Below are 57,671 nucleotides of genomic sequence, written 5' to 3' on the forward strand. Positions count from 1 at the left end.
ATCGAACGGACCTACCATCGCAAGCGTCGCCAACGCCGGCTCGGCAAACTCACCCCAACCGAGTTTGAGACAATCAATCAGTCCGCACACGCGGCCTGATTCACTCAACCCAACGAGTCAACCGAACTCGGGGCAGTCCCCAACCCTGACGGATTCGGCAAGCGAACCCAGTTCCTTAATGGCCCCATCTACTGGTCCGCTTCGACCGGAGCGCATCCGGTTGTGAACAGTTTCCTGAATCGTTGGGGCGTCCACCGTTACGAAGCTGGCTGGCTTGGTTACCCGACAACTGATGAGATAGTGCACACGGACGGTGTCGGGCGGCGTCAGGAGTTTCAGCGGGGAGCTATCTATGTGGCGTTTGTAAACGCAATCGGTTCGGCAATCCCTAATGGTCCAATTCGTGACAAGTGGAACAGTCTCGGAGGGCACACCGGGTGGCTCGGGTATCTGACATCCGATGAGCTTGCCATCGGGACGACGAAATATCATGACTTCATCGGGGGCCGCATTTACGACACCGCATTTGCGGATCCGGAAGCAGTGACGCATATTCAAAATGCGTTAACAACCGTTGACAACGACAAGTGCAACTACGTCGCACTCCAGGCGGGAAATTGCTACACAAATAATTCTTTCGAAGGCGCGTTGGACGATATGTCCGAGTGCCTCTACCCTGAAACTCGTGATCCCACGGATAAAAATTGGTCTGATGATACTGTGATTGCGATCATCAAATCGCCGAGCAAGTCCGAGCCCGAACTCGCCCTGACGTGCGGTGTGTACCGGGACCATATTGTCCGAAAGCACAATGCGGATGAGGACCCGGAGAATTTTTTGGCATGCACCGGGCTTGTCTACAACTTCGGATTCAGCGTTAATGCTGAAACCGGCAATCTAGCCAAGGGTTGGGACAATAACGAATCCCACGTTCGTAGCACGGTCGCATGGCTAAATGCCGGACTCCCTAGAGAGAAGCTTCTCACATCGTTTGCTGGGCCGTACGTCGATCTGACCAACCAGCGTGGAGATGATTGGGGCGGATGCGCCAAAGGCTATATTGAGGATCGACCGAGGCCCTGATAGGAGAGCTCTACTTGAGACCACAAGAACGAAAGCTCATCGATCGCCTCATTTTGACGGGTACAGTCACGGTCGCCGAAGCTACTCAGATGCAGCTACCCACTGCTCAGCACTCAGTGGTGCGAGATCTCAGAGACAACTTACTGATTCTTTTGTGCGCGCACCCGATGGGCGAAGCTGGGCCTAGCTCGGGGCTCGCGGAACTGGAGGCACTCCGCCGAGCGATCGATCGCGAACGGCAGGTATGGATCGAGGGGCTAAATGACCAGGCTGGGAGGCATGTACTCAAAGTCAGTGTTGGTGTCACTCGCGAGAATCGAGAGCGATCTCGCTGGGATATCCTGCTTCCGCTTGGTAGTCCCGCAGGTGATCACTGGGGCGCGGCCATCAATGTCTACACGCGAGTGATCTCATCACGGGTAGTGGACGGTTTGTTGCACCCTGTCCTTGCCGCCGAGTCGATCGGCGGTACGAACCGTCGCGCAGTGCCGGGCGACGTCGAATTGCTCGGTGTCAAGACAATCGATTCAGCGAAACGTCTGTACGACAGATGGAAGGACGTTCCCGCTAGCCGGGACGAAACCGTGCGGTCTATGGCTCGTATCTTCGAGGCGTGCACGTGGCCCGAAACCTCCGACCCGCGTATGAGTACAGATCTCTGAATGCTCTAGCGCCCTGAGTGCCCACCGGCGAGGTGCCGGTGGGCACTCAGGTGCCCGCGACAATGGGAGTAAACCGATATGCAGATCGCAGCCGCGTAACCTGCAGTTCAGGCCGCTTGCTGGCATAGGACGCGTCTCCGTCGAGAAGTTAAAACGCCATGCACTTACCTCCGCCATAGGTTTATTCTTCAGTCGTCGTCACAGGCTGGGCCCGGCCACTCAGATTCGGTCGGATTCCGTGGGTCCCATGCTCGACCTAAGTGGCCCCCAACTCGCATGCACGAGCGCCCAGCTCACACTCCCCCACCTGAATCGAGTCAAAAAACGTATCTCGATGGAACCGAAGTAGCCTGCACACCGTCCAACGCAATATGGATGAAGAGCACTTAGCGGCCGTCGAGGCAGGCTTCGCCCCGGACGATCCGGTTGTTGTTGCGGCGGTAGTCCGCGTCCGCTCTGAGTTGGTCGCTCTCGGGAAGGTGCAGGGTCGGACTGCTCGGCGTTGTTGTGCCGGGGCCATCGGAAGGTGATCAACAATGGCTGAAACAGCTATCGACATCAAACCCCTCGCTGTCCTCTATCTCCGCGTGTCGACCAAGGACCAAGCTAACAAGGGTGGTGAAGCTGAAGGCTTCTCTATACCCGCCCAACGGGAGGCCTGCCTTCGACGCGCAGAGGCGCTTGGCGCGGTCGTCGTCGCCGAGTTCGTTGATGCAGGTGAGTCGGCCCGCTCCGCAGACAGGCCGAGCCTCCAAAAGATGCTGACCTTCCTGGCAAGCAACAAGATCACAAACGTGATTGTGCACAAGATCGATCGTCTGGCGCGTAACCGCGTTGACGATGTCGCAATCAACTTGGCAATACAGCAGTCAGGTGCATCGCTCGTGTCTGTCACCGAGAACATAGATGAGACCCCGAGGCGGCATGCTGATGCACGGCATCATGAGTTCGATCGCCGAGTTCTACAGTCAAAACCTGGCCAATGAGTCCAAGAAGGGGACTGCACAGAAGGTCAAGAGCGGCGGAACGCCTGGTATGGCACCGTTCGGTTACCTCAACACACGTCGACGAACCCAAGATGGATACGAAGTGCGGACCATCGAACTCGACGCAGACCGAGCGCCTGTAGCGAAATGGATTTTCGAGGCCTACGCGACGGGTGAGTGGACAATGCAACAGATTCAAGAGCATCTTGCTCGACGTGGTGTGACGACGCTGGCTCGACCGTCTCGCCCACCGCGGCCTCTTCAGCTGTCGCATATCCACAGCATCCTACGAAACCGCTACTACACCGGATTCGTCAAATACGGCGGCGCATGGCACGAAGGAAGCCACGAACCCCTGGTCAGCGAGGACACGTTCCAGCGAGCGCGCAATGTGAGCCAAGCGCGCAAGCTGAGTAAAGAGAAGCCGCAGAAACACCCGCACTACTTGAAGGGCGCACTTCGCTGCGGTTCGTGCGGAGAGTTCCTAGGAGTAGAACTGGTCAAAAACCGTCAGGGTCGGACGTACCACTATTTCTACTGCCTCGGCCGCCAGGTGAGGAAATCCGGCTGTGACTTCAAGGCTGTGCCCGTTCACCTCCTCGAAGAACGGATCGAGAACTACTGGCACACGGTCACGATGGACCTCGCGGCCGTAACCGACGCGCGTGAAATGCTCCTGGAGCACGTCGAGGTCGTCCTTCCTCAACGTGGTCGACGTATTACCCGTGCGGAGAATGCGGTGGCGAAACTGAAGAAGCAACGAGAGGCTGTTTTGCACGCCCATTACCAAGGTGCAGTGCCGCTGGATCAGCTGAAGACGGAACAGGAACGAATCGCAGAACAGATTGCGCATGCTCAAAACACCCTGGACGGCACGCGCCTCACCCACGACCACATCACTCGAAGCCTCGACCTGGCACTCAAGATACTGGCCAACGCAGGACAGTTGTACGAGAAGGGGACGGGTGCGGTTCGACGCGAACTCAATGCGTCCATCATCAGCCACTTCGAGGTGATGGACGATGAAATCGACGTGAAGATGACTTCACTGTTCGAGGTCCTTACGGACCCGGATATTGCAAAGCGGCTTCGCGCAGAGGCCCACGCGCAGCAGGAGCCGGACGGGTCGTCGACTACTTTGAGCTCGCAGTTTTCGACGACCCCCGACTCAACCGGTCGTTCCTCGCGCAAAAGAAAAAACCAGCGCCCTGAGGGCGCTGGTTCTAACTTTTCCACTTTGGTAGCGGGGACAGGATTTGAACCTGCGACCTCTGGGTTATGAGCCCAGCGAGCTACCGAGCTGCTCCACCCCGCGTTGCATCTACGAAGTTACTCCCGCGCGTACGGCGAATGCAAATCACATGACATTCGAGTGCTCGGGTACTCCAGCACAGGTGCGGGAGACGTACTCGAACGTGTCGCATAGCACGTCGAAGCGGCCCCGAAATAGTGCTCCGCGTCTCTTTTTCTGCGTGTTTCGCATCACATAACGTTCAGGTCACGAAGTAGCAACATTAGCGCCACAACCGGTATTGAGCAGGGAAAACGCGTACGACGTCCCAGTATGTGATCACGTTTCATCCCATTTCTCCTCAGTGACGGCCCGTGATTCCTCGACTACCTTCACGGACGGCCCTCAACAGCTGGGCCTGCACCACCCCGCCGCTTCCTTCGCTCTGCCCCGCGGGTGTGGTCCCCAAGACGTACGGGGGCAGAGCCGCGACGATACGAAGCGCCTGGTCACCATCGCCATCAACACCGGCGACGTGATTGCAGGCCAGTCGCGCCAGTCGAGCGCGGAGAGGATTCACCCCGCATGACCACTCAGAACAATTTCGGCACGAAGACCCGCGTCGCTGTGCAGGCTCGGCGCGCACTCGGAATGGCCGCCATCGCAGGTGCCGCCGTAGCAATCCCCCTCGGCGTCTCTGCCGGAACCGCCAACGCAGCCACCCACAACTGGGACGGCGTCGCACAGTGCGAGAGCGGTGGCAACTGGAGCATCAACACCGGAAACGGCTACTACGGCGGCCTGCAGTTCTCGCAGAGCACCTGGACGGCCAACGGCGGAACCGGCTCGCCGGCCAACGCATCCAAGGCCGAGCAGATCCGCGTCGCGGAGAACACCCTACAGACCCAGGGCCCCGGCGCGTGGCCCGTCTGCGGCCAGCACCTTACCACCGGCACCTCCACGCCCGAGCCCGAGGCCGCACCGGCACCGAAGCCGGCTCCGGCACCCGCACCGGCACCGGCACCGGCACCGGCCGTCGCACCCGAGGCAGCCGCCGTGACGCAGGCCGCGCAGGGAGCGTTCGACGCTGCCTCCAAGCTGGCCGATCAGTACGGTCTGAGCGCCCAGTTCCAGCACCTCGTTGCTGCGAACGCTCCCGTGCTCGCGCCGATCGGACGCTGATCGGCCGGCACGGTCGTCCACCCGCGGTGCCGAAGGCACCCAGTCGCGGGTAGCGAACAACGAAAGAGCCGCCTCACCGTTTCGGTGAGGCGGCTCTTCGCGTATGTCAGTCCGCTGTGAACTCGACGATCAGTTCGCGGCGGAGTTGTACGTGTCCACGGCAGTCTGCAGGTTCTCGAGTGCAGTACCGAGATCGGCCAGGTTTCCACTCTGCTGTGCGGTGCGCACGGCATCGAGCGCAGAGTTCAACCCGGTGACCGCAGCGTCCCTCGTAGCCGAGCCGCCGTTGGACGGAGCCGGGTTCCCAGACGCAGGTGCCGGTGTCTCCGACCCTGTTGTTCCGCCGGACTCCGCCGGCTGCGGATTCTCGGGCGCTCCACCGGGAGCAGTGGCTGCCGATCCGGTACCCGCACCGAACACCTGATCGAGTGCCTCGGACAATCTGGCCGCGTATCCGACGCGCACACCACCCTCGGCCCCTGGCTCGCGGTAGCTCACCAAAACTTTGGTCAGCTGGGGGAACGTCGACGTCGCCGCATTCTTCCGCGATGTGTACAGCGGTTCCACGTACAGGATTCCGCCGTCGGCAATGGGCAGTGTCAGCAAGTTGCCGTACTGCAGTTCGTTCGACTGCTCGAGCAGGGTTCGGTCCGACGCCACACGCGCGTCGGAGGTCATCGAGTTCTGCGCCTGCTGCGGACCCTGTGTCTGAGTCTGAGTCGGCAATTGCAGAACGGTGAACTTGCCGTAATTGTCCGGATCGGAGCGCACGGAAATATACGCAGCGAGCAGTTCACGATTGAACCCGACCATCGCGCTGGTGAGTCGGAACGAGGGCTTTCCGGTCTCGGGATCACCGATGAGCACGTAGTACGGCGGCTGATTCAGATCACTGCCGGCACCACTGTTGCTCGTCGGGTCACTCGGTACAGACCAGAACGCGTTGTTGGTGAAGAACTCGTTGGGGTTGTCCACGTGGTACTTCGCCAGCATTTCCCGCTGGACCTTGAACAGGTCCTCCGGGTAACGGAAGTGCGAACGGAGCTCGTCGGTGATCGCGGACTCGGGCTGAACCGAACCCGGGAACACACCCATCCACGCCTTCAGGACTGGATCTTTGTCGTCCACCTGGTACAGCGTCACCGTGCCGTCGTACGCATCGACCGTCGCTTTGACGGAGTTGCGAATGTACGACACTTCGTCGCGCGGCAACGGGCGACCCGTCGTCGGCTCCACGCTGTCCACCGTCAGACCGTCCAGCGAGGCACGCTGGGCGTAGGGGTAGTTCTTCAGCGTCGTGTAACCGTCGACGATCCAGACGATCTTGCCGTCCACCACTGCCGGATACGAATCGGTGTCGGTCGTCAGCCACGGCGCAACCTTCTGCACCCGGTCGCGAGGATCGCGGTCGAACAGGATCTTCGAGTCGCTGCCGATCGCGCCGGAGAAGAGGATGTTTCGCTCGGCGTACTTCGCGGCGAAAGCAAACCGGTTGAACCAGTTACCGACCGAGACGCCGCCGGAACCGGTGTAGGTGTAGTTGGATTCGTCGGTGTCGTACTCACGGTCACCGGTACCCGTGGAACCCACGATGGCGTAGTCCGGGTCTGCCTGCGCGATGACCTCGCCGTAGTAGATGCGTGGCTGATCGACCGGGATGACCTGATTCTTGCCCTGCGAGGCGATGTCACTGACCGTGTAGATCGGGTAGCCACTGTTACTGGTCGCACCCTCGGCGGTGGGATCCTGCACCGCTGCGTTCACCCGGTTGGCAGGTGCCGCGACGAAGCCGTTCCCGTGTGTGTACACGGTGTGCCGGTTGATCCAGTCCGTCTGGTTACCGGTCAACGACTGCGGGGAGAGCTCGCGAGCAGCGACGATGTAATCCTGCAGCTGCCCATCGATCTCGTACCGGTCGATGTCGAGGGTGTCGGGGAAACCGAAGAAGTTCTTCAGCTGCTGCTGCTGGGTGAACGTCCGGGAGAGCACGTTCGGGTCCAACAGGCGCGTGTTGGCGATGGTGGTCCTGTCCGCCGCACTCTCGCGCGGGTTCTGCGAACTCTCGCCCGAATAGGCCTGATATTCGACGACGTCGTCGCCAATTCCGTACGCGTCCCGAGTCGCGGTGATGTTTCGCTGGATGTAGGTGCTCTCCTTCTCGGCCGCGTTCGGACGAACCGAGAACTGTTCCATCACCAGCGGCCAGACCGCCCCGATCAGGATGGACGAGAGCACCAGAAGCGCAGTCGCCAATGCCGGAATACGGAGGTCACGCAGGAAGATGGCCGCGAAGAACGCCACTGCGCAGATGACCGCGATGGCCAGCAGGATCAGCTTGGCAGGCAGGACCGCGTTGATATCGGTGAAACTGGCACCGCTGAAGGTGGGTTCCTTTCGACTGCTCGACAGCAGCGTGTACCGATCGAACCAGTACGCGACCGCCTTGAGCAGAACGAACGTGCCGGCGATAACTGCCAGTTGAATGCGTGCCGCGCGAGTGAGAGCCCCCTCGCGCCCGGCGAGGCGAATCCCGCCGAACACGTACTGCGTCACCAGGTTCGCGAAGAAGGCCACCACGATGGCCACGAACAACCAGTTCAGGATGAAGCGGTAGAACGGCAGGTCGAAGGAATAGAACCCGACGTCGATACCGAACTGAGGATCGGTGATCCCGAAGTCACCACCATGCAGGAACAGCTGCACCGTGGCCCAGTTCGTCTGAGCGATCATGCCGGAGAGGAACCCGAACGCCACGGGGATTCCGATGCCGAACAGACGCAACCGGCTCATCACCGTGGTGCGGTACCGCGCGATCGGATCGTTGGGCCCGGCGACCGGAACGAACACCGGACGATTGCGGTAGGCCACCAGCAGTGCGCCGAACACGATGAGCCCGACCACCAGCGCGACCACGACGAAGAGCACGACGCGCGTGAGCAGGGTGGTGGTGTACACACCGCGGAAGCCGACCTCGCCGAACCACAGCCAGTTCGTGTAAATGTCGATCAGACGGGGTCCGATGAGCAGCAGACCTGCTGCCACCAAGGCCAATACGAGCAAGATCCGGCTTCGCCGCGACAAGGACGGCATACCGGTGGGGGGCCTCATGCCCACGTGCCACACTCCAACTTCGGGCGACGCCGTCCGGCGCCGCAGATGACTTCTTCGGCACACTCGTCGTGCACCGCATGTCCGTTTCGCCCTACTGTACGTACGTTGATCCTACGGCTGCGACACCCGTACTGCGGCCACAGCCAACCGCAGGTCAGGAGCATCGGCATCCGGAGAACCATCCGAATGCGAGGATAGTGCCGTGAGCAACGACAGCGACGGACCACACGACGAAGACAATTTCGGTGACGAGTTCGACCCTCGTTCGGGTGGTCGAGACGCGGCCGAGGCTCTGGCGCGGTGTGCCCGCGAGGTGGCGGACTTCGTCGATGCAGGCGGATGGCAGCAGGCACCGCAGATGTTCGCATTGGTGCCCACCGCAGCACTCGCCGCGGCCGAGCCGGGTTTGCTCGACGATCTGGCCGACGGCGCGGCACTGACTCCGATTCAGCAGCATTCGCTCCCCGAGGACATCACCGGCGGCTCCCCCGCCCTCGACGAATTCCTCGCCACCTCGACCTGGCCCGAGGGCGTCGTCGGATGCGCTCTGGTTCAAGAGATCGTCGTCCTGCCCCCGACTGCCGAATCGACCCTCGACGACGCCCTGATGCCGTTGCTCGCCGATCCCGACGCCGCCGACCACGCCGCTCGCTCGGCTGCCGAGAACCATCCCGACAAGCGCGATGCGCGACTGATCGTGGCGGTACTCGACGACGGCCCGTCCTTGACACTTCTGCAGTTGCACCCGGACGAGGACGCCGATCCCTTCGCACCGATCGAACTGCGGATTGCCGAGAATCTGGCCCCCAACATCGTGCACGGCCTCTACGCCACGTTCGACGCGGTCGAGGACGACTAGCTGCAGGGACGACTAGCTGCAGGACGGAGCGTCCCCGCCGGAGCCGATCGTCTGCAGCGCGTCGACGGCGCTGTCCAGCGATTCGACGCGTACCAGCCGGAGGCCGTCGGGGACGTTCTGTTGCGCCTCACCGCAGTTCGCGTCCGGGACCAGGAAAGTGGTCGCTCCGGCCTCGCGGGCGGCGATCAGCTTGTAGGGAATTCCGCCGATCGGGCCGACCGTCCCGTCGGCGTCGATGGTTCCGGTGCCCGCGACGAACTGCCCGTTGCTCAACTCACCGGGACTGAGCTTGTCCACCACCGCGAGGCTGAACATCAGTCCGGCCGACGGCCCACCGACGTCGGCGAGATTGAACGTCACCTGGAACGGCACATCGGGCTGCTCCTCGGGCGTCACGCCGAGGTATCCCTTGGATGCGTCGTCGGGGCGCGCTCCGAGTACCACCGAGGCCGTCCGAGTAGTGCCGTCTCGGATGTACTCGATGTCGAGGGACTCCCCCGGCGATCTGGAGCTGACCGCCTCACGCACCTCCGTCGCAGTGGCAACGGGGGTACCGCCGACCGACACGAGCGTGTCACCGACGTTCAATGCGCCTGCGGCGGGCCCGTCCTCGGCCACGCTCGCCACCGTCAGCGACACCGGCAGATTCAGGTAGTGCAGGGCTGCCAGTTCGGCACTGGACTCGGACTCCTCGAAGTCGGCCTGGTTGCCCTGCTGCACTTCTTCTTTGGTCTTGTTCGGCGGATAGACCTCTTCACGTGGCACCAGACCCTGACGACCGCTCGCCCAGAAACCGAGTGCCTCGAACAGATTGAGCTGATCGCGCACGGCCACGGTCGTCATGTTCAAGTGGCCGGTGGTCGGATCGACAGCGGTTCCGTCGATCTGCACCACCGGTTCCCCGTCCACATCGCCGAGAGTGTTGTAGGTCGGGCCGGGGCCGAGGGCTGCGAACGGAACGGTGACGACCGAACCGGTGACGCCCAGCACCACCACCGGTACCAACGCAGCGACAAGAGTGGCGATCCTTCGGTTCACTCCGTAGACACTAGATCCGAATACCATCGCCCGTGCAGACCGCCCCTACCGCAGGGCCCTGTGCGCCGTCGGTGGCACCCGTGTTCGCCGTCAGCGTGACGATCTGCCACGCTCTGCCTTCGCCGGGCTTGTACCGTTGAGTCATGAGCAATTTTGGTTTCGGTGCCTCCGACGACGATCCGGACAAGAAAAAGGATCCGGACGGTTCGGCCGGCGCTGCCGGTTTCGGCTTCGGTGCCGAAGGCTTCGACCCTGCCCAGCTGGGTCAGATGCTCACGCAGTTCGGCCAGATGCTCAGCGGCATGGGTGCTGCCGGGGCAGGCGGAACCGGGTCTGGCCCGGTCAACTACGACCTCGCCAAGCAGCTCGCGCGCCAGCAGATGGGCGATTTCAGCCCGGTCTCGGCAGGCGAGCGCGAGGCCATCACCGATGCCGCACACCTGGCCGAGCTCTGGCTCGACGGGGCGACGACCTTGCCTGCCGGGGCAACCAAGACCGTCGCGTGGACACCGGTCGACTGGCTCGACAACACCATCGACACCTGGAAGCGCCTGTGCGACCCTGTCGCCGAGCAGATCTCGGGCATGTGGACCTCCGGTCTTCCCGCCGAGGCTCAGCAGATGGCCGGGCCGATGATGGGCATGCTCACGCAGATGGGCGGCATGGCCTTCGGTTCGCAGCTCGGCCAGGCACTCGGCCAGCTGTCCAAGGAGGTTCTGACCTCCACCGACATCGGCCTGCCACTCGGCCCGTCCGGAACAGCGGCGTTGCTGCCCTCGGCCATTGCGTCGTTCAGTGAGGGTCTCGAGCAGCCCGAGCGCGAGGTGTTGGTATTCCTCGCAGCGCGAGAGGCCGCACACCAACGTCTGTACAGCCACATTCCGTGGCTACGACAGCGGGTGCTGGCCACGGTGGAGGAGTACGCACGCGGAATCCGGATGGATTTCTCGGCGATCGAGGAGGCGGCTGCGGGTCTCGACCCGTCCGCGTTGACCGATCCGTCGAAGATCGAGGAAATCCTGCAGCAGGGTTCCTTCGAGCCGCAGACCACGCCGGAGCAGAAGCACGCTCTCGAACGTCTCGAGACGTTGCTGGCCCTGGTCGAGGGATGGGTGGAGACTGTGGTCGCAGCGGCACTGGGTGACCGCCTGCCCGGGGCGGTCGCACTGGGCGAGACCATCAGACGACGCCGGGCATCCGGCGGACCGGCCGAGCAGACCTTCGCCACGCTGGTGGGCCTCGAGCTGCGGCCACGCAAGGTCCGCGAAGCAGCCGATCTGTGGCGTCAGCTGCTGTCGGCCGCCGACATCGAGGGACGTGACGGCGTGTGGGCCCATCCCGACCTGCTTCCCGATTCCTCGGATCTGGACAATCCCGCGTCCTTCATCGACCGCGTCGTCGGCGGCGGCACATCGAGCTTCGACGACCCGATCGCACAACTGGAAGCGATGGAGGCCAAGGAGCGCGCCGAGGCCGCGAGCCACGACGACGGTACCGACGAGGACCCCGAGAAGGGTTCATCCACACCCTGATCCGGTCTCGTTCGTGCTGATTCGCCCGAATCGACAGAATGCCTGCTCGGAGGCACTTCCACCCTGTGGATAACCGCCTTCGAGCGGGCACTCGTCACTGCTTTCGCTGCCAGAGTGTGTTCCATGATCACACCGACCGTTCGACTCGATCCTTCGGTGGCAATCCTGCCGCGACGAGACGGCACTGTTCAGTTGGGCTGGAGCCCCGAGACCAGTGTCGTCGTCACTCCACCTCCCGATGCCGAGCCGGGTTCGATACTCGAGATACTTCGCCTCATCGCCGCAGGCCACTCGAGACCTCATATCGTCTGCCATGCAATGACATTGGGGCTGTCGGCCAACAGAACCTCGGCGATGCTCGGCGAGCTGGAGGAATCCGGGTTGCTCGTGCACGGTACGAGCGGACCCGTCGCATCCGATGCCTCAAAACGCGTCCCGCCGGACATGCCTGCGACGCTGAACACCGTCCATCTCGTGGGGCGGGGTCCGATTTCCGATGCTTTGGCTGCAGGGCTGAGTCGGACCAACGCCTCTGTGACCCGGTCGAGTCTGACCCCGACGCGCTACCCACACGCAGCGGTGAACGCCTGGACCTACGATGTCGTCGTACTCACCGACGATCTCGTCGCCGAACCGCGGCTGGTCGCCGATCTGGTGCGTCTACGCATCCCGCATCTGCAGGTTCGCCTACGTGACGGAGCGGGACTGGTCGGCCCGTTCGTACTGCCCGGCCGCACGAGTTGCCTGCGGTGCGCGGATCTGACTCGCTGCGACTTCGAGCCCGAGTGGCCGCATCTGTCCGCTCACCTTCTCGGCACGGTCGGCCATGCCAGTAGCGCGACGGTACTGGCCACGGCAGCGTGTGCTTTCGCTCAACTCGAATCCCTCATCGCCCGAAGCGACGCTGCCCTGCCCGAAACGGCCGACTGCACGATGGAGTTGAAGTTTGCAGCATCCGGAACCACCGTGCGGAAAAGACAGTGGTCCAAGCATCCGCATTGCGATTGTTGGCACTGACCGGATGCCCATCGCGCGAGCTGACCTCGACCGATACCGGCGGCAACCGGGCGGTCCGAGCATTTGTCGGCTGGTTCGGCCATGATGGAGTCGTGTCTGACATACCTCGCCGCGGATCGACCCGCACCGCAAAGCTGGCCAGCATTCCCCTGGGAATGGCGGGGCGTGCCGCCATGGGCTTCGGCAAGAAGCTCGCGGGCGGCAATCGCGACGAGATAGATGCCGATATGGCCGCGAAGGCAGCAGAACAACTCTTCGCCGTGCTCGGGGAACTCAAGGGCGGCGCGATGAAACTCGGGCAGATGCTGTCGGTGATGGAAGCCGCGGTGCCGGAGGAGTATTCCGAGCCCTACCGCGAGGCGTTGACCAAACTCCAGGCCCAGGGGCCACCCATGCCCGCGAAGACGGTTCACCGGGTGTTGGACCAGCAACTCGGAACTGCCTGGCGATCGCGTTTCCTCGAATTCGACGACACCGCCATCGCCTCGGCGAGCATCGGCCAGGTGCACCGCGCTACGTGGTCGGACGGACGCGATGTCGCGGTCAAGATTCAGTATCCGGGTGCGGACGATGCATTGCGCTCCGACCTCAAGACGCTCTCACGTTTTGCGAACCTGTTCAGCACCGTCCTCGCGGGAACCGACGTCAAACCGGTTCTCGAAGAGTTGACCGCCCGCACCGAAGACGAACTCGACTACCGCATCGAGGCGGCGAACCAGCGGGTGTTCAGCAAGGAATTCGCGGGCGATTCGCAATTCGCCATCCCCAGGATCGTCGCCAGTGCGCCCAAAGTCGTTGTCAGCGAGTGGATGACAGGCCGACCATTGTCGGACGTCATTGCCAGCGGAACGGCCGAGGAACGCAACCGGGCCGGCGAACTCCTGGCACTGTTCGCATTCATGTCACCCGCTCGCGCGAAGTTGCTGCACGCCGATCCACACCCGGGCAACTTCATGATGCTCGACGACGGGCGCATGGGCGTCATCGATTTCGGTGCCTGCGCTCCGATGCCGGACGGCCTCCCACCCGTTCTGGGTCGGATGGTCTCGCTCGCACGCGACGAGAAGTTCGACGAACTGGTCGAACTCTGCAGCGAGAGCGGTTTCGTGGTTCCCGGGCGCACCGTCACGGAGAAGGAGATCGAAGACTATCTGCGTCCCTTCACCGACCCGATTCACACCGAATCGTTCCACTTCACCCGGGCCTGGCTGCAGAAGGCCGCGGGCACCGCTACGGATTTCAACAGCGCGCAGTTTCGTACGGTTCGCGCGTTGAACATGCCTGCCGAGTACGTGATGGTCTTCCGGGTGCTGGGCGGGCTGGTGGGAATTTGCGCGCAGTTGGACGCCTATGCGCCGTACATGGCCATCCTCACCGAGTGGCTGCCCGGCTTCACCGACTGACTCGTTCGGCGAAGCCGGGCATCGGTGCCGGGCCTCATGCTGCGTTCTTGCGCGGCCGTCCCCGAGGACGCTTGCGTGCGATGACGACACCCTGCTCGAGGATCTCGCCGCCCCACACGCCCCATGGCTCGGCGCGGTCGAGGGCCGCGCTCAGGCAGGTACGCCGGATGGGGCAGTCGGCGCACAACGCCTTGGCCTGCTCGAGTTCGGCAGGGGTGTCGGCGAACCACATGTCGGGGTTCGCCGCTCGACAGGGTACCGACAGTGCCAGCTCGACCTGTTCGGTCGAAGACTGTGCAGCGTAGGCACTTTCGGACTCTGGTCGGCATGTCGTCCGGATCGTGGCGGTTGACACGTCGGTCTCCTCTACTTTTCGTGCGGCTTCGTTATCGGTTCGAGGGGTAATGCGAACCTGTCGGCCTCACGCTCGGATAGAGGAACTACCTGAACGAGAAAGGCCACGGTCCGCGTCTGCGGGTCCGTGGCCTGGTGGGGCTGATCGAAGCGTCTACCGACAGTGAAGTCGGTGTCTGCTGTCGACCACGGACGCGCTGGGTGCGCGGTGACGTCGAGTTGCCAGAGCAACTGCATTCGCTCCTGGTGCCACGGCTGCGGATTCCTGAGTGGGACCGAAGGCGGAGGAGCGAATCCACGTCTGTGCAACCGAGCCAGCGGCTGCTGCGGCACCGGCATTGCGCTCAGACGCAATACCCAAGGGCGCCATGCCGAGGACAGGGCTGAACGCGACGGTTGCATCGGCAACGGCGGCGTGGAATGTGTTGATCATTTCTTTCAGCTCCTGTTCTGGTCTCGTAGGTGGATGGGCAGTGCGCAGTCTCCCGCGGCACGTGAAACAGACTAAGCCCCCCGTGGATATCTGCACAAGTTATTTTTGACCTGCAGTTTTTCTTCGATCAGCACGCCGCGCCATCACCGATCGGAGGACCGAACGACTGTGAGCACGTCCTCACCGAACCGCTCCAGCTTCTTGGCCCCGATTCCCGGTATCGCCACCAAGCCACGCTCGTCCTGAGGTTGCTGCTCGGCAATCGCCGTGAGTGTGTTGTCGCTGAACACCACGTACGCGGGCACCTTCAGTTCACGGGATTTGTCCAGTCGCCAGGACTTGAGCGCATCGAGCAGGGCGACGTCGACGTTCGACGGGCAGCTGTCGCAGCGGCCGAGCATGGTCGCCGACGTCCCGATCAGGGGCTTTCCGCACAACCGGCACTTGGGCCCTGACTTCTTGGCCGCCGGTGCCGCGATTCGTGATGCGGGCGAATCCTCGGGGACGAGGCCGTTGAGAAACCTCGATCGGCGACGCGACTTACGCCCACCTTCGTTGCGGGCGAGCGCCCAGGACAGATGGAGGTGGACCCGGGCGCGCGTGACACCGACGTAGAGCAGTCTGCGTTCCTCCTCGACGGCCGCCTCGTTGTTGGCGCTGGGATCGTTGCCGATCGCGTGCGAGATCGGCAGAGTGCCGTCGGCCAGCCCGACGATGAACACCGCATCCCACTCGAGCCCCTTCGCCGCGTGCAACGAGGCGAGCGTGACGCCCTGCACCGTCGGTGGATGCCTCGCCTCGGCGCGAGCTGCCAACTCCCCCAGTAGCTTCTCGAGCGTCAAGTCCGGCTCGTGCACGAGGAGTTCTTCGGTCAGTTGCACCAGACCGCCGAGCGATGCCCACTTCTCCCGGGCCTGTGCGCCGGCCGGTTCGGTGGCCGTCAGACCCAACGGGGCAAGCACGGCCCGCACCAGGGCGGTCAGACCGTCCCCCGCCTGCGCACCCTCGGGCAGATCGTCGCGCCCGGCAGCCTGCCGGAGCGCGTTGACTCCCTGCCGCACCTCGGGCCTGGTGAAGAAGCCCTCGCCGCCGCGAACCTGATATGGAATCTTCAGCTCGGTCAAGGCCTGCTCGTGGGCCTCGGACTGTGCGTTGATGCGGTACAGAATCGCGATCTCGGCCGGCTCCACGCCTTTCGAGATCAACCTCTTGACCGCCCGTGCCACGCCGTCGGCTTCCGCCGGCTCGTCGTCGTACTCGAAGAACTCCGGCTCGGGTCCCGGCTCGCGCTGGCCGATCAATTGCAATCTGGTGCCGGCAATGCGACCACGTGCGGCACCGATGACGCGGTTCGCGAGCGAGACCACCTCGGGCGTCGATCGGTAGTCGCGTTCGAGCCGAACCACGGTGGCCTCGGGGTATTTCCGGGAGAAGTCGAGAAGATACCGCGGGGAGGCACCGGTGAAGGAATAGATGGTCTGATTCGCGTCGCCGACGACAGTGAGATCGTCTCGTTCACCCACCCAGGCGTCGAGGACACGTTGCTGCAGCGGCGTCACGTCCTGGTACTCGTCGACGACAAAGCAGCGGTAGCGCTCACGGAACTCGTCGGCCACCGACGAGTGTTCTTCCAGGGCCGCTGCCGTGTGCAGGAGCAGGTCGTCGAAGTCGAGCAACATACCGTCACCGCCACGGGACTTGAGCTCCTCGTAGCCTGCATACACAGCGGCGACCTTCGCTGCGTCCATCGGAACATCACGGCGGTTGCTGGCCGCGATACGCGGATAGTCCTCGGGTGCGATCAGAGATCCCTTGGCCCACTCGATCTCGCCCGCGAGATCTCTGATCGCGTCGGTGGACGTGGACACCCCGGCGCGGTTGGCGGCCTGCGAGACCACGGTGAACTTGCGATCGAGCAACTGCCACCCGGTGTCTCCGACCACCTGTGGCCAGAAGTACTTGAGTTGGCGCATCGCAGCGGCGTGAAACGTGCGGGCCTGCACCGGCGGTCCGTCCCCGCCGACACCGAGTTCGCGCAGGCGGCCGCGCATCTCCCCTGCCGCGCGTGCAGTGAACGTCACCGCCAGCACCTGCCCAGAGGACACGTGCCCGGCCGAGACGAGGTGCGCGATGCGTCGGGTGATCGTGCGCGTCTTGCCCGTACCAGCGCCGGCGAGAACGCACACCGGGCCACGAGGAGCGAGTACCGCCGCGGATTGCTCCGGATCGAGTCCGGCAGTCATCGCGTCGTCAGCCATGAGGACCATTGTGTCAGTGCGTACCGACAGCTCCCCCGCCCTGTCCCGGCCTGTCCCGTCCCTGTTCCGGGATCGGCAGGAACAATCGCGTCGGCGCTCCTGTTGACTGTTGTCGTGACTGCTTCCGAGAACACTCCGCAGACCCCGGCCGCGCTGACCGTCTACTCCACCACGTGGTGCGGCTACTGCCGCCGCCTCAAGACGCAACTCGACCAAGCCGGTATTGCGTACACCGAGATCGACATCGAGCAGAACCCGGAGTCAGCCGATTTCGTCGGCAGCGTCAACAACGGCAACCACGTGGTACCCACCGTGCTCTTCGCGGACGGCTCGACGGCCACCAATCCCAGTCTCGCCGAGGTCGAACGCGCACTCTCGCGCTGACCCGGCCGAGTATCAGCTCGACGCCGCCCACGCCTCGAGCATTCCGCGTGCGATGGAGATCGACCCGGGAAGCAGCAATCTGGAGGTCGAATCGGACCCCCAGTCACCCAGTTCGAGAGCCGCGACCACTTCGGCTCGATCGAACCAGTGGGCCTCGGCAATTTCACCGTCCTGAAACGACAACGGCTGCTCCGGGTCGGCGACGGCCGAGAATCCGATCATCACCGAGCGCGGAAACGGCCACGGTTGGCTACCCAGGTACTCGATCTGGGAGACGTCGAGGCCGACCTCTTCCTCGATTTCCCGTGCCACACAGGTTTCCAGCGATTCGCCAGCCTCGACGAATCCCGCCAGCACGGAGAATCGCCGTTCCGGCCAGGCCGGCGCGCGCGCCAGCAGCACCCGGTCGCCTCCGTCGTGAACCAGGCAGATGACGGCAGGGTCGGTACGGGGAAATTCCTCGTGCCCGGTGGATGTGCTGGTTCGAGACCATCCCGCGCTCGACGGAATCGACGGCGCACCGTCGAGTGAGCTGAACTGTGCGCTCGCATGCCAGTTCAGGATCGCGAGGGCGGCGGTGACCATCGACAGCGCGTCACTGTCCAATCGATCGCCGTCGGTGCGTAGGTCGCCGAGCGTGCCCTCCACGATCTCCACCCGCCTCGCCCACAGGTGCCGATCGTCGTGAATTCCGAGAAAAACCGCGTCGGCCGTCGGCTCTGCTGCCACATCGAGCGCCGACGTGAGGACGAGGCCCGCCTCGTCGACGCCGAATCTTCCCCTGCCATCGACATCGAGTATTCGGCCGGTGGCCCAGCCCGCCGCCAGGGCAGCGGTGTCTCGACGCAATTCCTCTGCCCTGTTCAGTGGCGATCGGGACAAGCGAGGTGGGTGAGCGAGGTGGAATTTCGGCACACTCGAAACCTTACTTTGCCTTCGTTAATCACCCACACGACGGATGTAGAGCAGGCGGTCGGCCGCCTCGATCGCATCCACTTCCGCCGCCCCGACTCGAAACAGTTTGCCGCCCCGGACAACTCCGAGGACGATGTCGGTGAGGTGCCTCGGCGATCCGCCCACCTCGTCGCGTTCGACTTCACGCTCGGCGATCGCAAATCCTGCTTCCGGAGTCAACAGGTCCTCGATCATCTCCACCACGGACGGGGTCGAGGTGGCGATACCGAGCAACCTGCCCGCTGTTTCGGACGAGACCACCACCGAATCGGCTCCGGACTGTCGTAGCAGATGGGTGTTCTCTGCCTCCCTGATCGCTGCGACGATCTTGGCTTTGGGAGCTATCTCCCGAGCGGTGAGAGTCACCAGGACGGCGGTGTCGTCTCGATTGGTCGCCACGATGATGGCCGCTGCATGCTGGGCCCCGGTGAGCCGGAGCACGTCGGATTTGGTCGCCGAACCGTGCACGGTGACCAACCCCATAGCCGATGCGGCGTCCAGCACCGTCTGGTCGGTATCGACCACGACGATGTCGGACGCCGTCACGCCGTCTCCGAGCATCGCGTCGACTGCGGTTCGGCCCTTGGTGCCGAAACCGATGACCACGGTGTGATTGCGCACGCTGCGTCTCCATCGCTGAATTTTGAATGCCTGCCGGGACCGCTCGGTGAGAACCGACAACGTCGTACCGACCAGCAGAATGAGGAAAAGGACCCGAAGTGGTGTGATGACAAGGATATTGACCAGCCGCGCCGACGGGCTCATCGGTGCGATGTCTCCGTATCCCGTGGTCGACAGCGATACCGTCGCATAGTAGAACGCGTCCAGGAACGAGAGCTCGCCGTTCTGGGCGTCGCTGTAGCCGTCGCGGTCGAGGTACACCACGAACGCTGCGAGAAACAGAATTCCCAGCGCCAACAGCACCCTTTTGTAGATGGCGCGCCACGGACTCGATTCCAGTTCCGGCACTCGGAGCACTCCGACTAGCGCGAAATCGGGCTTGTCGGTCAGCGCACCACTGTCGCTCAGGCGCGCACGTAACCTACCTGCCACGTCGCCCGCCGAGGTACTCACCGAAGTCGAGATCATTCACGGCACGCAGCGTAACCCCACGAGACAAATCCGCGCCGACAACAGCCGATGTGGCACGGTGTGTGCATGACACAGGGACCAAGCCAGGCAGCGGCGCTGCTCCTCGCGGGACTGCTCACCGGGGCCGGCATTCTTCACTTCGTCACTCCGAAATTCTTCGATACTCAGGTCCCCACAGCGTTGCCGGGCTCGCCGCGCACCTACACCCAGGTCTCGGGCGTCGCCGAGCTGGCCGTGGCCGCGACACTGGCCGTTCCCAGGACACGTCGAGTGGGAGGCGCGCTGGCGGCTGCGCTGTTCGTCCTGGTCTTCCCCGCCAATATCAATCTCGCCTGGAAGTACGTGCAGAGCCCGAAGGCTTCACCGGCACTCAAAGCGGCCATGATCGCCCGCCTCCCGCTGCAGATCCCACTGGTCACCGAGGCTCTGAAGGCTCGTCGGAATGCCCCGTAGATCCTGACGGCTCGGTCGTCCTCGGACCATCGAGCAGCGCGGCCAACGCTGTGGCGTCCGGCAGGTTCTCAGGCGAGACGGTGTGACCGCTGCGGACGTAGTGGAATGCCGCACGCACCCGGTCGAGTGGCACGGGTTCGGCCCGCCCGATCGACATCAACTCCGCCCACGCCACACGATAGGCCGCGAGTTGCATTGCCACAGCCTGCTCCTCCGACGCTGTCGGCTCGGCACCGGTCTTCCAGTCGACGACGGTCCAGCCGCCGTCGGGGTCTGCGAACACGGCGTCGATGCGTCCGCGCAGCACCGTTCCCGCCACGGATGTCTCGAAGGGCACCTCGACTTCCACCGGGCTGCGCAGCGACCACTTCGAGTCGAGAAATGCCTGTTGCAGGGTCTCGAGGTCGACGTCGGCCGAGGCACCGGTATCGGCCGAGCCCGGCAGCTCGTCGAGATCGAGTAGCCGCGTCGCACCGAACCGTCTTTCGATCCAGGCGTGAAAGGCGGTTCCTCTGCGGGCCAACGGATTCGGAGGGAACGGTAGTGGTCTGCGCAGACGTGACGCCAGGGCATCGGGATCTGCAGCCAAGTCGACCAACTGCGTCACCGAGAGATTGCCCGGCAGGGTGACATCGACTCCCGCGACCGATCTCGCTGCCCGCTCCGCCAGCAGCGTCCGCACATCGGCAGCCCAGTTCTCCGGGTCCTCCTGCGTTCGATCCTGGACGGCCTCGCACTCATCGCTCGGTGCAGCCGAGACATCTTCCAGTGCGCGCAGCACTTCACGCGCTCCGCTCTCGACTGCGGCCCGCCTCGGGCCGAGCGGATCGCGTGGCCAGGACGCCGTGTGCGGCTCGGCCCCGAGCGGGTTCTGTGCCCCGTCCTCAGGAGCCGGTGTCCAGTGCTCGATCACCGCAGGCGCATCAGCGGATTCGCCGACCTGCCGGTACAACTCGTCGAGAAACTCGGACGGTCCGCGTGGCTTCGTGGACGTCTCGTCCCAGTGGTGGGCCGAAACGAACAGCACCCGTTCGGTGCGGGTGAGTGCCACATAGAACAGTCGCCGGTCCTCGGCGAGCCGACGCCGCGCCAGCGCATCCTTGTGACTCTTGACGGCGTCCTCGAGATCCTTGCGATTGTGGAGTCGGTCGAGTTCGAGAACGGGAACCCCTTCGGAGCCTTCGCCGTCGAGCGCGCGGTCACCGCGCAAGGTCGGCGGCAATTCGGCCAGTGCCCCGAGCCAGGTCGAGGATGCGTTGGAGGAGGGAAACACTCCCTTCGCCACGTGTGGGACGGCCACCACCTCCCATTCGAGGCCTTTCGCCGAATGGACGGTGAGCACCTGCACACGATGGGGTGCGACGTCGACCTCTCCGGGGGCAAGGCCGTCCTCGACCGTCTCGGCGGCGGCCAGGAACGACAGGAACCCGGTGACGGTGGCGGTCGGATTGTCGGCGTAATCGGCCACCACATGCGCGAACTCGTCGAGGTGTTCACGGCCGACCGCACCCTCGGTGCTGATCGGCGTGCGCGCCTGCGCTTCGACCCCGATGCCCATGATCCGTTCGATATCGGCGACCAATTCCGTGAGCGGTTGACCGATCCGGTCGCGTAGCAGATGCAGCTCGCCGGCCAGGGCGAGGATCCGGCGATGGCCCGCCTGCGAGTACCGCTCGGCCGGACCGGGATCGGCTATCGCATCGGCCAGTCCGGCCTGCTCCGACTGCTCACCGGGCAGCGCGCTACCGAGCGCCGCCTCGAGTGCCTGCGGGTCGTCGACCCGCCCCGCAGTGCCGTATCCGCCGCGGATCTCGAGTTCTCGGGCTCGCTGGGAGAGTGCCCGCAGATCGGTCGGCCCGATCTGCCACCGAGATCCGGTGAGGATGCGCATCGCCGAGCTACCGGCAGTGGGGTCGGCTACCAACCGCAGCATCGCGATGATGTCGGCCACCTCGGGAACATGCAGCAATCCACCGAGCCCGACGACCTCCACCGGCAACCCGCGGCTTCGCAGCATCTCCGCGATGGGCTCGGCGTCGGCGTTTCGGCGTACCAGAACTGCTGCGGTGGGCGGCGGCCGATCCTGCTCGAGGGCTGCGCGGTACTCCCCCGCTATCCGGTCGGCAATCCACTGTCGTTCGCCGAGGACGGTATCGGTGACGGCGAGTCGGATATCACCGTGAACCGCACCGGGCCGGGCCCGCAGAGTCGGCACCGGCACACCGACGCGGCGCAGTGGGTCGGTGATCAGGTTTGCCAGAGTCAGCGCCTCGGGCGGATTTCGCCAGCTGGTGAGCAACTCGAGCCGAGGTGCCGGGCTGCCGTCGGCGCCAGGAAAATCGGTGGCGAACCGAGGCAGGTTCGCAGCCGATGCGCCGCGCCACCCGTAGATCGATTGCATCGGGTCGCCGACGGCGGTCAGGGCCAACTGCGGGTCGGTCCCCGAACCGAACAGAGACGACAGCAGGACGCGTTGGGCATGGCCGGTGTCCTGGTACTCGTCGAGCAACACGAGCCGGAAGCGTTGCCGTTCGGCGATTCCCACCTCGGCATGCTCGGCAGCGACCCGCGCCGCCATCGACATCTGCGAGCCGAAATCCAGCGCTCCCTCGCGCCGTAGAGTCTGCGCCAGCCGTTCCACCAATGGCAACAACCCGATTCGTTGATGCTGGGCGTCGAGGATGTTCAGCAGCTCCTTGGTGGGGCCGCCGCGTTGTCGCGGCCCAGGACCGAGCGTGTGCACCAACTTCTCGAGCTCCACGTGCGCGTGACGCAGTTCCTCGGGGTCGACCAGATGCTCGGCCAATTGACCGGAGAGCGCGAGTACTGCCTCGGTCACCGAGGTGGGGTTGCGGTCGGTGTCCAGATCTCCGTCCCAGGTACTGACGACGCGATGGGCCAGCTGCCACAGTTCGGTTTCCGAGAGCAGCGTCGCGGACGGTTCGATCGGCAACAGCAAGCCGTGCTCGGTGAGCAATCGGCCGGCATAAGAGTGGTAGGTACTCACTTCCGGCTCGGCACCGAGGATGCGCTCGCGAAGCGCCAGACTGGGATCGAGTGCGCGCACCAGATCGGACCCGGCCAGCCGTGCCAGCCGGGCTCTGATCCGAGAGGTCAACTGCTGTGCAGCTTTTCGAGTGAAGGTCAGTCCCAGAACCTGGTCCGGGTCGACGAAGCCATTGGCCACCATCCACACCACGCGGGCAGCCATGGTCTCGGTCTTACCTGCACCTGCCCCCGCGACGACGAGCGTCGGGCCGGGCGGCGCTGCGATCACCGCGGCTTGTTCGTCGGTCGGCGGGTGCTTCTGTCCGAGCGCCCTGGCGAGCTCGATCGGCGACACCCGCACCGAGGCGGTCCGTGGCCTCGTCGATGTCGTCACTGCTCGGTCACCTGCCTGCCCGTCTCGTGTGCCGGACAACTGGACTTGACCGGGCAATGCCTGCAGCCGTCGTTGATCCGCGCCTCGAACGTGGGTCCCTGCGTTGCCGATGCGGCCTGGTGCACGGTGTCTCGCCACTCCTCGAGTCTCTCCGGCGTCGGCACTTCCTGGACACGCTGCGTCGCCCCGTCCTTGTTGTGGGGCTTGGCAACGAATACCAACCGCGCTCCGCCCGGCTCGCCCGCGGGCTCGCCCTCGATGGCACCTGCTGCCGCGGCAACCTGGTAGGTGGCCAGCTGATGGTGGTTACGGGCATCCTCCTTGGAGAGCACCGTCTTGGCCGTCTTGACATCGATGATCACCGGCCGACCATCGGGATCGTGCTCGAGTCGGTCGATGCGGCCGCGCAACGCCACCGCAGGTTCGTTCTCCGACCGGGCGTCGAGGATGCCGTCGACGCGCACTTCGACTCCGGCCTCGGTGAGCTCGCCTCGACTGCCCTGCAGCCAGGCCTCGAAGGTCTCGAGCATCGTCCCGGTTCGGTCGAGCTCGTGCCTCGAATACCACTGCGATCCGAGATCTACTGCATCCCAGGCTGTTTCGAGCGCCCGGCGGAGTCGATCCGGCGGTATCCGACCGGCCACCGCCTGCACGAGAGTGTGCACGAGTGTGCCGGTGACCGCATGGGTGTTCGTGCCGTCGTTGCCGCCGTGACGTTCGAGCATCCAGCGCAGTGGACAGGTGGTGAGCTGTTCCACCGTCGATGGCGACAGCGGAACCGGACCGTCGCCGAGCTGCCACAGCGGCGCGTCGGTGCTCGGCCCTGCCACGCCGAACCACTCGTCGGGATGCGCGCCGCGAACTCCGGCTTCGGCGAGCGTAGCCAGATGCCGCGCTGCTCGGGCTCGCCTGTCCGGATCCTGCTCGGCGACAACCGGATCGCATACGACACTGCGCAGCTCGGCCACCAGCATGGGCAGCGCAAGCACCCGGTGTGCAGCCTCAGGAGCGGGCAGCTCGGGTGCGAGATCCGACCCCGCTTCGGCGTCGTGGCCGCGCAGTTCGTCCACGAACCGCGACCGGACCAGATCCGCATCCCCGGTACTGGAATCGACGGCGGTGACGAGCAGCGTCGACCGAGCGCGACTGCACGCCACCAGAAAGAGGGTGCGTTCCTCGGCCAGCAACGGCGCGGACTTCGACAGTCGTCCGTCGAGTGCCGCAGCTGCGTCGACTGTGCCGGAGACGAGGTCGACCAGGGTGTCGGTGCCCAGGAGACTGCCGCGTGACCGCAGAGCCGGCCACAGCCCCTCTTGCACGCCGGCAACCGCGACGAACTCCCATTCCCGACCGGCCGCAGAATGCGCACTCAGCAGCGACACCGCATCGGCTCGAACCGTGGTGCGGTGCGAGTTGAGCATTGGAATTTCCTGTTGCGCAATGTAATCGAGGAATCCACCGACACTGGCCCGCGGTAACTTGTCCACGTATGCTGCTGCCGCGTCGAACAGCGCGACCACGGCGTCGAGGTCGCGGTCGGCCTGAGCCCCGGCCGAGCCGCCCCAGGCGGACGCGCTGGACCAACGCCGCTCGAGTCCCGATGCCTGCCATGCCGCCCACAACACGTCCTCGACACCACGACCGGCGCGGGCGAGCGCTCGTGCCTTCCTGATCACACCGAGGGTTCTGCGCAGCGGGGCCGACTCCACATCCGAGAGTCCGCCGGTCCACCCGGCACTCCCTCGCGTGTCGTCGGTGAGTATGACTCTGAGCAACTCGGCCGAGTCGCGCTCGCCGCCCGATGCGAGCTCGAGCCTGCGCACGCCCCGGCGCAGTCGGCGCAGACCCACCGGGTCGGCTCCACCGATCGGCCCGGAGAGCAGTGCGAGTGCATCCTCACCGTCGAAGCTCGGGTCGGAGATCGCCCGCAAAACCAGCAGGAGACCCACGGCTCCGTGCTGGCGGTGCAGCGGCAGCTCCGAGGTCGGGGTGATCATCGGCACCCCTGCGCCGTGGAGAGCTCGACGCAACGGTGCGAGGGTGCGCGGCACAGACCGAACCACTATCGCCATATCGGACCACGGCATGCCGTCGATCAGGTGGGCCCGGCGCATGGCGTCGGCGATGATCGCTGCCTCTTTCGCAGGCGAGGACACGACGTGCACTCGCGCTGTCGGTTCTCCGAATCGGGCGGTGCCCACCGGTTCGGGACAGCGGTGCCGACCGAGCCCGGGCAGCCGTCCGGCAACGATGTCGGTCAGCTCCGCGACCTCGGGCACGGACCGGTGGTTGCGGTCGAGCACGACGCGACGCGGCGAGTCCACCTCGACCAGGTCGGTCACGAAGGTGGGGTCGGCACCTCGGAACGTGAATACGGATTGATCGGGGTCCCCGGCGACGACGGTCGATTCGGTGTCGGTGCCGATCAGCCGGACCAGTTGTGCCGCTTGCGGATCGAGGTGCTGCGCGTCATCGACGACGAGATGGCGAATACGAGCCCGTTCACTGCGTAGCAGTTCGGGATCGGTGGCGAACGCCATGAGCGCGGCACCGATCAGCTCGGCGGCATCGAGACCAGGTGCCGTGGCTCCTGCCGCTTCCACTCCGACGGCACCGCGCAAGAGCATGGCCTGCTCGTACCGAGCGGCGAACCTCCCGACGGCCACCCACTCCGGTCTGCCGTGCTTGCGCCCGAGTTTGACGAGGTCTTCCGGGCCGATCCCGCGTTCGGCCGACCTGAGCATCATGTCTCGCACCGCGGTGACGAATCCTGCGGTGCCCAATGCCGGGCGCAACCGCTCCGGCCAGTCGTGTGCCCCGTCCTCGAGATCGCCGCGCAGCATCTCTCGCACCACAGCGTCCTGCTCGGCACCGGTCAGCAATCGCGGCGGCGGATTGCCGTACAGCGAAGCCTGCAGCCGCAGCACTGCGAAGGCATAGGAGTGCACCGTGCGTACCAACGGTTCACGGGTCGCCCGCAACGCATGATCGCCGCTGAAGAGACCTGAGGTGATGACCTCGCGCACCGCGGTTGCGGCCCGTTTGGACTGAGTGAGCACCAGAACCGACTCCGGATCACCGGTGACGATGCGCGAGACCGCGTAATCGGCGACCAGCGAGGTCTTACCCGTTCCGGGGCCACCGATCACCTGCCACGGATTCCACCGCGGAGCCCCTTTCGCGGCCTCCGCTGCCGAGTCGGGCGTCGACGACAGCAGCCGAGCCGCCGCACCGGTCCACGTGCGCGCGGGCCAAGCCACTTTGGGTGCCCGGACGAGGGTGACCGTCGCGCCGTGTCTGCTGTCCGAGCTCATGACACAGATGCAATCACGAGCCACCGACACCTCGGCCGCCGCCCGGAACAAGGGCGCGGCCCGGTCAGTCGAGCAACCCGTCTCGCAACGCACGCAGGACGGCGCTCGTTCGATCGTTCGCTCCGAGTTTGACGATCACCGAGGACATATGGTTCTTGACGGTTCCTTCGGCGAGATGCAGTACGTCGGCGATGGATCTGTTGGTGTACCCACTTGCCACGAGCCGTAGAACGTCGATCTCGCGGGCAGTGAGTGTTTCCGAGACTCCGACGTCGCTGCGGCCGTGCTTCCCGCTCCGAACAGCGTCCAGCAGTCGCTCGGTGATGGCAGGTTGAGCCACGGTGCGCCCGGCCGCGAGATCACGGACAGCACCGCAGAGCCGCTCGAAGCTCACGTCCTCGAGCAAGTAACCCTGAGCGCCTGCACGAAGTGCCCCGAGCACCAACTCGTCGTCGTCGAATGTCGTCAGAACCAAGCCGGGGAACTTCGGTCGACGCCGCCGGACCGATCGGGCTCGTCGCCACCGTGATCCTCGGGATCGCGTGCGCCGTCCGGTTGTTTCGCTGGTCCTAGGGCGATACGGCATAGTGGTCGACGTGCCCGAGTTGAATCTGCATACGTTCGGACCCGCAGACGGTCCCGAAATCCTGGCCGTCCACGGTGTCACCGGACACGGTGCCCGCTGGTGGGACCTCGCCGAGAACCACCTTCCCGAGGCAAGGATCCTGGCACCCGACCTCATCGGTCACGGGCATTCCCCGTCCACGCCGCCCTGGGACATCGACGCTCAGGTCACCGCTCTGAAAGCCGTGCTCGACGCCCATGCGCGTGGACCGGTTGTCGTCCTCGGCCATTCGTACGGCGGCGCGCTGGCCGTGCACCTCGCTCAGCGATTCCCCGAAGCTGTACGCGCGCTGGTCCTGCTCGATCCCGCGATCGCACTGCCTCCCGAGGAACTGCTCGACATGGCCGAGACGACGGCGAAGTTCCCCGATTACACCGACGCCGACGAAGCGCGATCGGAGAAGATCCACGGGGCCTGGGCCGATGTTCCCACCGCACTGCTCGACCGCGAGATCGTCGATCACCTGGTCCCCGCCGACGGCGGCAAAGTCTCGTGGCGAATGTCGATTCCGGCCATCGTCGCGACGTGGGGCGAGCTGGCTCGTCCGATCGTGGTGCCCGCCGAGAATGTCCCGACGATCGTGGTGCGGGCCATGCGTGTCGACCCTCCCTATGTGACGGACGAGTTCGTCTCGGCGCTGCGCGGCAAGCTCGGCGACAATCTCCGCACGGTGGAACTGGACTGCGATCACATGGTCGGCCAGGCCAAGCCGGTCGAGGTGGCCGATCTGGTGCGATCCGTGCTGTAGATGGCCCCCATCACCGACATCCAGGTAGAGCGGGTGCGCGCGCTCGTGGCGTCCATTCCAGCGGGATTCGTCGCCACCTACGGCGATATCGCTGCCGCTGCGGAGCTGTCCAGTCCGCGCATCGTCGGGTGGATCATGCGCACCGACTCCGCGGACTTGCCCTGGCATCGAGTACTCGGCGCCAGTGGCAAGCCCGCCCCACACCTGGCCGCAAGGCAGCTCGAGACGCTACGCAGCGAAGGCGTGGCGGTGCACGATGGCCGAGTCCCGCTGAAGTCGATTCGTTTCGACTTCGGGGCGCTCCCACCGCTACCTCCCACCGACCATTAACCTCGGAGCATGAACATCAGAGACTCGCTCGGACAGTTCGATCCGCGCCCGACCGCGAAGTACGCGCTGTCGGGCGCGAGCGCCTTCGTCGCCTCGGCCGGTCTCGTGGTGGACGAGGTCTCGGGCACTCGGGTAGCTGGACACATCGACCTGACGGAGGAGCACTTCACCCCGTGGGGTGTCGTTCACGGCGGCGTGTACACCGCCGCCGTGGAGAGTGCTGCGAGCATCGGTGCGAGCGAGGCGGTCAAGGATCGCGGTGAGTTCGCCGTCGGAGTGCACAACGGCACCGATTTCTTGCGCGCAAGCAAGGGTGGACGCGTCGATGTTCTCGCAGAACCGTTGCAGCAGGGTCGTATTCAGCAACTGTGGTTGGTAACCGTCACGGCCACCGACAGCGGCAAGACCATCGCCCGCGGTCAGGTTCGGCTTCAGAACGTGCCCCTGCCGACATGACAGCGCCCAGAACATGACCCGACCGGTGTGCGATGCGATCGTCCTCGCCGGTGGTCGCGGATCGAGAATGTTCGATCCCGGGTATACGAACTCCTCGCACGATGTGGACAAGCCGGCCATGACGGTCGGCGGACGACGCATGGTCGACATCGCCTTGGATGCAGTATCGAATTGCCGCAGAACGGTGTTGGTGGGACCGGCGCGCGACGGAGTGCCCGAGCACGTGTTCCAGACCCGCGAGACCCCCGCAGGGGGTGGGCCCGTCGCGGCCCTTGCCGCCGCACTGCGATTGCTCGACGGCACAGCGGATCTGGTGACGGTCATCGCGTCGGACATTCCGCGTCTCGACGCAGACGCCGTCACGTCGTTGATCACATCGATGCAGCACACGCAGTCCGACGCCGTCTACGCCCGCGACGGTGCGGGCCGCACCCAATTCCTGCTCGGCGTCTGGCGGTACGCCGCATTGAAGTCCGCTGTAGCACAGTTGGATTCAACGCAGGGTGCTTCGATGCGAAGAATCGTCCCGGTCGATCATCTGGTCATCGATCTACCCGGAATCGAAGACTGCGACACCCCCGCCGATCTTCTCGCCGCCCGCCTCGCCGTACAGCCCTCGGAGACACTCGACGTCGCCGACGCACTCGATCGCATCCGACACCACATCACCGCTCTTGCGACCCGTCGTGTTCGGTTACTCGACAGTGCCGGAAGTGTTCTCGCGGAACCTCTGGTGGCCGTGACAGCATTGCCTGCCGTCGACATTTCCGCGATGGACGGCTATGCCGTATGCGGCACCGAACCGTGGACGCTGCGTCCCGACATCGCGTACGCGGGAAGCGCAGATATCGCTGCGCTCACCGAGGGAACTGCGGTGCGCATCGCAACCGGAGCGGCGGTTCCACCCGGATCCACGTCGGTGGTACGTGACGAGCGCGTGACCGGTGGTTCGGACGGTGTGCTGCGCCGCCTGCCGACGGCACCCGAGGCCGACGACACGCGTCGACGCGGCGAGGATTGGCTACCTGGGGCGGAACTGGTGAGCGCAGGCACCCCGGTCGATGCTGCGGTACGGTCGCTGGCGGCCAGCGCGGAGATCACCGACATCGCAGTACGCGGACCCGTTCGCGGCCGAGTTGTGATCAGTGGCAATGAAATTCGATCGACGGGCCCGCTCGCCCCCGGCGAGACCCGGGACGTTCTCGGCTCGGTTCTTCCGGAGTATCTGGCGCACTGCGGCATCGACACGATCGATGTGACCCTGCTCGACGACTCGGCGACGGGATTCAGGGACGTCCTGACCCGAACGCAGGACGTCGATGTCGTCGTCGTCGTCGGAGCGACCGGCGGTGGCGCGGCCGACCAGCTGCGCTCCACACTGGCCGCGCTCGACGCGCACTCCATCGTCGGCCGAGTGCGGGTACGTCCCGGCGGTTCCCAGATCACCGCGGTACTGCCCGACGGCACCGTGGTGCTCGGCCTACCCGGTAACCCGCTCGCGGCCGTCAGCACTGCACTGCTGACGGCACCGTCGATCGTCGACGCTCTGACCAATCGGACGGTGCGCCCTCCTCAGCTCGGGCTGTTGTCCAATGCCGCCGATGTTCGATCTGCGGTCCCGCGCCTCGTCCCCGTCACCGCGGTCGGCACCCGCTTTCGAGCCGACACCGCGGTTCGTACCGCACATCTGGCCCATCTGGTCGGCCGCGATGCGCTTGCCCTGATTCCAGCGCAGATCAGCGACGACGAACCGGCGATAATTCTTCCGTTGCCACACCGATAGATCCACCGAGCGATCGAACGCCCTCGCGGTAGCGCGAGACGACCAGATCGACGACCGAGGAATGCACTCCGAGCGGATCACCGACGCCATCGGCACCTGCATCGGCCAACCGGGTGTGAAAGAGCCCGCGCGCCAACAGATACGAGGCCACGAACACACGTGCGTGCCCGGCTTCGCGCAGTGTGGCCACCGCGTCGGCCACGGTGGGGACACTGGTGGCGACGTAGCCGACGCGTACCGGGACCCCGGCGAGGTCGGTCAACATCTCCGCGGCGCGCCGGTGTTCGTCCAGTGCACGAGCATCGGAAGAGCCTGCCGCAGCGAGCACGACGGCGTCACCCGCCTGCCAGCCTGCATCGCGTAGCCGGTCGATCATGACCTCTGCCAGCACGGGGTCCGGTCCCAGAGCGCTGGTGACCGTGACCGAGGTGTGGGCGCTGTCGGCGATCTCTCTCGGCACATCGGTGTGAACGTGGTACCCCGATGCCAGGAATGCGGGCACCACGACTGCCGACTCGGGGGTGCCGCGCAGCACCTCGGCCGGGGACGGACCGAGTACGTCGACGAAAGCCACTCGCGTGGTGCCGATCCGAGTGGACACGGCATCGGCGAGTGCTGCGACCATCTCGACGCCACGGGGGTTTCGGGTGCCGTGTGCGACCAACACCAAGGTCGGTGTCATCAGTACTTTCCCCCGTCTACGGCGGCCACCCGTGGCTCCAATACTCCCGAGTCGCATGTCGATTCGGTCTCGACATGATCGAGGGCGATGCGATAGCCCCGCTTGACCACGGTCTGGATTGCTTTCGGAGCACCGAGTGAGGATCGAAGTCTGGTCATCGCGGTTTCCACCGCATGGGTATCGCCCCCGCCGCCGGGCAACGAGGCGAGCAGATCCTCCCGAGAGACGACACGTCCGGGGTTGCGGGCGAGCGTCTTCATCAACGCCATGCCTGCCGGAGACACCGGTCGCACCTCATCGTCGACCACGACGCACCGGCCACGAACACTGACCACGTGACCTCCTGCATGCAGCCGCCCGGTTCGGCGCGGCAGTTCTTCGGCGATATGCCGCGCCAGGGCGCCCAAGCGCGCCCGCGCGGGCTGCGTGGTGGTCACGTTCAATTGCTCGAGGGGAGCAGCCGTCACCGGCCCCACACAGACCGGAAGCACTCTCGATCGCATCGATTGCAGCAGGGGTTCGAGGACGCCGTTCTCGTCGGCACGCATCAGCATCGACGCCACCGCAGGCGCAGAGGTGAAGCTGAGCGCGTCGAGATCGCCGATGATCACCGATTCGATCATCCGATCCATCGGACTCTGATCGTCCGGGGCCGTCCAGCGGTACACCGGCACCGGAACCACCTCGGCTCCGGCGCAGCGCAGTACCTCGCAGAAGTCGGGGATGGGCTCCCATTCGGTGGTCGCGCCGTGTAGTTGCACCGCGATGCGCTTGCCCTCGATCCCCTCGGCAAGGAGATGTTCGAGTACTTCCGCCGAGGACTCGGAGGCAGGCGACCATTCCTCGCGCAGGTCGGCCGCCCGGATCGCCCCTTTCGCCTTGGGCCCACGAGCGAGCACCCGGGACGCACCGAGTGCGCGGCCGAGGTCTTCCACCTTGCCCCAGCCGTCTGCCGCCTCCATCCAGCCTCGAAATCCTATTCCTGTTGTTGCAACAGTGATTTCGGGTGGATCGGCGATGACGGCGGCAGTGACGCGTTCCAACTCGGCATCGTCGGCGAGCGGGATGATGCGGATTGCGGGTGCATGCATCACCGTTGCGCCCCGCCGCTCGAGTAGAGTCGCGAACTCCTCGGCCCGGCGGGAGGCGGTGATTCCCACGGTGAACCCGGCCAGAGGCGTTCCCGCCCCGGCGATTTCACTCACGTAGAGCCACCGCGGACGAGCACGACGCGGCCCTGGCAGGAGACCTCGAAGGATCCCAGCGTGACCTCGGGGTCGTCGAGACAACGCCCGTCCGCCAAGGAGAAGACCTGTTTGAGCAACGGCGATGCCACCGTTGGCTCGCCCCCACGATCACCCACCAAGCCGCGCGACATCACGGCCGCGCGACCGTACGGATCGATGTTGCCCACCGCGAACAGCCGTCCGTCGTCGAGCAGAAACAGCGCCGCCTGGGTACCGCCTCGCAGTAGCACGGCAACTCCCCGACCCGGGATCAGGGCGTCGAGGGTGCAGGCCGGGGTCCAATCATGAGCTACGTCGTTCGGTACTGCTGTGTGTGAGTCGATGACAGTCATGGCGTACCTCCTGGTCAGCTATTCCACGTTGCCGTTGTTTCAGGCCCGTTAAGTGGTGATTACTCGCCTGTGCACATGCACTCAGTGTCGTGACCGGTCGATTGTCAGAATCTGTCGGCCTACGAGCCGACTCGAGGCATGCCCATCAGCACCGGCACCTTGCGTGCCCCCGATTCGTCGAACGCGATGGTAGGGTCGGCCTCGCCCGGTGCGTTGACGAACGAGACGAAGCGACCGAGCTTGTTCTCGTCCTCGAGCACCCCTGCCCATTCGTCCTTGTACCCGGCGACGTGACGAGCCATGTCGGCTTCCAGTTCTGCGCCGATGCCGAGGCTGTCCTCGCACACGACCGCTCTGAGATGATCGAGTCCCCCGTCGAGCGACTCGAGCCACGGCGCGGTGCGCTGCAATCGGTCTGCAGTGCGCACGTAGAACATGAGGTAGCGGTCGATGTAACTCACCAACGTGGCATCGTCGAGGTTCGAGGCGAGCAACTGAGCATGCTTGGGTGATTGGCCGCCGTTGCCGCCGACGTAGAGGTTCCAGCCGCCCTCGGTGGCAATGATTCCGACGTCCTTGCCTCGGGCCTCGGCGCACTCACGTGCACAGCCGGAGACGCCGAACTTGATCTTGTGCGGCGACCGCAGACCCCGGTATCGGTTCTCCAGGTCGACGGCCATTCCCACCGAATCCTGGACGCCGTAGCGGCACCAGGTGGATCCGACACAGCTCTTGACGGTCCGCAGCGACTTCCCGTACGCCTGACCCGATTCCATTCCGGCGTCGACCAGACGTTTCCAAATTGCAGGCAGTTGCTCGACGCGGGCACCGAACATGTCGATGCGCTGGCCTCCGGTCACCTTGGTGTACAGACCGAAGTCGCGAGCGACCTCACCGATGACGATGAGCTGCTCTGGGGTGCATTCGCCGCCGGGCATTCTCGGCACCACCGAGTACGTGCCGTTCTTCTGGATGTTGGCCAGGAAGTGATCGTTGGTGTCCTGCAGCGATGCCTGTTCGCCGTCGAGGATGTGATCGGAGGACGTCGATGCGAGGATCGATGCCACGACGGGCTTGCAGATGTCGCACCCCTTTCCCGTGCCGTACTTGGCGATCAATCCGGAGAAGGTGCGGGTGTTCGTGGCCCGAACGATCTCGTACAGCTCGGCCCGGGACTGAACGAAGTGCTCGCACAACGACTTCGAGAGCACCACTCCCGATGCCGCCAGCAGCGACTTGATCGACGGCAGGCAGCCGCCGCAGGTGGTGCCCGCGGTGGTGCAGCTCTTCACGGTCGCCAGATCACAGGCTCCCTCGTCGATCGCCGAGCAGATCGCCCCCTTGCTCACCCCGTTGCAGGAGCAGATCTCGGCGTCGTCGGGCAGCGCACCGATACCGACCTGTTCGGCTGCCGGTGAGATCAGAGCACCCGGGTCGCCGGGCAACTCGCGTCCCACCAGCGGCCGAAGCAGCGAGTACGCCGACGCATCACCGACAAGGATTCCGCCGAGCAGGGTCTTCGCGTCGTCCGTCACCACGAGCTTGGCGTACGTGCCCTTGGGAGCGTCGCTGAACACCACCTCGAGCGCCCCGGGCGTAGCCCCCATCGCGTCGCCGAAGCTCGCCACGTCGACACCCATGAGCTTGAGTTTGGTGGACATGTCGGCACCCGGGAACTGCGCTGCGCCGCCGAGCAACCTGTCGGCCACCACCTCGGCGGTGGAGTATCCGGGCGCGACCAGGCCGTAGCACCGACCTTCGACCGCGGCGCATTCACCGATCGCGTAGACGGCGGGATCGGCTGTACTGCAGCCGATATCGACCATGATTCCGCCCCGCTCACCGATCTCGAGTCCGCTCTCGCGGGCGAGCCGGTCCTGCGGTCTGACCCCTGCGGAGAACACGAGCAATGCTGCCTCGATCGTGGTCCCATCACTCAACTCGACCGTCAGGGCACCGTCACTGTTCTCGACGATCGAGGACGTGCCCACTCCCACATGGACATTCAGTCCCAGCTCGGTGACCAGACGTGCCAGAAGCGCGCCACCGCCCTCGTCCACCTGCAGTGGCATCAGCCGTGGGGCGAACTCGATGACATGGGGCGTCATCCCCATCTTCTTCAGCGCATTCGCAGCTTCCAAACCCAGCAATCCACCGCCGACCACCACACCGACGGCACCCGGTCCCGCGGCATCGGCGCGGGCCCGGATCTTGTCGAGGTCGTCGAGGGTGCGGTACACGAAGCACGCGGGCAGATCGTGTCCGGTGATCGGGGGCACGAACGGGTAGGAACCGGTGGCGAGGACGAGCGCGTCGTAGCCGACCGAGTCGCCCGCCGAGGTCACGACGATGCGGTGGTCACGGTCGATGCGATCGGCCCGCACGCCGGTGCGCATCTCGACGAGTGCGTCATCAGGATAATTGTTGCCGGCCAGCGCCAGTTCTGTGTGGTCCCAGGCACCGACGTAGGACGACAGACCCACCCGGTCGTAGGCCGGTAGCGGCTCTTCGCAGAGCACCGTGACCTTCCACTCGGCCGCCTCGTCACGCGCGCGCAACGCTTCGACGAAGCGATGCCCGACCATTCCGTGGCCTACTACTACCGCGTTCTTCATTGCCGGTCCTTCCGAATTCGCGTTGCCGCGCAGAGCTTCTCGATTGCTCCTACGACGGTCGCGGCCGTGCCGGCCGCCGACGGACCGCTGCGAGGAAGACTGGTCGACTCTGGACTCCTGATCGGTGTGTGAACCGAACCTAGGAAAGTCATGTTGCCGCGACGCTGCCCGCAGTGACTCGGAAGATTAACTTGCTCTCACGCCGCCGCGGGGACCGGCGTGAGATGCGGCGTCACCAGGTGTCTTCGAGCATCCTCGGACGACAGCACAGATAACCTCCGAGGAGGAGGATTGCCACACATCCGGTCAGCGAAAACAGCGGCAGGCCCCATCCGCCGGAGCGGGTGTGCAAGAGCCCGAACAGAACGGGGCCGGTGGAGGACACCACATAGCCCAGCCCCTGGGTGAATCCCGACAGCGAGGACGAGCCTGCAGGCGTACGGGTTCTGAGGTTGATCAGGGTCAGCGACATCGGAAAGGTCATCGTGCCGAGACCGATCAGGCACACCCATACCACCGTCCCCGCGGACGGCGACCAGTGCAGGCCGCCGAAGCCGCCGAGGTAGCACAGTGCAGCGAGCACGACGAGCCCGAACGGATTGTGCAGTTTCGCGCAGAGGGTCGGAGCGGCCAGCGAGGTGACCAAGCCCATTGCGCCGAAGGCGGCGACCGAGGCCCCCGCCAACCCTTCGCCGATGCCCGAATCGACCAGCAACGTCGGGAGCCAGGTCAGCATGGAGTACGTGATCAGCGACGTCATCGCGAACATCATGACCATCCCCCACGCCAGGGTGGACCGATGAATCCGCCCACCGGATGTGGAGTGCACGGCGGCCGAACCCGCCTCGGCCGAGACGTCCTTCTCATCGTGCCCACGTCGGGCGATCACGACGCCGAGCCACGGCAGTGCGGCGGCGACGCCGACGATCGCCCACATTCCTATCGACAGTCGCCAGCCGTGGGCATCCGCGACCGGGACGGCCAACAGGGGCGGAATCATCGTACTGATCTGCAGCACACAGATGTAGATGGTGCTGACCACTGCCAGTCGGTCCGAGAAATACCGCTTCACCAGCGGGGGGATCACGACGTTGCCGATACCCATGCCTGCCAGGGCGATCGCGGACAGTGCAAGCAAGGATGCAGTTCCGGGCGCGAAAGCCCGAGTCGCCATACCCACGGTCGTCAGCGTCATCGCGAGCAGAGCTGCCCGTTCGAGGCCGGTGCGCTTGGCGAGGAACGGCGTGGCCAGGCCGAACACCGCGAACATCGCCGGAGGCAGCATCCCGGTGATTCCGATCACGGTGTCGCCGAAGTGCAGATCCGTGGCGATCCTGCCGAACAGTGGGCTGATGGACGTGACAGCAGCACGCAGGGTGAGCGCCGAGAGAACGATGGCCGCGAACACCAGAAGACGGCCCCGGACGATCGACACGGCAGTGGGGGTCGTTTCGGACACGGCAGAGGCACTCACACACCAATCATAGGATGACCGGATCATCGGGTGCAACGACGTATCATCGACGACGGACCATCAACCGAACGAGGAGCGTGTCGTGCGCCAGGTCAAGCGATCGAGCCTGATCTCACAGGTCACCGCCCAGCTGCGCGAGGAGATCACGTCGCAGCGATGGCCCGTCGGCAGTCGGATTCCCACCGAGCCGGAGCTGTGCGATCTGACCGGCACGGGACGCAACACCGTGCGCGAGGCTGTGCAGGCGCTCGTGCACGCAGGCATGCTCGAGCGCCGACAGGGCTCGGGCACCTTCGTGCTGACCAACTCGGGCCTCGGCGGCACTCTGGGCAAGTACTTCTCGGACGCCCGGCACCGCGACGTCACCGAACTGCGCGAGACACTCGAAGTCACCGCGGCTGCGCTCGCGGCAGACCGGCGCGACGACGAAGACATCCGCGCCATGCTCGACGCTCTCGACAATCGCAACGCGGCGTGGTCGAGTGGGACTCCGCTGGCCGAGGCCGTCGGCATCGACGCCTGCCTGCATCGCACCATCGTCGCCGCCAGCCACAACGCCATCTATCTCGAGTTCTACGACTCACTGCTTCCGGTCATCCACGAGGCGATACGAGATCATTTCCTCGATCACGACGACGATTACATCGCCGAGCACACCACCCTGGTTCAGGCGATCATCGACGGTGACGTCGGCGGCGCGACGACAGCGGCCCGATCGCTCTTCCGAGAGCTGTCCGAGCCCCCAACTCGCGCAGCAGAACTCACAGAATGAGACGTACCAGGTCTGCTGTCCGCGCGAGGCCCGGGAACGCCTCCGAGGTAGACCTCGGATGCAGTGCATGAACGGCCAGTCGAAACATCAACGCGCGCAGTAGCATCTGCGGCCACTCCGGAAGAGCGTCCCAGCGGCCGACCAGCCCGTCGTCCGCGTCGCCCCAGGAGAGCGCATCCACCACGGCTACTCCGGCGGCCCACGGCGCGGGTCGCCAATAGGGCGTGATGTCGCTGATTCCGGGTGCGTCACTGCCCGAGAACAAGACCGTCCCGAACAGATCGCCATGCACCAACTGATCCGGCGACTCGACGGGCTTACGCAGTGTCGCAAGCTGTTTGACCAATTCGAGGCTGGTCCTGCCGTCATTGGAAGAAGGCTCGGGCGCTCCCGCGCCCCGCGCCGACCGAAGCGGGACGGCCTCCCAGGCCGCTCTGTCCGCCGCCACGAACACGTCCACATCGGCCCACGGTGCCACGGGCGGCTGAACCAGAAAACGGGGGCGCTCGAGCTGCGCCGTCGCTGCGTGCAGCCGCATCGCCAACGAGACCACCTCGTCGTGACGAGGCTCGGGTTCCCCGGCCACGAACGTGTCTGCGCGCCAGCCCGACACGACGTATCGGCCATCGGTGGAGCGCACAGGGCGGGCCAGTCGAACCCCGTCGACCGACAAGGTCTCACGCACCTTGGCCGACCAGGCGGCGCGAGCATGGTCGGCAACCGGAGACAACACGACATCACCCAGCCGCCACCCGCCGTCCCAGTCAGCACCGAGCGGCGCAGGGTCGACATCGCGCAGCCCGAACGTAGAGATCACGTGCTGAGGAGGTTCGACAGAGCTCACGAACGCAACGGTACCGCCGATCAGGCCGCCACCGCGGACGACGCGCACACCCGCTCCGCATCAGTAGATGGGCATACCCGGGTCGATCTGCTTGGCCCACTCCACAATTCCGCCCTGCAGATGGGACGCGTCCGAGAAACCGGCACCGACCACGGCAGCAAGCGCTTCTGCAGACCTGATGCCGGTTTTGCAGTAGAGCACGATCGGTACATGCTGGGGAAGATCGGTCAGGGCGGCCCCCGAGAGAATTCGGTCCTTGGGAATCAGGCGCGCACCGTCGATACGGACTATGTCCCACTCCACCGGCTCACGCACGTCGATCAGTGCCACCTCGCGGCCGGAGTCCAGCATCGTTCGCAGTTCCTGGGCAGTGATGGTCGCGTCCTTCGATTCGACGGCGGGGACGACTCCGCAGAATGCCTCGTAGTCGATCAGTTCGGTGATCGGGACCCGGTGCGGATCGCGACTGAGGCCCACCGTTCGATAGCTCATGGCCAACGCGTCGTAGATCATCAGTCGGCCCAACAACGTGTCGCCGATTCCGGTGATCAGCTTGACGGCCTCGGTCACCATGATCGACCCGATCGAGGCACACAGAACGCCCAGCACCCCGCCCTCGGCACACGAGGGAACCATGCCCGGGGGCGGGGCCTCCGGGTACAGGTCGCGGTAGTTGATGCCTGCTCCGTCCGGCGCACCGTCCCAGAACACCGACACCTGGCCCTCGAATCGATAGATCGAACCCCACACGTACGGGATGCCGACGATGGCGGCCGCGTCGTTGACGAGGTATCGAGTAGCGAAGTTGTCGGTCCCGTCGAGCACGAGGTCGTAGTTCTCGAACAGCTCGAGCGCATTCGAGGAGTCGAGCCGAACCCGATGCAGCCTGACCTCGACCCCGTCGTTGAGCTCGAGAATCGAGTCCCTGGCGCTCTCGGCTTTGGGACGTCCTACATCGGATCGCCCGTGAATGATCTGCCGTTGGAGATTGGACAGTTCGACATCGTCGAATTCGACTATTCCCAGGGTCCCGACGCCCGCGGCCGCGAGGTAGAGCAATGCGGGCGATCCCAGTCCCCCGGCACCGACGACGAGCACGCGCGCATGTCGGAGCCGCTTCTGCCCGTCGATACCCACGTTGGGGATGATCAGGTGGCGGCTGTACCGGGCAACTTCCTCGGGCGTCAGTTCGCCTGCGGGTTCGACCAGGGGAGGTAGGTGGACCACGACGCAGCGACGCTCCTCGACTCGACACGGCGACCGGGGACCCGACGCGCCGCCTTCGAATCTAATCCGCGCCCGATCACCCTCGCGGGTAGGGCCACGGATTGAAGCGGCAGGTCTTGCCGTCCATGGGCACGACACCCTCCGGATCCAGGCGCGCAATGTCGTCGTTCGATGTCCCGAACGTTTGCTGCATCATCACCGGTGCGAGCCCGCCGTCGGTCTCACACGGCTGATGCTGCTGGTACCCGATCGCGTGGCCCACCTCGTGATTTATCTGATATTGACGGTACGAGCCGATGTCGCCCTGGAACGAGATCGCCCCTCGCACCCATCTGGGCTCGTTCAGTACTACTCGTCCGATCCCCGGGTTGTAGCAGGAGACCTCGAGCTGGATGTCGTATCCGCAGGCCTGACGGATCGACATCTGCGAGGTCAGCGAGATCCTGAAATCGGGATCGCCTTGGTCGATTCGCCGAAACGCAAAGCGTGGGTCGTTCGTCCAGCTCTTGGGATTGGCGAGCGTCTGGTCCACCAGTCGTCCGAACGACTCGTCGCCGCCGAACCCGACCGTGTCCACACCGTCCTCGACCTCGACGGTGTACGTGAAGACCCGCTCGGTCCCCTGCCCCACCTGATCGGTGGTACCGGACACGATGTGCCAGGTCTGGGCACCCTGAACCGTGAACGGACCGCCGTCGGGAAGCTCGCCCGAGGGCACCGACGACGCGAAGTTGCCATCGGCCTGCGGGGGCACGCCGATGATTCCGGTGCCCGACGTCGTATCTCCGCTGAGGGTGCCGAACCCGGGATCGACATCCGTGCTCTGCACTGCGTTACCGGCAATGGGCTCGCCGGTGCGCACAGCATCGACCACGACGAGACCGGTGACCACGATCAGGATCGGCACCGCATATGCGCGCCATCCGTACGTCGAGGCGAATTTGCCCAACCTGCTCTGCTTGCGTACGTCACGATCGGGCCGAGAACTGCGTTGTTTGACCTCGCGTTGCGTCGGGTCCCACTGCGCGCGGAGGGGTTGATGCGAACCCCGGCTTCCCACCGTGCGAGGGAAGCCGTCCGTCCGATCTCCGTACTCGTCGTCGACACCGCCCGACGGCACACCACCGCGAATGCGCGGCCCGCCTCGGTCAGTCACTCGATCACAATCTCACAATCCTTGCCGCCCGCCGCTCGGCACGCCGAAAACGGCAACGGAACTATCGGGTTCCAGGTATGAAATCATCATACGAACAAACCTCTCGATCGGTTTCGGCACTCTCGCATTTCATCGCCATCACCCGGGATTCCGATGGTGCTGACGACCACGAGTATCGTTACCTGTGATCTGCGCTACGAGCGTTCCGAACCGACGGCCACCCGCCGGAAGTTCATATCGGATCGCTCGCTGTCGGACCAAGACGAGCGCAGTTGTCGACGTGGATGGGACAAGAATTGATGACAGATCTCGACGACCGGAGGTCTTCGGACCGACCGGCCACCACCGGCAATCGCCGCAGCGCACGGCTGCCGCGCGATGCCCGTCGGGCGCAACTGCTCGCCGCTGCGAGCGAGATATTCGTAACCCGCGGATATCACGCGTCCGGAATGGACGAGATCGCAGAATGTGCAGGCGTGAGCAAGCCGGTCCTGTACCAGCACTTTCCCGGGAAGCTCGAGCTGTACCTTGCGGTACTGCAGAGCTACGTCGACACTCTGATCGCTGGAGTACGGCAGGCCCTGCGCTCGACCACAGACAACCGCCAGCGCGTGCGCGCCGCAGTACTGGCGTTCTACGACTTCGTCGATACCGATACACAGGGCTTCCGCCTGGTCTTCGAGTCGGACCTGATGGGCGACCCGCAGGTCAATGCGCGCGTCGAACAGGCGACCGAGGCCTGCGTGGACGCCGTGTTCGATCTGGTCGCCCACGACTCCGGGCTCGACCCCTACCGAGCCCGCGTGCTCGCGGTCGGTCTGGTCGGCGCCAGTCAGTTCACAGCGCGGTACTGGCTCGAGGCCGATCGGCCGATCTCCAAGGAGGACGCAGTCGACACCACTGTGTCGTTGGCCTGGGGCGGACTGTCGCACGTTCCTCTGCAGTCGCCGTAGCGCGTCGTACACCTCATCCAACGCCGCACGCCCCCGACTCGAAATCCGAGTCAGGGGCGTGCGGTGCGTTTCCTGGCAGTTTCAGGCGGTCGCGAACCCGACCTTCCGAGCATCGGACGGGCCGATCTCGACGTACGACACCTTGGCGGCCTGGATCAAGAACTTGCGTCCCTTCTCGTCCTCCAAAGACAGCACTGCGTCCTTACCGGCGAAGGCGGTCGATACGAGCGCTTCGACCTCGGCCGGGGACTGCGTGCTGTTCACGACGAGCTCACGGGAACTCTCCGAAACACCGATCTTGACCTCCACGGTCAACCTCCGAACTCTCGACAACTCTGCTCACGCCAGGCTAGTGCAGCGGGCTCACTCACTGCGCCCGCAGCCCTGTGCTGTCAGCGAACACCGGGCGTGGGCGGGTCAGTCCAGGCCGAGCGAGGACATGCGTTCGGAATGCTGTTCCTGCATTCGATCGAACAGGGCAACGACCCCGTTGAGGTCGCCCGATGCGGAGATGACGAGATCGGTCAACGAATCTCGCTGCGCGAGCACGAACTGTGCCTGGGTGATGGCCTCGCCCAGCAGACGCCGACCCCACAGCATCAGGCGTGCCTTGTCCTGGGTGCTCGCGCGCACTCGGTCCGATACCTCGTGCACGACGAATTCCGAGTGGCCGGTCTCGGCGAGCACATCGCGAACGATATCCGCCACGTCCGGGTCGAGGCTGTGCGCGATCTGCCGGTAGAAGTCGGCTGCGATTCCGTCGCCGACATAGGCCTTGACGAGGGACTCCAACCACGTGGACGGCGTCGTGGACGCGTGGTAGTCGTCGAGCGCGCGCGCGAACGGTGACATCGAGGCGTACACGTCGAGTCCGCGGTCCGACAGGGCCCGCTCCAGGGTCTCGAAGTGGCTCATCTCCGCCGCCGCCATGCTGGCCAGGGCCACCCGCCCTTCCAGGGACGGTGCCATCCTGGCGTCCTCGGCCAGCCGGTAGAACGCCGAGATCTCGCCGTACGCGAGCACCGCGAACAGATCGGGCACTCCGGGGTGATCGTGTGCGATGGCGGGTTCGATGCGGGTGCTGGGCGGGCCAGGTTCGGTCGAACCTGCCGACCCGGCGAACGTGGTGGATGCAGCTACGGACGACGGCTCCGACGAGTGGGGTCCCATGGCTGGCAATCGTAGTCCCGTGTGCGATGCCCCGTCGCAGCGCGCGCAGGACCTGCCGTCACCGGGCGACGATGGAGAATTCGGTTCGGCAAGCTACCATGGAACCCGATCGTCGCTCGCGGACCGATTAAACGGACCGAAAGAACACGCGATGATCATCGATAATGTGTGCGCACCTGATCCGGGTCGCCTCGACAGCTTCGCCGCAGCGGACGTCACAGTCCGTGGCCGCGCTGAGGCTGACGGCGACATCACATCGGATTGAGGGCATCGACTTCGGCCGGCAATAGGCCTGTGCCCTTCCTTGTGCGTACGTTCGACCACGAGGAAGGCAGTCCCCTGAGCAAGATAGTCATCGACCAAGAATCCGAGACCGGCGACACGACGATGTCGGCACAACTGGACGACACTCACGTACCTCCCACATTCGCCGAACTGAACGTGGACGCTTCCATCGTTCGGGCGCTGTCCGAAATGGGAATCGAGCGAACCTTCGCCATTCAGGAGTTGACGCTGCCACTCGCCATCGCCGGCGACGACCTCATCGGTCAGGCGCGCACCGGAATGGGCAAGACCTTCGGCTTCGGAGTACCTCTTCTGCATCGCCTGGCCACCGACAACTCCGGAACCACCCCGCTCGACGGCACGCCGCGCGCGCTCGTCATCGTGCCGACCCGAGAACTGTGCGTCCAGGTCAGCTCCGACCTCGAGAACGCCTCGAAGTACCTCAGCGGTGCGAACGGTCCGGTCAAGGTGCTGTCCATCTACGGCGGTCGGCCGTACGAGGCACAGATCAGCGCGCTGCAGAAAGGCGTGGACGTCGTCGTCGGTACGCCCGGCCGACTGCTCGACCTCGCCAAGCAGAACCATCTGATCCTCGGCAAGATCGGCGTCCTGGTACTCGACGAGGCCGACGAGATGCTCGACCTCGGATTCCTGCCCGATATCGAACGCATCCTCGGCATGGTGCCCGACAAGCGCCAGACGATGCTCTTCTCGGCAACGATGCCCGGGCCGATCATCACATTGGCCCGCACATTCCTCACGCAGCCCACGCACATCCGCGCCGAAGAGGCGGAGTCCTCGGCGGTCCACGATCGCACCGCCCAGCATGTCTACCGGGCGCACGCACTCGACAAGGTCGAGATGGTCGCCAAGGTACTCAAGGCCGAGGGACGCGGAGCAACCATGGTGTTCACCCGCACCAAGCGCACCGCGCAGAAGGTCGCGGACGAACTGTCCGAGCGCGGCTACTCCGTCGGTGCCGTACACGGTGACCTCGGCCAGGTCCAGCGCGAGAAGGCACTCAAGGCCTTTCGCACCGGCAAGATCGACGTCTTGGTTGCAACCGACGTCGCGGCTCGCGGTATCGACATCGACGATGTCACGCACGTCATCAACTACCAGTGCCCCGAGGACGAGAAGACCTACGTGCACCGGATCGGCCGTACCGGCCGTGCCGGACGTACCGGTATCGCAGTCACCCTCGTCGACTGGGACGACATTCCGCGCTGGCAACTGATCGACAAGGCCCTCGATCTCGGCATGCCGGATCCGCTCGAGACGTACTCGAGCTCGCCTCACCTGTTCACCGACCTCGGTATCCCTGCCGATGCCACCGGCACCATGCGCAAGGAACCGTCGCGCGTGTCGGAGGAGTCGGACGGCGACAGCACGGCAGGCTCCGCGTCGACGGCAGCCGACCCGTCCACGCCGACCAAGCCGCGCCGCTCGCGCAGTCGTCGACGTACCCGCGCCGGGCAGGACAGCCAGAAGGCGTCCGGTTCCACCGAGTCCGCAACCGCCGCCGCGTCGGGTGCCCCCGAGGGCGGCGCAGGAGATTCTGCATCGGACACGACCACCAAGACCGCTCCGCGTCGCCGCAGACGCCGCCGGTCCAGTGGATCCTCCGCCGATGCCGGGCCGGCCACCGCGAGCGCGTCGGAGTAGCCTCCCGTCGTGCTGGCTCCAGAACGTCGGACGAGAACCGACCTCGTCGTCGCAGCAGCCATTGCAGTGGTGGTACTGGTTGCCATGGGCACCGCGTGGTTCACCGGCGATGCCCGCGGCACCACCTCGGTGCCCGCCGGAGAACCGCTTCCCGCGGTCGAGCCGGCGACCGCTGTGCCTGCGTCCCTGACCGAACTGTGGCGCGCAGCGAGCGGGGCCACGGACGCCGCCCGCACACCGGTGCCGGTTGTCACCGGGTCCTCGGTGGTGACCGCCGACGGGGGGTCGGTCGTCGGTCGAAGCCCACGGTCCGGCGAACAGGCCTGGTCCTACAGTCGTGATCTGCCGCTCTGCGCGGTGGTCTCGTCCTGGAACACCGCAGTCGCGGTCTACCGCGATGATCGCGGCTGTTCACAGGTGACCGAACTCGGCGGGGCAACCGGGCAGCGGACTGCGCAACGCACATCCGACGCCGACGCGGCGGTTCGTCTGTCCTCCGACGGCACCTACGTGACGTCGAGGGGCGATACCCGCATGGAACTGTGGCGATCGGACATGGTGCGCACCCTCGAGTACGGTCGGGTCGCTGCCCCGGTCAATCCTGGTAGTCAGCCGAGGACCGGGTGCACTCTGTTGTCCTCGGCGTCGTCGAACTCCCGCACCGCCGTACTCGAGCAGTGCCCGGGCGAGGCCGCAGCCAGATTGTCGGTGCTCGCTCCCGCCCCCAAGGACGCGAGCGAACCCGAGGAGTACGGGTCGACCGTAGTACCCGAACTCGTTCCCGGGCCCGACTCCCCTACTACCGGAAGCATCATCGCGGTAACCGGAAGCCTTGTTGCGCTGCATATTCCAGCAGAGAACGGTAGACCTGATCGAGTCGGAATCCTCGACGACTCGGCCGCGAAGATCTCCGAATTCACCCTGCCCGGCACCCTCTCTCCCGCTCAGGGCTCCCCGAATTTGCCTGCGACGAAAGCAGGTTCGGTCTTCACCTGGTTCACCGGCGCAGGAGTGCAGGCGTTCGATACCGCCGACCTGTCGCCGTCGTGGTCCTACCCCGGAGCCCTCGGGAGCGGAGCCGTCATGGCAGGACGGCTGCTGGTTCCGGTGCCCGACGGTATCGCGGTGCTCGATCTCGCAACCGGCGTCGCGACGGCCGAGATCCCGGTCGACCGAGGCGACTACGCCGGTCCGATCCAGATGTCGGTGATCGGTGATGTGGTCGTCGAGCAGCGCGGCGACCACCTCGTCGCTCTCGGCTGACCAATCTGCCCGCGGAACGGATCTACTCGGCCGAGTCGTACGTTGTCAGCGCTGCTCCGTCGTCCCAGTGCGCGAGCAAGTTCTCGGCGAGTTCCCGATAGGCCTGCGCTCCCTTGTTCTTTCGCCCCGACAGCACCGTCGCGCCCGATGCGCTCGCCTCGGCGAATCGAACGGTCCGCGGGATAGGTGGCGCCAGGACCGGCAGCGCGTATCTGTCCGAAACGTCACCGAGCACATCCCGGCTGTGGGTTGTACGAGCGTCGAACAGTGTGGGCAGTGCGCCGAGCAGTGTCAGGTCGGGGTTGGTGATCTGCTGCACCTCGGACACCGTCCGCAGCAGTTGGCCGACTCCTCGATGAGCGAGGGTCTCGCACTGCAGCGGCACCAGCACCGACTGTGCGGCGGTGAGACCGTTGAGGGTCAGCACTCCGAGCGAGGGTGGACAGTCGATCACGACGACGTCGAAGTCCTCGAGGATCGGACCGAGCGCACGCTTGAGCGCGAACTCACGACCAGCACGCATCAGCAACAGCGCTTCCGCTCCTGCGAGGTCGATCGTCGCCGGCAACAGCACGATCCCTTCCGCAGTCTCTATCAGCACGTCCTCGACCTCGGCGTCCCCCGTCAGCACTTCGTGCACAGAGGAGTCGAGCTTGTCCGGGTTGTGCCCGAGAGAGAACGTCAGGCAGCCCTGCGGGTCGAGGTCGACCACCAGCACCCGTCGGTCCAGCGCATGCAGCGCAGCGGCAAGCGAGGCCACCGTGGTGGTCTTGGCCACGCCGCCCTTCTGATTCGCTACCGCAAGAATTGTCGTCACGGCCCTGATCCTTGCGTACATCGAGCCGATGAGCGAGGGTTCGGCACCTCCCGGGCGCGTCAGTGCATCGAAACCGGTGTCGCCGCTCCTTCACCGACATGCTTGGTGCGAGGCAGGAAGTACGCGGGAACGAACGTCAGGACGATCAGGACCAGCGCAACCATGAAGGTGGTTCCGAAGGCCCGCGCCGAGATGTCGAACGCTTCGGCCGGGCTGGTGGCGGTCGCGGCAGGCTTCTGCTGAGCCGTGAGCACCACGGCCATCAGTGCGGTACCGATCGAACCGGCGGCCTGCTGGACGATGTTCATCAAGGTCGAACCGCGAGCAACGGTTTCGTTCGTCAGCGTCTGCAGGGCAGCGGTTATGATCGGCATCATCGTCGAACCGAGGCCGAGTCCCATGACGAACAGTGCACCGATCAGCAGGGTGTACGAGGTGTCGGTACCCACCTGAGTGAACACGGCCATACCGGCTGTGATGAGGCCCATGCCCACCAGCACGATGCGGCCAGGGCCGGTCTTGTCGGCGATGATCCCCGCAATCGGCATGGCGATCATCGCTCCGATGCCCTGCGGTGCGAGCAGCAGCCCGGCAGACAGGGTCGATTCGCCGCGAAGCAGAAAGTAACTGGGGAACAGCAGCCCCGCGCCCATGAAGGCGATCATGAACAGGGTGGTGGTGATCACCGCTACCGACAGCGACCTGTTCCGGAACAACCGCAGATCGATCAAGGGATGCTCGACGCGACGCGCGTGAAATACGAACAGCACGATCAGAACCAGGCCCACGATGACCGGGGCGAGCACCTTCACCGCCAGGACGGTTTCGGTTTCGACGACCGAGGATGCACCGTAGAGGAACAACGCAAGGCCGGGCGAGAGCATCAGCATGCCGCGGAAGTCGAAGGATTCGGAGGGGCTCGGATCGTCCTTGGGGAAGATCGCGATGGCCGCTATCAGGGCAATGATGCCGATCGGCAGGTTGATCAGGAAGATCCAGTGCCAGCTCGCCGCGTCGATCAGCCAGCCGCCGAGGATGGGCCCCGCGATGGGTCCGATCAGCATCGGAACACCCAGTACCGCCATCACCCGGCCGATGCGCTCGGGGCCTGCAGCGCGCGTCATGATGGTCATGCCGAGGGGCATCAGCATGCCACCGCCGAGGCCCTGCAGCACTCGGAACACGACCAGAGAGGTGATGTCCCAGGCGAAACTGCACAGCACCGAACCGAGGACGAACAACACGAGCGCGGTGATGTAGAGGCGCTTGGTTCCGAAGCGATCGGCAGCCCAGCCGGTCAGGGGTATGACTGTTGCCAGGGCCAGGGTGTAGCCCGTCATGGTCCACGCGGCGTTGGCGTACGTGGTGCCGAACACGTCGGTGAACGTTCTCAGGGCCACGCTGACGACGGTGACATCGAGAATCGACATGATGGCACCGAGTACCACGACCCCGGCGATCTTCAGCAACGCGCCGTCGAGCTTGTGCGGCGCATCCGAGAGCGCAGGCTTGTGCAGGTCGGTCATTTTTCTCCAGATCGATATCGGTGTCCGTGTGGTCTGCCATCGGGGCGCGTTGCCGGGCAGAGTTCACTGCGCACGAGGCGGTGAAGATTCGTGTGACAGTAACCGTCCAGTAGGTCCGTGCTCAACGGAATTCGGCCGATGCACTGCGCCGGGTGCCTATGACAATGCCCACATCTGCAGTTCGGGCATGATCGCTGTCATGACTACACACGCCGCCGTCGACGCCGGCAGAGTTGTTCTGCTCAGACACGGGGAGACCGAATGGGCTCTCGCCGGAAAACACACCGGAAACACCGACGTTCCACTCACGAGCGTCGGCGAGCAGCAGGCCGTCGATGCGGGGTCGTTGCTGAGGCTGCTGCAGCTGCGCGATCCGCTGGTGATCTCGAGCCCACGGGAACGGGCACGCAGAACCGCCGAACTCGCCGGCCTCGAGGTCGATCGAACCTGGGATGCATTGTCGGAGTGGGACTACGGGGACTACGAGGGCATCACGTCCGACGAGATCCACCAGACGGTTCCGCACTGGACCGTGTGGACTCATCCGTGTCCTGGTGGTGAGTCGATCAGCGATATCGCGGTTCGGGTCGAGTTGGTCCTGTCGGTGGTCCTGCCACTGCTGGACTCGCGCGACGTCGTACTCGTCGGCCACGGCCACTTCTCGCGCGCTCTCATCGCGGGGTGGACGGAGGCGTCGGTCACCGAAGGCAAACGGTTCGCCATGTCACCTGCTGCATATTCGTTGCTCGGCTTCGAGCACTCGTTCCGCCAGGTCGTTGCGCACAATGTGCATCCGTCCATTCTCGGCGCGGCCGCAGCGGCTACCGAGGGCGGACGATGATCCGCCGGGCGAGAGAGTCCGATGTACCTGCCATCACCGCTCTCGTGCACGAACTCGCCGCGTACGAGAAGTCGTCGTCGCTGTGCACCGTGCGAGCCGAGCAGCTCCGTTCTGCACTGTTCGGGGCGCAGCCGTCGGTGTTCGCACACGTCGCCGAGCACGAAGAAACGGTGGTGGGGTGCGCGCTCTGGTTTCTGAATTTTTCGACGTGGGACGGCGTCAACGGAATCTATCTGGAGGACCTGTACGTGCAGCCGTCGGCGCGAGGCGGTGGCCACGGCACCGCGCTGCTCGCAGCGTTGGCCGCCGAATGCGTCGAGCGTGATTACACGCGGCTGACCTGGTCCGTTCTGGATTGGAACACGCCTTCGATCGGCTTCTACCGATCGTTGGGTGCGCAGTCGCAGGACGAGTGGACCACGTTCCGATTGACCGATGATGCGCTCGTCGAACTCGCCGCGTCCGCGCGGTGACAGGTCTGATTCAGCCGAGTTCGTCGTCGACGTCGCTGTATTCCGCTGCCATCCACTGCGAGGACGGCGGACTGAACAGCAGTGCGAGCACAGCGATGACGACAAGACCGAGAACGATGCCGTAGGCGGTCTGATGCGATCCGGTCAGCAGCGACCACGCGACGGGCAGGAGCAGTAGCTGGACGACGGTGGCGATGGCTCTGCCCCAACGTTTTCCGAGTATCAGTGCGACGCCGGCGGCCCCGACTCCGACGCCGAGAACGCCGAACCAGCCAGCGGTGCCGTAGCCGTTGGCGACGGCGTTGTCCCCGTCGCCGGAGAAGGCCCGGACGAGTAGGACGACCGCGGCGATCAGCGAGGCCGCGCCCTGGGCCGCGACGAGGACACCTGCGGATCGAAACGTGACCGGCGGCGTGAGGTTCTCGGGTGTGGTGGACACGCGACCAGCCTAGGCAACCAGAAGTGGAGCCCGCGGAACGACCCGTTAGTGTCTGTGCTCGTGCATGCGCTGCTGATCGTCAATCCCAATGCGACTTCCACGACCGCAGCGGCGCGTGATCTGTTGGCTCACGCGTTGGCCAGTCGAGTGCGGGTGACAGTTGCGCATACGACTCATCGAGATCATGCGTCGGAGCTGGCTCGGGGTGCCCGTGAGGACGGGATGGGTCTGGTGATCGTCCACGGGGGCGATGGCACGGTCAACGAGGTGATCAACGGACTGCTCGGGGTGCCGTTGCCGACCTCGATGCAGGCGGTGACGATCGGTGCGATTCCGCCTATTGCGGTTGTTCCCGGCGGTAGTGCGAATGTGTTCGCTCGTTCGCTCGGTATCGAGGCGGATCCGGTGGCGGCGACGAATCAGCTGATCGGGTTGCTCGATGCGCGGGCGCGGCGGACGATCGGGTTGGGCCACTGCGACAATCGATGGTTCACATTCAATGCGGGGATGGGCTTGGATGCCGAGGTGTGTCGCGCTATCGATGCCAGCCGTAAGGACGGTAGGCCGGTATCGGCGACGCGGTATGTGCGGTCCGCGGTGCAGGAGTTCTTCAAGCACAAGCGCAGGCCGGCACGGTTGACGGTCGAGGTGTCGGGGCTCGATCCGTTCGAGCGGGTGCACTATGCATTCGTCTCGAATTCGAGTCCGTGGACGTATCTGAACGAGCGACCGGTGCACACGAATCCCGGGACTGGTTTCGATTCCGGTCTCGGTCTGTTCGCGATGCAGTCGACTGCTCTGTTTCCCACGCTGCGGGTCTCGCGGCAGTTGCTGTCCAAGGGAGCGGAGCCGAAGTCTCGCAAGCTGATTCGTCTCGATGACGTACCGAATGTGCGAATTTCCTCGGCGGAGCCGGTCGGCCTGCAGATGGATGGCGATTACTTGGGTGAACGCACGGAGGCGGAATTTTTCTCCACTCCCGACGCGTTGGAAGTGGTGGCTCCGGGGGCGTAGGCGCTGGTTGCGCCGGGCCCACGAGAGCCCGTATGCACGCGTTCGTGCGAAAAAACGAGCGAAAACTGTCTGCTCCAGGTACAAAGGAGCGCAGAATATGTGAGCCTAACAGAGTGAGCTTGACCACGGTCACGCGCGTAGCCCTTGACTTCACCTGAGTTCGTGAAAGCATTCACAAGCAACAGTGCGGAAACATTGGTTACCCACTCGTGAACAGAAGAGAAACGAACGGCGCTGCGGCGCCCGGTAAGGAGCAGAGGATGGACTGGCGCCACAAGGCAATTTGTCGCGATGAAGACCCGGAACTATTTTTCCCGGTGGGAAACAGTGGCCCGGCTCTCGCGCAGATCGCCGATGCCAAAGTCGTCTGCACTCGGTGCCCCGTCACCGCTGAATGCCTGTCCTGGGCACTCGAATCCGGTCAGGATGCCGGAGTGTGGGGCGCAATGAGTGAAGACGAGCGCCGTGCGCTCAAGCGACGCAACGCACGTACGCGCGCACGCAGCACAGTCTGAGACGCTTTAGCACTACCCCGGGAGGCCCGGTATCCGCTCGCAGCGGGTGCCGGGCCTTCTGCTCGGGTGAGGGATGTAGCGCAGCCTGTGGATGTAACACAGCATGTGGACGTAACGCAGTATTCACCGAGCGTGTATCAGGGCCGGGCCGCGCGGCGTCCCAACGGAACCCTCAGCATCGCGTCGGTTCCCCCGCCTGGTGCCGGATGCAGGCCGAGCGACCCGCTCAGCTCCACCGAAACCAGGGTGCGGACGATCTGCAGGCCCAGCCCGTCCGAGCGCTCCAGCGAGAATCCACTCGGTAGACCGCGCCCGTCGTCGTGGATGACCACGTCCAGCCATTTCGCGGATCGATCTGCACCGATCCTCACCAGACCTGCCGATCCGGCGTCGAAACCGTGCTCCATCGCGTTCTGCACCAGTTCGGTCAGCACCATGACCAACGAGGTGGCTCGCTCGGCCGAGAAGACTCCGAGTTTGCCCTCGCGTATCACTCGCACCCGCGGGTTGACCGTTGCGATGTCGAGCATGATCGGTACCAGTCGATCGACTATCTCGTCGAGATCGATTTCCTCGTCGACCGACATCGACAGCATTTCGTGTACGAGGGCGATGGACGTGACCCGGCGGACCGATTCGGCCAGTGCAGTGCGCGCTTCTTCGTTCTCGAGTCGACGAGACTGCAATCGGAGCAGGGCCGCAACGGTCTGCAGATTGTTCTTGACGCGATGGTGGATCTCCCGGATGGTCGCATCCTTGCTGAGCAGGGCGCGGTCGCGTCGTTTCACCTCGGTGACATCGCGAACCAGTACCGCCGCACCGGCGGACCGACCGTGGGGCTGCAGCGCCAGCGTGCGAACCAGAACGGTGGCACCGCGGGCGTCGACCTCCATCCGATGACCCACGTTCCCGTTGATGGAGGACCGAATATGGTCGGCGACGTCCTGCGAGTCGAACGGGTCGGTCACCAGTGATCGGGTGACCGACGCCAGGTCCCGGCCGGACAGTTCCGTCGTCAGTCCCATCCGGTGGTACGCCGAGAGCGCGTTCGGACTGGCGTACTCCACCCGACCCTCGGTGTCGATGCGGATGAAGCCGTCACCGGCCCGAGGAGAGGAGTTGACGTCGGTGCGCTCCTCCGGTGTCGGAAACGTGCCTTCACTGATCATCAGGCAGAGGTCATCGGCGCACTCTCGATAGGCCACCTCGAGTGCACTGGGCGGGCGAAGCTGGGCCGGGTTGGTATCGCGCGTCAGCACTGCGATCACGTGCTCGCCGCAGCGCACCGGAATACTCTCGCTTCGCGTCTGGACACCGCTCTGGACGATCTTGCGTTGCTGTAGGGCGACCATGACATCCGGGTGCTCAGAGTCGGAGATCGTCGTGCCGACGATGTCGTGCGTGAACACCGTCGGTGCAGTCGTGGGACGGCATTGGGCCACACACAGCACGTCGGCGTTCGCACTGGACACGTCGTCCGTTCCGACCCACAGGAGAACGTCCGCGAAGGACAGGTCCGCCAGCAGCTGCCACTCCCCTACGACACGTTGCAGATGGTCGACGGCATTGCCGGGAAGGTCGGTGTGTTCGGCGAGCAGGTCACTGAGGGTCGACACGTGATCTCAGGTAACCGTGGATCAGGACACGACGGCGATGAGATCGCCCTGCTGGATGACATCACCCACCGCGACGTCCACGGACGTGACCGTCCCTGCCGTCTCTGCCAGCACCGGAATTTCCATCTTCATCGATTCCAGGATCACCAGAGTGTCACCGATCTCGACAGCGTCACCTCGGCCCACGACCACCTGAAACACCGTGGACACCATCTCCGCTCGAACGTCCTCGGACATCGACGAGCCCCTCTCTCACGTCACCACGCACTGTGCCGGACACCCACTCGGGCCAGGCCCGTCACAGTAAGCCAATCACACGTGGGACACTGTAGTGAACAAACGAGAGGAGCCCATCATGGGAAAGCGTGGACGTAAGAAGCGTGCTCGTAAGGGCAACAAGGCCAACCACGGCAAACGTCCCAACAGCTGACGGTTTGCCGCGAACCGGCGAGGGGCCGAGAAGCATCTGCTTCTCGGCCCCTCGTCTGTTGTCCGAAGTCGGGTGTCGGGTGTCCGGCGCTACTGATCGGCGTCGGTCTGGCGAATCAGCACGGTCCTGCGTATCTCGACGCTCAGTCGTTCGCGCAGTCCCGCCGGTGCCTGGTCTCCGCCGCACTTGCGCGAGATCAGCTTCTTGACTTTTTCTTCGATTCCGTAGGCCTCGAAGCACGATCCGCACTCGTCGATGTGCTTCTGCAGGCGTGCGCGGCTTGCCTCGTCACACTCGTTGTCGAGCATGATCCACACGTCTGCGATGACCGCCGAGCAGTCGAGGTTCTCGAACTGCTCGCCTGCGTCGGCATCTCCGGTACCCGTCATCGCACTACCTCCTGCTCGTGGCGATCGACTGCGCCGTCCCGGTTGAACCCTCGCTCGCGCGCCACACCGGCCAGCAATCCCCTCAGCTGCTTACGTCCGCGATGCAGCCGAGACATCACCGTGCCGATCGGAGTACCCATGATCTCCGCGATCTCCTTGTACGGGAATCCCTCGACATCGGCGTAGTACACGGCCATCCGGAACTCTTCGGGCAGCGACTGCAATGCCGCTTTGATGTCGTCGTCGGGCAACGCGTCGAGTGCCTCGACCTCTGCGGAGCGCAGTCCGGTCGACGTGTGCTCGGCGGTGGCGGCGAGCTGCCAGTCACTGATCTCGTCCGTCGGATACTGAGCGGGCTGACGCTGCTTCTTCCGATAGGAATTGATGTACGTGTTGGTCAGAATCCGATAGAGCCACGCTTTGAGATTGGTCCCGTCGCGGAACGACCGAAAGGCCGAATACGCCTTCACGAACGTCTCCTGCACCAGGTCCTCGGCGTCGGCGGGGTTCCGCGTCATCCGCAGCGCTGCACCGTAGAGCTGATCGAGCATGGGCAACGCATCGCGCTCGAAACGCTCGGTCAGCTGAGCCTCGGTCTCGGCCGCGCGCTGCTCCGCGATCGCCTTCTCGTCCTCGATTGCAGTGGCTGCTGCTGCGGGAGTCCTGGCTTCTGTCACGCTGATCCCTTCGGTAGCTTCCACCGTCCAGGCTACCGCGCCGGCCACCGACTTCGGCGCAGAGATCACCTCCGCCAATGCCAGGGGACGCTCCGCGGTCAGCAATGCCATAGTTCGTTCCTTCCGCCCTCGTACGTATCTGTGAGTGCACAACACTGCTCCGTGCCGACGTGTTCCCGCCGGATCGCTAGAGTCCCGTTGATGGCCGCGTCCACACCCGCTCTCGCACTGCTCACCGCACAGGGGGTGGCCCACACCGTGCATTCCTACGACCACGACCCGCGGGCCCAGTCCTACGGCGAGGAGGCAGCACAGATACTCGTCGAACGGCTCGGAGTTCGCCCCGAACGAGTGTTCAAGACTCTCGTCGTCGAACGTGCCGATCGCTCACTGGCCGTTGCAGTCGTGCCCGTCACGACCACGCTCGCGCTCAAAGCAGCGGCGGCGGCGCTGGCCACCCGCAAGATCACCCTGGCAGACAGAGCTGCAGCGGAGCGGTCCTCGGGATACGTGTTCGGCGGAATATCGCCCCTCGGCCAACGCAGATCCCTACCCACGGCGATCGACGACTCCGCTCTGGATTTCGAGACGATTCTGTGCAGCGGCGGACGCAGAGGACTCGAAATCGAAGTGGCCCCGGACGATCTGGTCCGGCTCACCCGCGCGACAACCGCGCCCATCGCCGCGCGCTGATCCCGAATGAGCGAAGATGGACCCGTGAGCACTTGGACAGCCCCCGCCGCCGTCGCACCCGTCGACGCGACCGTCACTCTCCCCGGATCGAAGTCGATCACCAATCGCGCGCTGATCATCGCCTCCCTGGCATCTGGTCCATCGAGAATCACCGGTGCCCTGCGCAGTCGTGACACGGACCTGATGATCGACGCTTTGTCGACGCTGGGAATCGAGATCACGGCCGCGCCGGACGACCGAACGGCACTGACGGTGACCCCGGCTCCGCTTCGTGGCGGAGCGGTGGAGTGCGGACTCGCAGGCACTGTCATGCGTTTCGTACCGCCCCTGGCCGCGCTTGCCGTCGGCGAGGTCTCGTTCGACGGTGACGAGCAGGCACGCAGTCGCCCTCTGGACACGATTCTCGACGCGCTGCGCGCGGTGGGAGCCGAGATCGAGGGAAGTGCGCTGCCGTTCACGATGCACAGCACGGGCTCACTGCGCGGCGGACCGGTCGAGATCGACGCCTCGGGATCCTCGCAGTTCGTCTCGGGCCTGATGCTCTCGGCCACCGCATTCGACGAGGGCATAGAAATCCACCACGTCGGCAAGCCCGTTCCGTCCATGCCGCACATCGACATGACGGTCGAGATGCTGCGGAGAGCAGGCGTGCGGGTAGAGACCCCCGAGAGCGGAGGCGACGCGAACACCTGGCGCGTCCACCCGGGGCCGGTCGCCCCGACCGAATGGAGCATCGAGCCGGACCTGTCCAACGCGACCCCTTTTCTGGCTGCGGCTGTCGCAACGAAAGGCGTAGTGCGCGTTCCGAACTGGCCACAATCGACCACTCAGCCCGGTGACGCGATTCGCGAGATACTCGCGCAGATGGGCGCGCGAGTCGATCTGAGTGCGGGCATCCTCACCGTCGAAGGACCGGATACGTTGCACGGCATCGACTTCGATCTCCACGATGTCGGCGAGCTGACCCCGACGGTCGCCGCGCTGGCGACGCTGGCGCAGGGCCCATCGATCCTGCGCGGTATCGCCCATCTTCGTGGTCACGAGACCGATCGACTCGCCGCGCTCACGACCGAGATCACGCGGCTGGGCGGCCGCGCAATCGAAACCGAGGACGGCATCCGCATCGAACCGGCCGCGCTGCACGGTGGCTGCTGGCACTCGTACGCCGACCACCGGATGGCCACGGCGGGAGCAATCGTCGGACTGCGAGTTCCCGGAGTCGAGGTCGACGATATCGGCACCACGGCCAAGACGCTCCCTGGATTCGAGAAGCTATGGGACGCAATGCTGTCCGCGTCGACACCGAGCGGGGTCGGCTCCTGACCGCGCGTCGATACGACGAGTCCGACGTCCGAATCCGGCCGGGCAAGAGTTCACGCCCGCGCACCAAGACTCGGCCCGAACACAACGACGCCGAGGCCGGCATGGTCGTCTCGGTCGACCGCGGCCGATGGGGATGTGTGCTCGGCGGCGATCCGTCCCGCCCGGTCGTGACGATGCGGGCTCGTGAGCTCGGCCGCACCCCGATCGTCGTGGGCGACGAAGTCGACATCGTCGGCGACCTGTCGGGCAAGGTCGACACGCTCGCTCGAATCGTCCGCGTGGCCGAACGCCGCACGGTGTTACGCCGAACGGCAGACGACACCGACCCGTTCGAGCGCGTCGTGGTGGCCAACGCCGATCGCTTGCTCATCGTTGCCGCACTCGCAGATCCGCCACCACGTACCGGCTTCGTCGAACGAGCGCTGGTCGCCGCATACGTCGGCGGCCTCGAACCCGTACTGTGCCTGACCAAGAGCGACCTGGCCGACCCGGCCGAGTTCACCGCCGCGTTCACCGATCTCGACCTGCCGGTGGTTCTTGCTGGGCAGTCCGAGGACCTCACC

At 65.0% G+C, this 57,671-nt stretch carries 52 protein-coding genes, 1 tRNA gene and 2 pseudogenes (1 of these 55 running past the window's edge); 27 read left to right on the forward strand and 28 right to left on the reverse strand.

Going from position 1 to position 57,671, the window contains the following annotated elements:
• Positions 1-147 precede the first annotated feature (147 nt).
• From ACOQFP_RS08140 to ACOQFP_RS08155, 4 genes and pseudogenes are all read left to right on the forward strand, one after another.
• Positions 148-258: pseudogene (locus ACOQFP_RS08140) on the forward strand (hypothetical protein); the annotation flags it as partial.
• A complete protein-coding gene (locus tag ACOQFP_RS08145; protein WP_421584027.1) occupies positions 235-1,083 on the forward strand; it encodes an LGFP repeat-containing protein in 849 nt (282 codons plus the stop codon). The pseudogene ACOQFP_RS08140 and the gene ACOQFP_RS08145, both read left to right, overlap by 24 nt.
• 1,198 nt (positions 1,084-2,281) lie before the next feature.
• Positions 2,282-2,731, forward strand: coding sequence for a recombinase family protein (locus ACOQFP_RS08150; protein WP_421583993.1), 450 nt, complete (start codon positions 2,282-2,284; stop codon positions 2,729-2,731).
• A 49-nt stretch (positions 2,732-2,780) separates the two neighbouring features.
• Positions 2,781-4,013, forward strand: a complete 1,233-nt coding sequence (locus ACOQFP_RS08155; RefSeq protein WP_421584028.1) for a recombinase family protein — start codon at positions 2,781-2,783, stop codon at positions 4,011-4,013.
• Here the strand turns inward: ACOQFP_RS08155 and ACOQFP_RS08160 are convergent.
• Positions 3,970-4,046: transfer RNA gene (locus ACOQFP_RS08160), tRNA-Met, on the reverse strand. The two genes, ACOQFP_RS08155 and ACOQFP_RS08160, sit on opposite strands and share 44 nt — an antisense overlap.
• Before the next feature lie 501 nt (positions 4,047-4,547).
• Here ACOQFP_RS08160 and ACOQFP_RS08165 point away from each other — a divergent pair.
• Positions 4,548-5,144, forward strand: a complete 597-nt coding sequence (locus tag ACOQFP_RS08165) for a transglycosylase family protein (protein ID WP_421583994.1) — start codon at positions 4,548-4,550, stop codon at positions 5,142-5,144.
• A 129-nt stretch (positions 5,145-5,273) separates the two neighbouring features.
• On the opposite strand, the gene ACOQFP_RS08170 is transcribed toward ACOQFP_RS08165, so the two are convergent.
• Positions 5,274-8,258 (reverse strand): UPF0182 family protein, encoded by a 2,985-nt coding sequence (locus ACOQFP_RS08170; RefSeq protein ID WP_341245240.1) that lies wholly within the window; start codon positions 8,256-8,258, stop codon positions 5,274-5,276.
• 289 nt (positions 8,259-8,547) lie between these two features.
• On the opposite strand from ACOQFP_RS08170, the gene ACOQFP_RS08175 reads away from it, so the two are divergent.
• Entirely contained in the window at positions 8,548-9,114 is a 567-nt protein-coding gene (locus ACOQFP_RS08175) for a PPA1309 family protein (protein ID WP_341245241.1), read from the forward strand.
• Between the two features lie 12 nt (positions 9,115-9,126).
• Here ACOQFP_RS08175 and ACOQFP_RS08180 read toward each other — a convergent pair whose 3' ends face one another.
• A complete protein-coding gene (locus ACOQFP_RS08180) occupies positions 9,127-10,152 on the reverse strand; it encodes a YlbL family protein (RefSeq protein WP_206489878.1) in 1,026 nt (341 codons plus the stop codon).
• A gap of 143 nt (positions 10,153-10,295) precedes the next feature.
• On the opposite strand from ACOQFP_RS08180, the gene ACOQFP_RS08185 reads away from it, so the two are divergent.
• From ACOQFP_RS08185 to ACOQFP_RS08195, 3 genes are all read left to right on the forward strand, one after another.
• Positions 10,296-11,684 carry a zinc-dependent metalloprotease gene (locus ACOQFP_RS08185; RefSeq protein WP_206489877.1) on the forward strand — a complete coding sequence of 463 codons (1,389 nt, stop codon included), beginning with the start codon at positions 10,296-10,298 and terminating at the stop codon, positions 11,682-11,684.
• 123 nt (positions 11,685-11,807) lie between these two features.
• Positions 11,808-12,701 (forward strand): hypothetical protein, encoded by an 894-nt coding sequence (locus ACOQFP_RS08190; RefSeq protein WP_206489876.1) that lies wholly within the window; start codon positions 11,808-11,810, stop codon positions 12,699-12,701.
• Positions 12,702-12,793: 92 nt separating this feature from the next.
• Entirely contained in the window at positions 12,794-14,104 is a 1,311-nt protein-coding gene (locus ACOQFP_RS08195; protein ID WP_206489875.1) for an ABC1 kinase family protein, read from the forward strand.
• A 34-nt stretch (positions 14,105-14,138) separates the two neighbouring features.
• Here ACOQFP_RS08195 and ACOQFP_RS08200 read toward each other — a convergent pair whose 3' ends face one another.
• From ACOQFP_RS08200 to ACOQFP_RS08210, 3 genes are all read right to left on the reverse strand, one after another.
• Positions 14,139-14,459: a WhiB family transcriptional regulator gene (locus ACOQFP_RS08200; RefSeq protein ID WP_307830802.1), complete on the reverse strand. Its 321-nt coding sequence runs from the start codon at positions 14,457-14,459 to the stop codon at positions 14,139-14,141.
• 153 nt (positions 14,460-14,612) lie between these two features.
• Positions 14,613-14,891: a hypothetical protein gene (locus ACOQFP_RS08205; RefSeq protein ID WP_421583995.1), complete on the reverse strand. Its 279-nt coding sequence runs from the start codon at positions 14,889-14,891 to the stop codon at positions 14,613-14,615.
• Positions 14,892-15,034: 143 nt separating this feature from the next.
• On the reverse strand, positions 15,035-17,149 hold the full coding sequence (locus ACOQFP_RS08210) for an ATP-dependent DNA helicase UvrD2 (protein ID WP_374222383.1): 2,115 nt from the start codon (positions 17,147-17,149) through the stop codon (positions 15,035-15,037).
• Positions 17,150-17,263: 114 nt separating this feature from the next.
• Between ACOQFP_RS08210 and ACOQFP_RS08215 the strand changes: the two genes are divergently transcribed.
• On the forward strand, positions 17,264-17,533 hold the full coding sequence (locus tag ACOQFP_RS08215) for a mycoredoxin (protein ID WP_421583996.1): 270 nt from the start codon (positions 17,264-17,266) through the stop codon (positions 17,531-17,533).
• 12 nt (positions 17,534-17,545) lie between these two features.
• On the opposite strand, the gene nudC is transcribed toward ACOQFP_RS08215, so the two are convergent.
• Positions 17,546-18,448 (reverse strand): NAD(+) diphosphatase, encoded by a 903-nt coding sequence (nudC, locus tag ACOQFP_RS08220; protein ID WP_341243337.1) that lies wholly within the window; start codon positions 18,446-18,448, stop codon positions 17,546-17,548.
• 24 nt (positions 18,449-18,472) lie between these two features.
• The gene (locus ACOQFP_RS08225) at positions 18,473-19,540 is read right to left on the reverse strand and encodes a potassium channel family protein (RefSeq protein ID WP_206489938.1); all 1,068 of its coding nucleotides are present in this window, start codon (positions 19,538-19,540) and stop codon (positions 18,473-18,475) included.
• 105 nt (positions 19,541-19,645) lie between these two features.
• Here ACOQFP_RS08225 and ACOQFP_RS08230 point away from each other — a divergent pair, with 105 nt between their 5' ends.
• Positions 19,646-20,032 (forward strand): hypothetical protein, encoded by a 387-nt coding sequence (locus ACOQFP_RS08230; protein ID WP_421583997.1) that lies wholly within the window; start codon positions 19,646-19,648, stop codon positions 20,030-20,032.
• On the opposite strand, the gene ACOQFP_RS08235 is transcribed toward ACOQFP_RS08230, so the two are convergent.
• The 3 genes from ACOQFP_RS08235 to ACOQFP_RS08245 all read right to left on the reverse strand — a co-directional run bounded on the left by ACOQFP_RS08235 (position 19,995) and on the right by ACOQFP_RS08245 (position 27,203).
• Positions 19,995-23,414: an ATP-dependent helicase gene (locus ACOQFP_RS08235; protein WP_421583998.1), complete on the reverse strand. Its 3,420-nt coding sequence runs from the start codon at positions 23,412-23,414 to the stop codon at positions 19,995-19,997. The genes ACOQFP_RS08230 and ACOQFP_RS08235 overlap by 38 nt on opposite strands.
• Positions 23,411-26,728 (reverse strand): ATP-dependent helicase, encoded by a 3,318-nt coding sequence (locus ACOQFP_RS08240; protein WP_421583999.1) that lies wholly within the window; start codon positions 26,726-26,728, stop codon positions 23,411-23,413. The genes ACOQFP_RS08235 and ACOQFP_RS08240 overlap by 4 nt, the downstream gene beginning before the upstream one ends.
• A gap of 64 nt (positions 26,729-26,792) precedes the next feature.
• The gene (locus tag ACOQFP_RS08245) at positions 26,793-27,203 is read right to left on the reverse strand and encodes a LuxR C-terminal-related transcriptional regulator (protein WP_421584000.1); all 411 of its coding nucleotides are present in this window, start codon (positions 27,201-27,203) and stop codon (positions 26,793-26,795) included.
• Positions 27,204-27,324: 121 nt separating this feature from the next.
• Here ACOQFP_RS08245 and ACOQFP_RS08250 point away from each other — a divergent pair, with 121 nt between their 5' ends.
• Genes ACOQFP_RS08250 through ACOQFP_RS08265 form a run of 4 tightly spaced genes read left to right on the forward strand, consistent with a single transcriptional unit; the run spans position 27,325 to position 30,670 of the window.
• Positions 27,325-28,101, forward strand: coding sequence for an alpha/beta hydrolase (locus tag ACOQFP_RS08250; protein ID WP_307830800.1), 777 nt, complete (start codon positions 27,325-27,327; stop codon positions 28,099-28,101).
• On the forward strand, positions 28,102-28,431 hold the full coding sequence (locus ACOQFP_RS08255; protein WP_206489864.1) for an MGMT family protein: 330 nt from the start codon (positions 28,102-28,104) through the stop codon (positions 28,429-28,431). It abuts the gene before it with no gap.
• Positions 28,432-28,440: 9 nt separating this feature from the next.
• Entirely contained in the window at positions 28,441-28,887 is a 447-nt protein-coding gene (locus ACOQFP_RS08260) for a PaaI family thioesterase (protein ID WP_241256820.1), read from the forward strand.
• 13 nt (positions 28,888-28,900) lie between these two features.
• On the forward strand, positions 28,901-30,670 hold the full coding sequence (locus ACOQFP_RS08265) for an NTP transferase domain-containing protein (RefSeq protein WP_421584001.1): 1,770 nt from the start codon (positions 28,901-28,903) through the stop codon (positions 30,668-30,670).
• Here the strand turns inward: ACOQFP_RS08265 and ACOQFP_RS08270 are convergent.
• The 5 genes from ACOQFP_RS08270 to ACOQFP_RS08290 all read right to left on the reverse strand — a co-directional run bounded on the left by ACOQFP_RS08270 (position 30,624) and on the right by ACOQFP_RS08290 (position 37,020).
• Positions 30,624-31,352 (reverse strand): sirohydrochlorin chelatase, encoded by a 729-nt coding sequence (locus tag ACOQFP_RS08270; RefSeq protein WP_421584002.1) that lies wholly within the window; start codon positions 31,350-31,352, stop codon positions 30,624-30,626. The two genes, ACOQFP_RS08265 and ACOQFP_RS08270, sit on opposite strands and share 47 nt — an antisense overlap.
• Complete coding sequence (locus ACOQFP_RS08275; protein ID WP_421584003.1) at positions 31,352-32,557, reverse strand: uroporphyrinogen-III synthase; 1,206 nt, start codon at positions 32,555-32,557, stop codon at positions 31,352-31,354. Before ACOQFP_RS08275 ends, ACOQFP_RS08270 begins: the two co-directional genes overlap by 1 nt.
• Positions 32,554-32,931, reverse strand: a complete 378-nt coding sequence (nirD, locus tag ACOQFP_RS08280) for a nitrite reductase small subunit NirD (RefSeq protein ID WP_206489860.1) — start codon at positions 32,929-32,931, stop codon at positions 32,554-32,556. Before nirD ends, ACOQFP_RS08275 begins: the two co-directional genes overlap by 4 nt.
• Positions 32,932-33,050: 119 nt before the next feature.
• On the reverse strand, positions 33,051-35,546 hold the full coding sequence (gene nirB / locus ACOQFP_RS08285; RefSeq protein WP_206489859.1) for a nitrite reductase large subunit NirB: 2,496 nt from the start codon (positions 35,544-35,546) through the stop codon (positions 33,051-33,053).
• Positions 35,547-35,778: 232 nt separating this feature from the next.
• Positions 35,779-37,020: an MFS transporter gene (locus tag ACOQFP_RS08290; RefSeq protein WP_421584004.1), complete on the reverse strand. Its 1,242-nt coding sequence runs from the start codon at positions 37,018-37,020 to the stop codon at positions 35,779-35,781.
• Between the two features lie 82 nt (positions 37,021-37,102).
• Between ACOQFP_RS08290 and ACOQFP_RS08295 the strand changes: the two genes are divergently transcribed.
• Positions 37,103-37,792: an FCD domain-containing protein gene (locus ACOQFP_RS08295; RefSeq protein ID WP_341243326.1), complete on the forward strand. Its 690-nt coding sequence runs from the start codon at positions 37,103-37,105 to the stop codon at positions 37,790-37,792.
• Here ACOQFP_RS08295 and ACOQFP_RS08300 read toward each other — a convergent pair.
• From ACOQFP_RS08300 to ACOQFP_RS08310, 3 genes are all read right to left on the reverse strand, one after another.
• Complete coding sequence (locus ACOQFP_RS08300; protein ID WP_206489856.1) at positions 37,782-38,636, reverse strand: TIGR02569 family protein; 855 nt, start codon at positions 38,634-38,636, stop codon at positions 37,782-37,784. The two genes, ACOQFP_RS08295 and ACOQFP_RS08300, sit on opposite strands and share 11 nt — an antisense overlap.
• 60 nt (positions 38,637-38,696) lie before the next feature.
• Positions 38,697-39,863 (reverse strand): adenylyltransferase/sulfurtransferase MoeZ, encoded by a 1,167-nt coding sequence (gene moeZ, locus ACOQFP_RS08305; protein ID WP_421584005.1) that lies wholly within the window; start codon positions 39,861-39,863, stop codon positions 38,697-38,699.
• 76 nt (positions 39,864-39,939) lie between these two features.
• A complete protein-coding gene (locus ACOQFP_RS08310) occupies positions 39,940-41,019 on the reverse strand; it encodes a DUF3152 domain-containing protein (protein ID WP_421584006.1) in 1,080 nt (359 codons plus the stop codon).
• A gap of 299 nt (positions 41,020-41,318) precedes the next feature.
• Between ACOQFP_RS08310 and ACOQFP_RS08315 the strand changes: the two genes are divergently transcribed.
• A complete protein-coding gene (locus tag ACOQFP_RS08315; RefSeq protein ID WP_094674752.1) occupies positions 41,319-41,972 on the forward strand; it encodes a TetR/AcrR family transcriptional regulator in 654 nt (217 codons plus the stop codon).
• Positions 41,973-42,053: 81 nt separating this feature from the next.
• Here ACOQFP_RS08315 and ACOQFP_RS08320 read toward each other — a convergent pair whose 3' ends face one another.
• Both ACOQFP_RS08320 and ACOQFP_RS08325 read right to left on the reverse strand, forming a co-directional pair.
• Positions 42,054-42,281 carry a DUF3107 domain-containing protein gene (locus tag ACOQFP_RS08320; RefSeq protein WP_421584007.1) on the reverse strand — a complete coding sequence of 76 codons (228 nt, stop codon included), beginning with the start codon at positions 42,279-42,281 and terminating at the stop codon, positions 42,054-42,056.
• A 108-nt stretch (positions 42,282-42,389) separates the two neighbouring features.
• Positions 42,390-43,142 (reverse strand): ferritin-like fold-containing protein, encoded by a 753-nt coding sequence (locus tag ACOQFP_RS08325; protein WP_241256818.1) that lies wholly within the window; start codon positions 43,140-43,142, stop codon positions 42,390-42,392.
• A 304-nt stretch (positions 43,143-43,446) separates the two neighbouring features.
• On the opposite strand from ACOQFP_RS08325, the pseudogene ACOQFP_RS08330 reads away from it, so the two are divergent.
• Positions 43,447-44,778: pseudogene (locus tag ACOQFP_RS08330) on the forward strand (DEAD/DEAH box helicase); the annotation flags it as partial.
• A gap of 323 nt (positions 44,779-45,101) precedes the next feature.
• Complete coding sequence (locus tag ACOQFP_RS08335; protein WP_421584008.1) at positions 45,102-46,355, forward strand: hypothetical protein; 1,254 nt, start codon at positions 45,102-45,104, stop codon at positions 46,353-46,355.
• Between the two features lie 22 nt (positions 46,356-46,377).
• Here the strand turns inward: ACOQFP_RS08335 and ACOQFP_RS08340 are convergent, their stop codons facing one another.
• Together ACOQFP_RS08340 and ACOQFP_RS08345 are read right to left on the reverse strand one after the other, a co-directional pair.
• On the reverse strand, positions 46,378-47,172 hold the full coding sequence (locus ACOQFP_RS08340) for a ParA family protein (protein ID WP_206489852.1): 795 nt from the start codon (positions 47,170-47,172) through the stop codon (positions 46,378-46,380).
• A 59-nt stretch (positions 47,173-47,231) separates the two neighbouring features.
• Positions 47,232-48,698 carry a DHA2 family efflux MFS transporter permease subunit gene (locus tag ACOQFP_RS08345; RefSeq protein WP_421584009.1) on the reverse strand — a complete coding sequence of 489 codons (1,467 nt, stop codon included), beginning with the start codon at positions 48,696-48,698 and terminating at the stop codon, positions 47,232-47,234.
• Between the two features lie 199 nt (positions 48,699-48,897).
• Here ACOQFP_RS08345 and ACOQFP_RS08350 point away from each other — a divergent pair, with 199 nt between their 5' ends.
• Complete coding sequence (locus ACOQFP_RS08350) at positions 48,898-49,539, forward strand: acid phosphatase (RefSeq protein WP_341243322.1); 642 nt, start codon at positions 48,898-48,900, stop codon at positions 49,537-49,539.
• Entirely contained in the window at positions 49,536-50,012 is a 477-nt protein-coding gene (locus ACOQFP_RS08355) for a GNAT family N-acetyltransferase (protein WP_341243321.1), read from the forward strand. Before ACOQFP_RS08350 ends, ACOQFP_RS08355 begins: the two co-directional genes overlap by 4 nt.
• A 10-nt stretch (positions 50,013-50,022) precedes the next feature.
• On the opposite strand, the gene ACOQFP_RS08360 is transcribed toward ACOQFP_RS08355, so the two are convergent.
• Complete coding sequence (locus ACOQFP_RS08360; RefSeq protein ID WP_206489848.1) at positions 50,023-50,451, reverse strand: hypothetical protein; 429 nt, start codon at positions 50,449-50,451, stop codon at positions 50,023-50,025.
• 60 nt (positions 50,452-50,511) lie between these two features.
• Here ACOQFP_RS08360 and ACOQFP_RS08365 point away from each other — a divergent pair, with 60 nt between their 5' ends.
• Together ACOQFP_RS08365 and ACOQFP_RS08370 are read left to right on the forward strand one after the other, a co-directional pair.
• Complete coding sequence (locus tag ACOQFP_RS08365) at positions 50,512-51,465, forward strand: diacylglycerol/lipid kinase family protein (RefSeq protein ID WP_421584010.1); 954 nt, start codon at positions 50,512-50,514, stop codon at positions 51,463-51,465.
• Between the two features lie 260 nt (positions 51,466-51,725).
• Positions 51,726-51,980 carry a WhiB family transcriptional regulator gene (locus ACOQFP_RS08370; protein ID WP_008717730.1) on the forward strand — a complete coding sequence of 85 codons (255 nt, stop codon included), beginning with the start codon at positions 51,726-51,728 and terminating at the stop codon, positions 51,978-51,980.
• Between the two features lie 137 nt (positions 51,981-52,117).
• Here the strand turns inward: ACOQFP_RS08370 and ACOQFP_RS08375 are convergent, their stop codons facing one another.
• Entirely contained in the window at positions 52,118-53,596 is a 1,479-nt protein-coding gene (locus ACOQFP_RS08375) for a sensor histidine kinase (protein WP_206489847.1), read from the reverse strand.
• 21 nt (positions 53,597-53,617) lie between these two features.
• The gene (locus ACOQFP_RS08380; protein WP_341243320.1) at positions 53,618-53,833 is read right to left on the reverse strand and encodes a biotin/lipoyl-binding carrier protein; all 216 of its coding nucleotides are present in this window, start codon (positions 53,831-53,833) and stop codon (positions 53,618-53,620) included.
• 118 nt (positions 53,834-53,951) lie between these two features.
• On the opposite strand from ACOQFP_RS08380, the gene ACOQFP_RS08385 reads away from it, so the two are divergent.
• Complete coding sequence (locus ACOQFP_RS08385; protein ID WP_370878772.1) at positions 53,952-54,026, forward strand: 50S ribosomal protein bL37; 75 nt, start codon at positions 53,952-53,954, stop codon at positions 54,024-54,026.
• A gap of 89 nt (positions 54,027-54,115) precedes the next feature.
• Here the strand turns inward: ACOQFP_RS08385 and rsrA are convergent, their stop codons facing one another.
• Positions 54,116-54,415: a mycothiol system anti-sigma-R factor gene (rsrA, locus tag ACOQFP_RS08390; RefSeq protein ID WP_341243319.1), complete on the reverse strand. Its 300-nt coding sequence runs from the start codon at positions 54,413-54,415 to the stop codon at positions 54,116-54,118.
• The gene (locus ACOQFP_RS08395; RefSeq protein WP_241256815.1) at positions 54,412-55,203 is read right to left on the reverse strand and encodes a sigma-70 family RNA polymerase sigma factor; all 792 of its coding nucleotides are present in this window, start codon (positions 55,201-55,203) and stop codon (positions 54,412-54,414) included. The genes rsrA and ACOQFP_RS08395 overlap by 4 nt, the downstream gene beginning before the upstream one ends.
• An 87-nt stretch (positions 55,204-55,290) precedes the next feature.
• On the opposite strand from ACOQFP_RS08395, the gene ybaK reads away from it, so the two are divergent.
• The 3 genes in view from ybaK to rsgA are tightly spaced (at most 6 nt apart) and all read left to right on the forward strand, a layout consistent with a single transcriptional unit that may run on beyond the window.
• A complete protein-coding gene (gene ybaK / locus ACOQFP_RS08400; protein WP_374222382.1) occupies positions 55,291-55,785 on the forward strand; it encodes a Cys-tRNA(Pro) deacylase in 495 nt (164 codons plus the stop codon).
• A 6-nt stretch (positions 55,786-55,791) separates the two neighbouring features.
• Positions 55,792-57,108, forward strand: coding sequence for a 3-phosphoshikimate 1-carboxyvinyltransferase (gene aroA, locus ACOQFP_RS08405; protein WP_206489843.1), 1,317 nt, complete (start codon positions 55,792-55,794; stop codon positions 57,106-57,108).
• Positions 57,060-57,671 carry the 5' portion of a ribosome small subunit-dependent GTPase A gene (rsgA, locus tag ACOQFP_RS08410; protein ID WP_206489842.1) on the forward strand. Its footprint extends 423 nt past the window's final position, so only the first 612 of its 1,035 coding nucleotides appear in the window; it begins with the start codon at positions 57,060-57,062; its stop codon lies beyond the right edge, outside the window. Before aroA ends, rsgA begins: the two co-directional genes overlap by 49 nt.

The organism is Rhodococcus sp. MALMAid1271, from assembly GCF_049195265.1.
In the GTDB taxonomy this organism is placed as follows: domain Bacteria; phylum Actinomycetota; class Actinomycetes; order Mycobacteriales; family Mycobacteriaceae; genus Rhodococcoides.

What these genes read in the sequence shown, in the direction of transcription:
- ACOQFP_RS08150 (WP_421583993.1), top strand. Translation starts at nt 2,282, where the DNA reads ATGGCTGAAACAGCTATCGACATCAAACCCCTCGCTGTCCTCTATCTC.
- ACOQFP_RS08155 (WP_421584028.1), top strand. Translation starts at nt 2,781, where the DNA reads ATGGCACCGTTCGGTTACCTCAACACACGTCGACGAACCCAAGATGGA.
- ACOQFP_RS08165 (WP_421583994.1), top strand. Translation starts at nt 4,548, where the DNA reads ATGACCACTCAGAACAATTTCGGCACGAAGACCCGCGTCGCTGTGCAG.
- ACOQFP_RS08185 (WP_206489877.1), top strand. Translation starts at nt 10,296, where the DNA reads ATGAGCAATTTTGGTTTCGGTGCCTCCGACGACGATCCGGACAAGAAA.
- ACOQFP_RS08190 (WP_206489876.1), top strand. Translation starts at nt 11,808, where the DNA reads ATGATCACACCGACCGTTCGACTCGATCCTTCGGTGGCAATCCTGCCG.
- ACOQFP_RS08205 (WP_421583995.1), bottom strand. Translation starts at nt 14,891, where the DNA reads ATGATCAACACATTCCACGCCGCCGTTGCCGATGCAACCGTCGCGTTC.
- ACOQFP_RS08210 (WP_374222383.1), bottom strand. Translation starts at nt 17,149, where the DNA reads ATGGCTGACGACGCGATGACTGCCGGACTCGATCCGGAGCAATCCGCG.
- ACOQFP_RS08230 (WP_421583997.1), top strand. Translation starts at nt 19,646, where the DNA reads ATGACACAGGGACCAAGCCAGGCAGCGGCGCTGCTCCTCGCGGGACTG.
- ACOQFP_RS08240 (WP_421583999.1), bottom strand. Translation starts at nt 26,728, where the DNA reads ATGAGCTCGGACAGCAGACACGGCGCGACGGTCACCCTCGTCCGGGCA.
- ACOQFP_RS08255 (WP_206489864.1), top strand. Translation starts at nt 28,102, where the DNA reads ATGGCCCCCATCACCGACATCCAGGTAGAGCGGGTGCGCGCGCTCGTG.
- ACOQFP_RS08260 (WP_241256820.1), top strand. Translation starts at nt 28,441, where the DNA reads ATGAACATCAGAGACTCGCTCGGACAGTTCGATCCGCGCCCGACCGCG.
- ACOQFP_RS08265 (WP_421584001.1), top strand. Translation starts at nt 28,901, where the DNA reads ATGACCCGACCGGTGTGCGATGCGATCGTCCTCGCCGGTGGTCGCGGA.
- ACOQFP_RS08270 (WP_421584002.1), bottom strand. Translation starts at nt 31,352, where the DNA reads ATGACACCGACCTTGGTGTTGGTCGCACACGGCACCCGAAACCCCCGT.
- nirD (WP_206489860.1), bottom strand. Translation starts at nt 32,931, where the DNA reads ATGACTGTCATCGACTCACACACAGCAGTACCGAACGACGTAGCTCAT.
- nirB (WP_206489859.1), bottom strand. Translation starts at nt 35,546, where the DNA reads ATGAAGAACGCGGTAGTAGTAGGCCACGGAATGGTCGGGCATCGCTTC.
- ACOQFP_RS08315 (WP_094674752.1), top strand. Translation starts at nt 41,319, where the DNA reads ATGACAGATCTCGACGACCGGAGGTCTTCGGACCGACCGGCCACCACC.
- ACOQFP_RS08325 (WP_241256818.1), bottom strand. Translation starts at nt 43,142, where the DNA reads ATGGGACCCCACTCGTCGGAGCCGTCGTCCGTAGCTGCATCCACCACG.
- ACOQFP_RS08345 (WP_421584009.1), bottom strand. Translation starts at nt 48,698, where the DNA reads ATGACCGACCTGCACAAGCCTGCGCTCTCGGATGCGCCGCACAAGCTC.
- ACOQFP_RS08350 (WP_341243322.1), top strand. Translation starts at nt 48,898, where the DNA reads ATGACTACACACGCCGCCGTCGACGCCGGCAGAGTTGTTCTGCTCAGA.
- ACOQFP_RS08355 (WP_341243321.1), top strand. Translation starts at nt 49,536, where the DNA reads ATGATCCGCCGGGCGAGAGAGTCCGATGTACCTGCCATCACCGCTCTC.
- ACOQFP_RS08370 (WP_008717730.1), top strand. Translation starts at nt 51,726, where the DNA reads ATGGACTGGCGCCACAAGGCAATTTGTCGCGATGAAGACCCGGAACTA.
- ACOQFP_RS08380 (WP_341243320.1), bottom strand. Translation starts at nt 53,833, where the DNA reads ATGTCCGAGGACGTTCGAGCGGAGATGGTGTCCACGGTGTTTCAGGTG.
- rsrA (WP_341243319.1), bottom strand. Translation starts at nt 54,415, where the DNA reads ATGACGGGTACCGGAGATGCCGACGCAGGCGAGCAGTTCGAGAACCTC.
- ACOQFP_RS08395 (WP_241256815.1), bottom strand. Translation starts at nt 55,203, where the DNA reads ATGGCATTGCTGACCGCGGAGCGTCCCCTGGCATTGGCGGAGGTGATC.
- aroA (WP_206489843.1), top strand. Translation starts at nt 55,792, where the DNA reads ATGAGCGAAGATGGACCCGTGAGCACTTGGACAGCCCCCGCCGCCGTC.